Source organism: Terribacillus sp. DMT04 (assembly GCF_019056395.1).
Lineage (GTDB): Bacteria > Bacillota > Bacilli > Bacillales > Amphibacillaceae > Terribacillus > Terribacillus aidingensis_A.
The window spans coordinates 560,001-617,671 of the sequence record NZ_CP077639.1 but is presented as its reverse complement, the minus strand read 5'-3'; the positions used below and the strand labels follow the sequence as shown (position 1 = coordinate 617,671).

Sequence of the window (57,671 nt, the reverse complement as noted above, 5' to 3'; positions counted from 1 at the left end):
ATTGGAATTTTCATTGAGCGCCCGCTGGGATGGAGTGCCGGGATCAGCGAAGAAAATGCCGACATCGTGCTGATTCGAAAGGGTTTTCCAGTTAGAGAATTCCTTTCCGCAGTCGAACGTGATTGACTTAAATAAGTGGCGAGGGACAGACTGCAGCCACGTATCCATCGCTTTTTCAATATCACTGGCTTTACGTCCTTCTGGCTTCAAGGTAATGATGACTTTCGACAGTCGCTCCACAAGAGTGATGACTGCACTTTTATGGCGTACGCCAACAATCGTATCGCCTTCCAGATGACCAAACTCTTCCTTGTAGAGAGGATGAGCAGCCTCCCGATCCGTCATGCTTCGTTTGAAAGCTTGTTTACCCCGGCGTTCCTGGTGACCGTTGGGCTTTCGCTTGCCTTTCATGGGAAGTGTCGACTCGTCAAAAAGTCTCTCCTTAAACCGGCGATAAAGCGTGCGAACAGAACAGGAAATAGGCTGTTCTGCTCTTCCGACGATGACATCCGGAGTCCAGCCTTGTCCCACCTTTTCCGTAATATAAGCCTGTTAGTCGGACGATAAGCTGATTTTGTTTCGTCCGCAGCGCTGCTTGTTTCGCTTATACTGCTGATAATAATCCAGCGCTGTATAGCCTTGTTTCAAAAACTGGACAACGTTGTGAATGGTTTGTCTGGAACGATGGAGTCGTAAAGCAATGTTAGCTGTGGATACCTGATGATGAAAATAAGATTCTATTAATACTAGCTCATCCGTGGTAAGATGGGTGTAGGTCATTCGTGATCACTCCTCTGTTTTCTTTAGCTGGAAATACATGTTGAGTGTACCACGAATGGCCTTTTTAGTTGTCTAGCTTAATTTTACAATCCACGTGAATAAAAAAACATCCTTAATTTAGGGGCTTTTCCCATGGAGAATGCCAATTTTCATAATGAGCCAACATCTATCTTCTGGCCACACGTAGCGTAACATCCAATTTGGGTTATGCTGTCATCATTAAAATCATAAAAAATATCCATATATTCTCGTTTTTTTAATAACTAAATAACTAATACAATACTTTTGACAGGGGTTAAAAGCAATAGTTGCAAGATTAAAAGGATGTTCTGATGAAATTAACTATGCCTATTTTCAATGCAATATGAATTCAGTTAAGGTACCCATGCTCTCTATGAAGCACCCATACTACAACAAGATGTTCGCCACGAGAAATGACCTGAATACAGCACAATCCGCTGTATTCAGGTCAGAAATATTTACCGCGATTGAGTCAATTACCTTATCTTCTCCCGCGGTGCAGTAATTTAAGTTATTATATTCTCATTTCAAACTTTGCATATAGATATCTAAAAGTTTCTCTTTCTCTACAGATTACAGAAAAGACAACCGCAAGGATTTAACCTCGTTTTGAACTTCTTTCGTTTCTTCCAGTTGGCTTTGCAATGCGTCGTTCATCTCCATAATATTGTGGTTCGTTTCTTCTGTGTTAACGGTCAGTTCCTCCATTGTTGATGATATTTCCGAACTTGAAACGGCAATTTCCTGTGTTTTTTTACTGATTTTCTCTATATAATCGATGTTCATTACAATATCATGAATATTTGTTCGAAAGCTTTCATTTATTGAAAGTATATTGTCAGCCTCTGAATTAATATGTATAGAGCTATCTTCCGCTTGCTCAGCAATTTTATCAACGTTCGTACGTATATGTTCCACTGTATCAGTAATCTGACTTGTCGCCGTGACAGACCGTTCAGCTAATTTTCTTATCTCTTGTGCCACAACAGCAAAGCCTTTGCCGTGTTCACCGGCACGAGCTGCTTCGATGGAAGCATTCAGGGCAAGCAGGTTTGTTTGATCTGATATTTCCACAATAAATGAAACAACATCTTTAATTTTCGAAGTATCTTCTACTAACTTCAGAACTTCATCTCTCACTTGATTGGATTTTCTCGCTATATTTCCCATTGTATTAGAAGATTGTTGTATTTCATTAATTCCTGATTCAGTTTTCACCTTCATCGTCTTAAAACTTTCTGTGACTTCTTTCAACTCAGTAGCTATAGCCTGAAATGCAGTATTCATATTCTCCGTAATGGAGGTTGTTTCTTCAAAAGATCCAACGTTTTGCTGAGAGTAAGCCGTAACCTGCTCTTGATTTTTATTCAATTTAAGTAAAGACTCTGTAATTACATCAACCTTTGTTGAGATACTTTTCGATTTAGAATCCACAATATCAATCTGTTCCTTTTGCTGCATATGAAACGTAGTGACCTTATCGAAAAGTTGATTTAAGCGAGTTGAGAGCACAGTAATTTCATTTTTTTGCTTACTTTCTTCCAACCGGATTTCCGTATCGCCATCTTCAAATCTTTTTATCTTTTCAATCATATTTTTAGTTGGTTTTAAAACGAGAAAATGGATGAGTAAGCTAATAAGTATTGTTGCGACAATAATATTCATAAAATTATTTATCCATATCCCCAGAATGCCAAGCTTAATACCTGTCATGTCAATTAAATCAATAATGATATTAGAAATAGTGGTGTTAACTAATAAAACAATAATCAGCAGCAAGCTTATATGTACTTGCAGCCTTCTCCAAAATGGTACTTTATTACTCATGTTATTATCCTCCTAATGTACTACCTAAGCTTAAATACCCAAATTGTTTAGAAGATAAACTAGTACAATTTAAATAGACAACTACAACTTTCCCTACATAACATTTATTGAATTCCTACTAAGATATTGAAACTAAAAGTCAAGGTAACTCGTAATGTAATACAAATACATATAAAGGAGATGCAAACACATGTTAGAAGGTATAGGAATTATTGCCATTGTTATTACACTTGCTGTGCTGGCAGCAATCGGAGGAACTATATGGTTCATTTATATGAAAGTTAGATTCCGCACCGTCCCATCCAACGAAGCACTCATCGTTACCGGCCCGAAACTTGGCGATGAGACAAAGGAAACAAATATTTATAAAGATGATCAAGGACGCTATATGAAAGTGATCCGTGGTGGCGGTCACAGACTAAGAATGTTCCAAACCGGCACAAAAGTATCTTTGAAATCATTCCAATTACAAATCAAAACACCAAAAGTATATACCGCTCAACATGTTGGTGTTTACGGAGAAGCTGTCGCAACAGTCAAAGTAGCAGATACACTAGAAGGGATTGTCCGCTACGCCGAGCAGTTCCTCGGGAAAGAACAGGAAGAAATCGAGCTGGAAATTGGTGAAGTACTAAACTCCAGTCTGCGGGCTATTTTATCCAGTATGACGGTGGAGCAAATCAACGGCGACCGAGAACGTTTCAATGAAGATGTGCGTAAAATCGCCCAAAAAGAACTAAATGACATGGGCTTCCGTATCACGTCACTTGGACTCACAGACATTAGCGATGACGATGGGTACCTAGAAAACTTGGGTCGTCCGCAGATCGCCGAAATCGAAAAAGAAGCTGAAATTGCAGAAGCGAACAACAAACGGGAAACCGAACTAAAACGAGCAGAAGTAAACGAAGAAGTATCACGTGAAAAGTATCAGCGTGAGATGAATATCGCAGAAGTCCGTAAAACAAAAGACATCAAAGATGCCCAAATCAAAGCAGAAACAGAGCGTGAAAGAGCCATCTCCGAAGCCGCATACGAACTGGAGAAAGAAGAGAAACGCCTAGGCATCGAGAAACAGCGTCTGGAAATCAAAGAACAGGAACAAGAAAGTGACTTAAGACTGCGCCAGAAAGAGCGTGAAAACGACGTTAAACTGGAACAGCAGCAAGTAGAAGTACAAAAGCAAAAAGCCGAAGCAGAATATCTCACCAAAACAAAAGAAGCACAAGCCCGCGCCGAAGCAAGAAAAGTCGAAGGGGAAGCAGAAGCCGCAGTCATCCGACAAAAGAGCATCGCCGAAGTTGAAGCAATTGAAAAACGCGCCCAAGCAATGGCGAAGCACCAAGACGTCATCTTAAGAGAAAAACTCATAGACATCATGCCAGACTATGCACGAGCAATCAGCGAATCATTCAGCAATGTTGAGTCTATCCGTATTTTGGATAATGGGTCAGGCGGTGGGATTAACTCCTTGCCTAATACTGTGACAAATACAATGGCTAATCTCCAAGAGAGTCTTGGTCAGATGACTGGTTTTGATTTGGAAGGGTTCTTGCAAAATATTAGTACGCCGAAATCTACTAATGATGTGGATGAAAATCGAGTGGAATCTGAGCAGCAGCCGCAGATTATGTTTGATGATTCTGAGCAGCATTTCGACGATTATAACACTAACAAATAAAAAATGAAGAGACCCGTGCTGATGCATAGGTCTCTTCATTTATATTCTAGAACACTAATTAATCAAGTTCTATCCCGCAAAAACTCTTCATTCGTAACATCTGTAATAAACATATGCCCCGGCGCATGCGTAATCACATACGGAATCTGAGAATGAATCGCTGCTGATTGCGGTGTCACACCACATTCCCAGAAAACAGGCGTTTCCCCTTCTGCTATTTCCACAAATTCGCCAAAATCAGGCTTGCTGATATCTTTAATCCCTATTTCTTTTGGATTTCCCACGTGAACTGGCGAACCATGCATGTTCGGGAACTGTGCGGTAACGTCAATTGCTTTTTGCACAAGCTCGTTTTTTATCGGCCTCATGGACACTACCACAGGTCCACTGAACTGACCAGCCGGCTTTGTCTGACAGTTGGTAATATACATCGCCACGTTTTTGTTCTGCTCAATATGCTTTAAAGGTACGCCTTCTTTTAACAGCTGACTTTCAAATGTGAAGCTGCAGCCGATTAAAAACGAGACAAAGTCATCCCGCCAGATTTCTTTCAGATCATGAACCTTCTTCGTTAATTTGCCATACTCATACACAAAATATTGCGGAATATCACTGCGAATATCTGAACCAGCAGCCAGCACAGATTCAACTTCTCCGGCTTCTAATACGTCAATGATTGGACAAGACTTCGGATTTCGATTCGCAAACAGCAAAAAATCAAAAGCATATTCTTTTGGTACAATTGCTAAGTTTGCTTGGACGTAATCATTTGCTACACCAGATGTGTGCGATTTATGTTTACCGCTTCTGATTTGTTCTCTTATAGTACTTGGTTTCACCTGTAATTCCTCCTGTGGCTCTTTATCTATTTCTATTAATTCCATTTAACCCCTTAAATTATGAGGCTAAAAAAAAGTACATTTACCCTCATTCCTTTCAGTATTCATCTCCTTTTAGGTTTTCTTTAGTCTACTATATTTCAGGCCTCATTATCTTTATCGTAGACCCTCTTGATACACTTCCCACAACTTATCACCTACCCAAACAAATTGAATACTTTGCCACGTTGGGTTTTAGGACATTGATATGGCAACGAAGATCTATATACAATACTACCAAAATAAAAAAAGATGCCTCTGATAAAGTCCATAAGACTTACAGAGACATCCTCTAAAACTCATTTTTAACAAAAAACGAGAATTGTCGTGACATGTAGTGGTTCAATAAGTACATTAACTACTAAAAACCGCTTCATATCAACGTTTTGGGCGATGTAATTACATCATACCGCCCATTCCACCCATGCCGCCCATGTCAGGCATGCCGCCGCCAGCGTTTTCTTCTGGCTTGTCAGCTACTACTGCTTCAGTAGTTAAGAACATAGCTGCTACGGATGCTGCGTTTTGGAGTGCGGAGCGTGTTACTTTTGTTGGGTCAACGATACCTGTGTCAAGCATGTTTACCCATTCGCCTGTTGCTGCGTTGAAGCCGATACCGACTTCTTCTTTTTTCAGGCGTTCGATGATAACGGAGCCTTCAAGGCCTGCGTTGAATGCGATTTGGCGTACTGGTTCTTCGATTGCACGAAGGACGATTTTCGCACCAGTTTCTTCGTCGCCAGATAGTTCAAGACCTGCAACGTTGTTGTAGATGTTGACTAGTGCTGTACCACCACCGGCTACGATACCTTCTTCTACTGCTGCGCGCGTAGAGTTAAGGGCGTCTTCGATGCGTAGTTTGCGTTCTTTCAATTCTGTTTCTGTTGCTGCACCGACTTTGATTACTGCAACACCGCCAGCTAGTTTTGCTAGGCGCTCTTGTAGTTTTTCTTTGTCGAATTCAGAAGTTGATTCTTCTGCTTGTGCACGGATTTGTGCGACGCGGGAAGAAATGTTTTCTGGGTTGCCGTTGCCTTCAACAACAGTTGTGTTTTCTTTTGTAACAACAACTTTAGAAGCGCGGCCAAGCTGTGTGATTTGTGTGTTCTTCAGATCAAGACCTAGGTCTTCTGTGATCACTTCACCACCAGTAAGTGTCGCGATGTCTTCTAGCATTGCTTTACGACGGTCACCGAAGCCTGGTGCTTTAACAGCAACAGCGTTGAATGTACCGCGCAGTTTGTTTACAACAAGTGTTGCAAGTGCTTCGCCTTCTACGTCTTCAGCGATCATCAATAGCGGCTTGCCTTGCTGTACAACTTGCTCAAGGACAGGAAGTACTTCCTGAATGCTTGTGATTTTCTTATCTGTAATTAGAATGTATGGATCTTCAAGTACAGCTTCCATTTTATCTTGGTCAGAAACCATGTATGGAGAAGCATAACCGCGATCGAATTGCATACCTTCTACAACTTCAAGCTCTGTGTTGAAGCCGCGGGATTCTTCGATTGTGATAACGCCGTCGTTACCAACGCGCTCCATAGCTTCTGCGATTAGTTTACCAACTTCTTCGTCAGCTGCAGAGATTGCTGCTACTTGTGCGATAGACTCTTTGCCTTCGATTGGTTTAGAGATTTCTTTAAGCTGAGAAACAGCTACTTCAACCGCTTTTTCGATACCGCGGCGTACGCCTACTGGGTTCGCACCAGAAGCAACGTTTTTCAGACCTTCACGGATCATTGCTTGCGCAAGAACAGTCGCTGTCGTTGTACCGTCACCAGCGATTTCATTTGTTTTAGAAGCAACTTCAGATACAAGCTGTGCACCCATGTTCTCGAATGCGTCTTCTAGTTCAATTTCTTTTGCGATTGTCACACCATCATTCGTGATTAGCGGAGAACCGAATTTCTTATCCAAAACAACGTTACGACCTTTTGGTCCAAGCGTTACTTTCACTGCATCAGCAAGTGTGTCGACACCGCGAAGCATCGCGCGGCGAGCGTCTTCAGAGAACTTAATATCTTTAGCCATGAATAATAACCTCCTATAATATCTTCTATGTTATATGTTTCGGTTCTTCGGATTATCCTACTACTGCAAGAATGTCGCTTTCGCGAAGAACTAAGTAATCTTTTCCTTCATATTTCACTTCAGTACCAGAGTATTTAGAGAAGATGATAAGATCGCCTTCTGCAACTTCTAGCGGGTATTTTTCACCATTATCGGTTACACGACCGCTACCGACGGCAACAACTTTACCTTCTTGCGGTTTTTCCTTTGCAGATTCAGGGAGTACAATACCGCTTGCTGTTTTCTCCTCCTGCTCTACAAGTTCAATTACGACACGATCGCCTAGTGGCTTCAACATGTGAGAAACCCTCCTTAAATAATCGATAATTTGATTTTTAGCACTCGAATAAGTTGAGTGCTAATACAGTTATTATAATAATCAAAACGAAAACGGATTGCAAGTATGACACTCTGATAGTTGTTCGACGATTTATGGCTTTCTCCTGCCAGCTCCGTACGAATTAACAGAGGAAATACAATACACGCGGCTACATAGTGGTGGGCTGCTTTTCTCTGTCCTAAAAGATTGTGACATTGATATTCGAGAACAAGCTCCTCTATAGAAAGCTTCCTGGTCATTCTTTCTGGATTGAAGCATTTCAACACCGCTTTACTCGCTCTCTATTATAAAAAACAAGAATAAGATATAAACCCAAAATAAAAAGGCTGTCGAAACTTTTTTGACAGCCTTTTTATCATTTATTTACTAAAAGTTTTTGGAGTGAAAATTATAGTTCCAGCGTCTCCTTCTTTTGCAGCAGTATTTCTCAAATCATCGTACCCAAGTAATCCACTAACCACAATTGCGCCGATAAGTACCAGTGAAAAAATAAACTTTTTCATTTTAATACCCTCCTTATTGTAGTAAAGCCATTGAGTAATACTTCGTTGCAAGTTCGTACTGACTATGTTCAGTATAATACTCGGCTAGCTCTGTTGAAAACCTTTTAACATTGTAAAAATCGTTAATTCTTCTGAAATACTCTATGCCTTCCTGCCATACACTTTCAAAATTTATCCTGTCTACATATTTCTTGTGAAGCATTGCGAATTCCCACTTTTTCGCCAAATCATCTTTTTCGATACTTTCATTAAATCCATTAGTATACGTTTCAAGAGCTTTGGAAGTCTGATCCGTCTTCCAATAACAATCAGCCAACAAGTACAAGATTTTCAACCGAATGCGTGCTTGATTATGTTTTAGCGCCTCTTCAAGATATCGAATAGCAGCAGCTGGCAGGTCACTTTTTACATAAAGGACGCCGAGATTGAGATTGGTTGAAGCAATAAAATTGTTGTTACCTACTCTTTTAAATGTCGTTAAAGCACTATGTAGATATTCTTCTGCTCGTTCGAAGTTACGTAGGTCTACATAATTCAATCCTTGCAGCATTTCTGCATGAGCAAGTAGAAATTCAAAAGTCTTATAAGGTTTCAGGGCTTCGATGGCTCTTTCTGCGTGAAGTACAGATAGTGTAGTTATGTCGAGATTAAAATATGTCATCGCTTGGCGAAGATGAAATTCACCTATTTCAACAGGATCATCTAAATGACTCAGATACTTTTCAGCTTTTTCAAAGCAGTTAAGTGCTTCTGGATAATGGGTTTCGTTATAGAATAGTATGCCTTCAGCTAAGTGAAAATAATGTCGGTGGGTATCATTGAAGTGGGGAAGGTATGCTTTTGCTTTGTCAATGGAATTTGCGCCATTCACAGTATCTTTGTGCATCAAGTAAAAGCGACTTTCTAGCAGTAAAAAGTTAATGAGGGTCTCGGTTGTGTAGTCATTCATAAATCTCTTTAAACGTTCATAGATACTAGTTGCCGCTTCTCTTTTATCAAGGCGAATACTGATAGACCAATTGTCCATTTCAGCCGAAATATCGACTTGCTTGGAGATATTCTGTCCCATAATGCAAACTCCTTCTTAATAGTTATTTATTAAATGATTTTACCATTTTTTGCATCTATTTATATTGGGAATGTTTGTAGTTCAACCTCTATCAAAACAAGAATATAGAGGTTGATATTTCCTATTCTATTACATCTTAAATAGGAAAGTTACAATGGTGCTCATAAATACCACATCTACTTTTCTTTTTTTAACCCACTATTCAGCGCTTTGTTTCCAGGCTTATTTCGCATTTGCAGTTGTATAATAAGTAATACATGTGAGTTCCCTCTGACTTATGTTAAAATACGTTAGATGCCAACTACATAAGGTAAGGTGGAAGGAGTCGTTACATTGCCAGGACGCTATTGGTTTATTATTTTGACATACATTTTAATGCAGGTATCTTCATTTGCGCTCATCCCTTTTGTACCATGGATGGACGATCAAGGATTAGATCTCGCAACCGTTTCTTATTGGTGGAGTGTCATTAGCTTCTTTATTGCTGTTATCATTGTATGCATCCTGCTTCGTCAGGATATGCGCTCACCAGCAATGCGAAATGCTACTGGTATCGGTATGACACTCCTATGGATCATAATCGGATTCTTTGGTGCTTACTTTGGGCAGGTTATTGCTGGTTTAATTGAGATTTACGTATTAAACATCCGACAAACTTCTCAGAACACGTCAAATATAATAGATGCTATTCAGTCGGTTCCAGCTTTCGTAATCATCGTCGTTGTATTCGCACCTATATTAGAGGAGATAATTTTCCGTAAGATCATCTTTGGTGAGATTTACAAACGGACAAATTTCTTTGTGGCCGTACTTATTTCAGCACTTTTGTTCGGTGTTGTGCATGGTGACTTGCTGCACCTTTTGCAATACTTCGTGATGGGTGTTATCTTTGCTACACTTTATGTACAAACTAAACGGATTATTGTACCGATTATCACACACGGCTTAATGAATTTGATGGTCGTCATCATTCAGCTTAATTTGACGCCTGAAAAAATTGAACAGATGCAAAAACAACTAGAAAACATGCAAACAATCATCTTTGGAGGAATTTTATGATACGTACGCCATTGCCCTCAGCGATATTAAATCTTGTAATAGGAGTTCTTTTCATATCATGGGCTTATAACGATGTCGATAGTAACGGTTGGGGATTTTTCTCTGTCCTCTTGTCAGCACTAGCTGCTTACGATTTATATATGTCGTTCCGCTATTTCAGCCTGCATTTCAAGATTAAAAAAATGAATAAGAAGAAATAAGGAAAAACCAGCCGATTTGATTTGGCTGGTTTTCTCTTTTATATGCTGCTGCCTTATGAAAACAAATGATCTAAGAAAACTTCTACTCTCCCTAAATCTGTAAGCTTTTCATTACAAGTCTGACTGTCCTTACAAATATAGTTACCGCGATTCACATACGTCTCTTTTCCGCTTTTGACTCTAGTCACAAACAATCCAATTTTCTCAAGTCTGTTACATACAGCCATAAGAATAACCTGACAAAAACACTTTTCTCCTTGAACACTGCCACTGCGAACAATACCATACAGAAGACAAAAGTCATTGGTGGAAAGAAGGGTTTTACCCGTAATATAACAATATATATATTCCCAATTTTCCTATTAATAAAATAAGGTAGAATAGTCTTATAGAGAATTATCGATGGGAGTTGTACTATGGAACGTCTTGATACGATAGATCATCTTGAGAATTGGTCTGTGAGTATTCAGCTTGATAAAAAAGAAGTTGCTCGCAGCATTCATAAAGAGTTGAATAAACATACTGACCATTTTGATACACAAACACTTATCTCCTATTTTTTATTGGAAAGTCGGTATTATACGATTATTGGAGAACTTCAAGCAAGCAAGCGTTCGCTAGTAATAGCTAGGCAATATGAAGATAATTTCACTGAATTCCATAGATATCAACATTTCTTTGCTGAAGGAATTATCGACTATTACGAAGAATTATTCGAGGAAGCGTTAATGAAATTTGAGAAAGCCGAACAACATATAAGCTCAGTAATTGATCCAGCAGGGTTAGGAGAGTTTCATCTCATCAAGGCTATGACCTATTACTTTCTTGATATCACAGCTTTATCTGCTCTTCATGCAGCGAAGGCTGTCGAAAAACTTAATTCTATAGGAGCGCTAAATTTCCTATTGGCGCGTTCAGAGCTAGTTCAAGGAATGAACTACATGGAACTTTCTGATTATGAAACTGCTGAAGAGTATCTTCACAGAGCTCTAGCCACTTGTAAGAAAATCGAAAATGAAAGTCTGTTAGCATCCACGAATCTGAACCTAGGCCTCCTATACGTAACACGCGAATTGCCGGCAGTCGCAATTCGTTATTTGGAAGAGGCATTAGAGAAAAAGCAGGAACGTATTGAATTAAAAACGCTGTATTTATTAGCAGACTCCTATTGGCAGACAAACCAAACTGCGAATGCCATGAAAGCCTACACAGCAGGATTTCAAAAGAGTATAGACAGCAACAATACAAAAATGAAGTGGGAATTTGCTATGCTTCATAAGAAATATGAAGACAAGGTTAACTTTGAGAGCGTTTGGCAAGAAGGAATCGAATATTTTCAAAAAATTAACGATTTATTCAACGTTAGGCACTATTCGAAAGAGTTAGCTCAGTATTATACTGAAAACAAGCAGTATGAACTTGCAACCAGATATTATCTACTCGCTATAATCTAAGGAGGAATAAATAATGAAAAAAGTATTTTTTTCCGTAACACTAGTGGGGACGATTATCGTCAGTGGTTTGCTTGGAGTAGCAAATGAAGATGGCTTTGCAAGTAAGAAAGGCGACTTTGGGAGCGTGATCAAATCCTCGAATATCCTTAATTAATACAGGAGCAGTCTCTACTAATGGGGCTGCTTCTTTTTGATGCTTTTAATAAATAGGACACCCCAGCGTTAAGAATATCTAGGAACAGCAACGTTTACAGCTCTTGTTTTTCCGAAATGCGGACCTACTTGTCATGAGTAGGGAAATTTGATTGTGCTCCCTGCTATGAAACTGTTGAGCCATCTTATTGCCTGGCTCATATAAGGAATCAGCTCTCTTCAATTTGAAATAGGTTCTGATTGCACTATGCATCTGACACAATAATCTTCTTTTGCAAAGCTTTCGTGACAATATGCTGATAGCTTTCTTTATGAGGATTTTTAGCCAGGCGTTTATTGTTCAATTTCCCGATTCGCACCCGCACACCTTTATCTGTTATTAATAACTGTCTGTACGGTTCACTTTTTAAATACTGCTGAAACCAATCCGTTTTTCTCAATTGCTCCATGTTCTCTTGAATATCATCTTCTGAAACATTATATGCATAGGTATATGAAGCTATAAGGTTAAATGCGTCTACAAGAAACACCATATTAAATCCCCCTCCTAGTAAAATCTACGGTTAAATAAAACCTACATTAACAAACGATTGGCTGTTATCTTGCATACGAAGGGAATTGGAAAATGTTTCATTATTGTAAGATTTTTGGCTCTCCTTAACCAAGTGTGCTTGACATTGAAAAAAGCAGAAACTTCCTCTACTGTTTAAAGTGACGAAACCCAAACACAGAAAGGAAGTTCTGCTTGTATAAACAGTTTACTACAGATATTCTACACTTACCAAACTTTCAGCTAAATGGCCAGGGAGAACGTATGGAAGATGGATGGATCTTGGAGATGGAGCCTTTCCCCATCAATCATCTTTGCCCTTTGTGCTTCTAAAAGAGTGTGAATCATGCACGCATGCGCACGCGTGTGTTACGACACGCTTGGGTATCTACCGGAGAAACCATTTATATCCGAGTGCCTGTCCATCGGCAGCGTTGTGAAGACTGTGGTATCACGTGGACAGTGGCGTGGCCAGAGATTCCAGTTCGAGGTAAGTCACTAGCCATTTCAAAAAAATGATTTCCCAAAAGGGGCAAAACCAATCCTTTGAGTCGATTTCAAGGGAAATGAACGTTCCTGCCTCTACTGTAGCTTCCTGGTTTTACGCATATGCCGAGGAAACCTTGGCACGCCCGGAAGACTATGAAGCCCCTACAGCGCTTTGTATGGATGAGTTTGCCCACAAGAAAGGACATACGTACAGTATCGCACTGCAGGATGCGCATACAGGCCATATTTGGCACACATCTCCAGGAAAGAGTCGGGCACGCATACAGGCTGCTTTACGCGAGTATCCGTTTAAAGCGCCAAAAGTCGTGTCAACCGATCTTGCGCCTGGCATGGCACAGACTGTCCGGGAAGTGTGGCCCAGCACAGCCGTTGTGGCTGATAAATTTCATGTCATTCAGCTATTCACGAAAGCACTGGATCGCGCAAGAAAACTTAGCTGGCAAAACGAAGCCAAGCATAAACAGATAAAGCATCAACGTCGCTTATTGATGACGATGCCCAGCCGTTTAAAAGCGGAGGAGAAAGCATCTCTCGACAAGTGGCTGGATAAAAATCTAGAACTAAAAAGGCAATATGATGCGCTCCAAACATTTCGAGCTTTTATGATTCGACGGACTACCACGAGGCAGAACAGGCGTTAGAAGACTGGTGTAGCCATTATCTGTTCCATGGAGCCGGAGCGACTAAGCGTATTGCGAAGACGATTCTCCAATGGAAAAAGGAGATCCTCAACTACTTCGTGTACAACATAACGAATGCACGTCTTGAAGGAACGAACAACCTAATTAAAACGCTGAAGCGTCGGAGTTACGGCTGTCCCAATCTATATAAGTTCAACTTGCGAATTCGCATGGAATGTCGTCAACCTGCTTAGGAATTTGGAGCATACATACGTTAGAGGAAGCATCAAGCACCTTTTATTGTGGAGAACCAGATTTTTTAAGTGATATTCAGCTCAAACTATCCATACTATATCCTTTAGTCCGTTTTAATAGCAATTAAGGGGAACAACGTAATTATTTTCCCCTACCGAAGAAAATAATCATATCTAAATCGTTCATCATCCGGGCTGTTTAAACAGTTATCACATAACGAACTACTTAAAAATTGATGGACATAACGTTCTTTGAAGAAGTCTTTCCCTCTCTCTGTTACTTCCACCTTAAACGAGAGCTATTTCTTATTTTTTTCTATATCAAATCTAAGATGGTCTAAATCCCAAATATCATTGGAAGTATTAGAATATACTACTATTCTCAAACTATCGCCTTTCTCAAAGACATTAGTATCTTCTACTGGAATCTCATACATTTTTTCATTCTCTTCGATTACATCGATTGTATTTGAACTATTGCTCAGTTCGTTTACAGTACCTTCTATAACAAATGACTTTTTAAATTCTTCTTCCCCACATCCACACAACATTAATATAAATAAAGCCAATAATGTTATATATCTAATCCTAATCAGAATCCCCCCTCAGTACGATTGTCTCTGATTTATTCTTTCAAATAAAATATTTAACAGGTTGTAAATCAGTAATAATAATCGCTTTTATGTATTACATGGCTGCTAAATCATCATATGTTTTTAGACCATGGAAGTTCTATTAAATGAATCCCCTTTAAAGGCCTCTATTAGAAAGTAAATATCGAAAAACGAGAGGAGCATATTGAATGAATCAAATTATAGGAGATCAAAAGGTGTGGGAAACACAAAACTGGCTTAATGGAACATATAGAGGAAGACAGGGTTATCAAGTAATTGATGTTAATGGGAGAACGGGTTGGTCCACAATGTACGCTCTAACACGAGCTCTACAAATAGAGCTTGGCATTGGTACACCTGTCGATAGCTTTGGGCCTACTACATTACGTCTTTTAAACAACATGGGGCCAATTTCAAAAGGTTTTAACGAGAATACCAATATAGTTAAAATCATCCAAGGCGGACTATACTGCAAAGGATACAACCCTGGTGGTATTACTGGAACATTTGGAGATAACACAAGTGCCGCTATTAGTAGAATGAAAACAGACATGGGATTAACCGATCCTGATGGAAGTATGACAGCAAAAGTGTTTAAAGGTCTATTAACAATGGATCCATATGTACTATTAAGTGGTGGCAGTATTCTAATCCGCTCTATACAACAATGGATGAACAGAAAGTACATCAACCGAGAAAACTTTTATTTTATGCCATGTGATGGTTTCTATTCAAGGAACGTTCAAAAATCTCTAGTCTATGCTATTCAATATGAACAAGGACTCAGTGATTCTATAGCTAACGGTAATTTTGGTCCTACAACACGTTCCAACCTCCCTACTCTTTCTGTAGGTGACACAGGAGATTTCGTTAGGTTATTTCAAGCGGCAATGATCTTTAATCAATTTGATGTAAGTTTCGATGGCGCATTCACGAGCGCAATAAGTTCTCAAGTGAAGAATTTTCAAGGTTTCACTAAGTTAAATACTACAGGTATTGCAGATTACCAAACATGGTGTTCTTTACTCGTCAGTACTGGTGATCCGACAAGAAAAGGTACTGCTTGCGATACAATCACTGAAATAAATTCTCTAAGAGCAGAAGCGCTTAAAGATGAAGGTTACGAAATCATTGGGAGATACCTTGTTAATGTACCTGGTGGACTCAACAAAAGATTACAGCCAGGTGAGCTACAAACAATTCTGAATGCTGGATTATCTATTTTCCCTATCTATCAAACTGTCGGATCACACGTTGAATACTTCACTCAAGAACAAGGGGAAAAAGACGGCAATAGTGCTACTATTGTGGCACAAGGATATGGCATTCCTCAAGAAACCACAATATATTTTGCTGTTGACTATGATGCTTTTGGAGATGAAATCACTAGTAATATCATTCCTTATTTCAGGGGAATAAATGCAACATTGGGTAATAATTATAATGTAGGTATTTATGGACCACGTAATATCTGTATCCAAGTATCAAATCAAAACTTGGCAAAGTATAGTTTTGTAAGTGGGATGTCTACTGGATTCAGCGGTAATTTAGGTTATCCACTACCCGAGAACTGGTCCTTTGATCAAATTTCTACTATTACAGTTGAGAATAGTAGTACAGCTATTGAAATAGATAACAATATTAATTCGGGAAGAGATAAAGGGGTTAGCTATCTAACTACACCTTCCGAGGAAAATAGGAGTTTCTTTGAACAGTTAAATGATGTACAAAATATTGCTCGGGCCTTTGATCCAGACGTAAATAAAGCCAATTACCTTCTTACCCACTGGTATAGACAACATGATTACACTAGCGCTATGTGGACAGCTACTTCCGGACTTATTGACAATGAATTTGTAGACTATGTCAATGAACAAATCGGTAGTGATATTTACAATATAACTGACCCGATTACGGGCTTTAAAATTGGTTCCGAACATCTTTATGCAACATTGTCCGGGGAATTATATAGCTATATTGATGTTGGAGACAAAGCCATTAAAGATTTTGCCGGCTGGGCTGGAGATCTTGCGACTGTCAATATTGATGTGTTTAATAATATGGATAGCTCTACTTTCGACGGCGATGCGTATGAATGCGCCAAATACTATATTGGCCACGAAACAGACGGTTCATTTACGTTAGATGATCTTCTAGGTGACGTTGACGCATACAATATAGCTCAAATGGTGCTAAATCAATCTCTTACAATATACGATGCTACTGTCAAATATTACGATGAAAATGTACAAAAAAGATTTACTCTATTTTTCGAAAATCGATTTGGAGGTAGCGTAGAAACTCTGGAAGCTGAAGTTGCACGGTATGGCTATGAAGCAGACCCTGTGATAACTGCTATGAGAGAACTTCTGCAGAGTTTCTCGGTACCAAGTGAGGTAGAAGTACGGGTTGCAGCAGCATTCGAAGATGTAATTAGACAGAAAGTAATCGAAGAAGCTTAAGCGAGAAAGAGTGTAGAGATTTTTATATCTCTACACTCTTTTATGTAATAATGATATTCTGAAGAAAATGGTATAGAAAGGATTTATTATGCGTCAATATTTCGGCATTTTCTCATTTTTAATATCTCTATACATTATTTTCTTCTATAAAATAAATATGGTAATAACTTTAGTGTTATTTGCGACCGCAATAATACTAAATTATAACGCCCCTCCTGGTTTCTTTAAGAAAATTTCAACTATCATTTTAGTTATACTTTTGATTATTTATATACTACTAATTATAGTAATCATTATACTTGGATTTTCAATATCCAAAAACCCCTATCCGAATTGAATGATTAAAATGATACTATTAATTTTACATCTACTCGATTAGGATTCCTTCGAAACTTTACCAGCATTAAAAGAGTCCTGTGAAATCAGACTGGTCAAAAGAACCAAGTGTTTGATTACGATTAATAAAAGAATAAAACCACTTTTACTAGATATAATAACTTTAAATATGGACGTGACGTAGAATTATGAGAGATGGTTACAAGCTTTTTATGAATAAGTTCAACATAGACGAGGAAGACCCTATAAAATTCGAAATCGATGAGACTATATATGTAATTGATCCAGTAGTGAAAGATGAATGGGAACTATTAAAAAGTAATATATATAATGGAAATCAAAAAGTGTTTGTTAGGGGCTACGGAAGAGACGCTGAAGGTACAGAATTATATATGAGCTTATATAAAGAGTTGTTTGGTCATAATAACTTCTTTAAAGATGCTACTAATAACGCTGAGCCCACTAAACTAATCAGAAGGTTGACCGGCTATTCAAGACAAGAAAAGCCAACGACAAAATATAAAAGGTTGAGGAACTACCAAGTATCACACATTTTCGGTAAAACTAAGAATCCTTTTGCTTTTACAGCCCCGTGGAACATTGTGTATGTGCCAAAAATAATGGATCCATTTACTGGTCATGAAAGCAAAGGGATACTAACAGAAAGATTTCAAAAGGATTTCTTGACGCATTTCTATAACTATTACAAAGATTATATAGAGGAATTTAATAACATCATGTTTGAATTAAGTCCTCAAGTTGATAAGTACTTAGAGGAAAATGCAGACTTTATTACTGAAAAATTTAAAAGTGATGCTATAGAACAGTTCAGTCCTATTACAAAATGGAGTGAACTTGGTGAGATTCTTATATAGATGTTCGCTAGTTGTATAGACCAGTAAATTACCGAGAGAGCCCTCCCTTTCCGGTTTTCTACAGATTGGGAGGAAATCTCGTTAGTCTACCCTACACTTAAGCAGATATCGATATAACATCATCATCCTCGTGTGTCTCCTCATCAGGAAATTTACTGCACATAGACATTCATTGACCCCGACCGGTATAAAAGATTTGATACGGAAGGAGTGATGGAACGGAAGATAAGAAACCGAGTGAAGCGTTAAGAAGGACAATTGCGCGGCCTTCTTAAAATGATGAAAGAATACAAAGACTGCAAAGATGTGATCACGCAGTTATCTGCTTCCAGAACAGCAGTTGACCGTACAATCAGATTGATTAGAAGTTCCAACTTGGTAGAATGTGTACGAGCAGCAGCGGATGCTTTTGTGAAAGAAATCATCGTTTCGCTCGTAAAGAGCCGATAAGAAGTAAAACACGCAAAACAGGCAGCCAGTACAGCTGCCTGTTTTGTCTATTTTATATTCTTATTAAGATGTGACCGGCTTTGCTGGCCGTTTTGGTGTATGCTTTGGCAAATGCTTGCTTAGATAAGGCATTACCCAGCGATCCAATCCGTAACGTCCGGCATTGGCGCCAGCGATAAGGAGGAAGACAGTTAACAAAACCATCTGGGCATTCGTGCTGACCGTGCCGCTGAATAGGAAAGCGAAGTTCATCGTGATGGCCATGAGTGCGGCAAAGTTAGTGAAGACACCTAGTATGAGTGCGATTCCGACTAGTATTTCACCCCACATGACGAGAAAGCTGAAGAGTCCTGCATTTGGCAAGGCGACCTGTTCTAAGAATACTGCCCACCAGCTTTGCACTGCTGGGTGATCTCCGCCAGCTTGTGCAACTGCACCTTTCAGGAAGCCGCTCGTATCGAATCCGCCGCCTGTCAGTTTACCTAGTCCTCCAGATAGCCAAGCATACCCTAAATAAAGACGAATCACGGTCCACAATCCAGACGCCACTCTGCTGTTTCGAATCCATTGCACAATCATTATTTCCCACACTCCATTCATGAAATTAGTTTGTTAATCTTTTCACATAATAGATGAAGAGGGATTAGCGCTTTTCCTTCTACACTTGTAGTATAAGCGAAATAACCATGCTGCGCTTCTATTTGTGAACGTTTTCACAAATTCGTAATACTCCTTTTACAGTTGTGTGAACACAGTTAAAATAACGTTTACTAGTGCGTACATGAGCTCTATATCAAATGAAAAACCAAGGATGCATACACCCTTGGTTTCCATTGGCTTATACCGTTTTCCGCTGCATCTCCTCTTCCAGCTCCCGCTCTTCCCAATAATCAGCATTCTTAATAGCTACTTGTGAAGGGCGGAAAACAGGGTCCAGTCCTTGCTTCTTTTGTTCCTTGTAATCTTTGAAAGCGATGATGGTCGGTTTGTACAGCAGGATGACAGCAATTAAGTTAACCCATACCATGAGACCGAGACCAATATCTGCTAATGTCCAAGCAAAGCTTGCCGAACGTACCGTCCCTAAGAAGACAGCTGCCAGGAACAATGGTTTCATGATGTTAGAGAAAATCTTCCGTTTCTTCCCTCTAACAATATAAAACAGATTTGTTTCGGCGATATAAAAATAAGCAACGAGTGTCGTAAAAGCAAAGAAGAACAAGGAAATAGCTACAAATGCGGAACCAAATCCGCCAAGTACACCGTCAACTGCCGCTTGCGTATATCCTGCTCCAGCTTCCATTCCATTTGCATAATCAACGATAAATCCGCCATCGGGACTTTCCACACTGTAGTTGCCTGTCATTAAAATCATCAGCGCAGTAGCTGTACAAATGAGCAGCGTATCAATGTAGACAGAGAAAGATTGCACTAAGCCCTGTTTTACTGGGTGTGACACTTCGGCAGCGGCAGCTGCTTGAGCTCCTGTTCCCTGACCTGCTTCGTTGGAATACAGTCCGCGTTTTACACCCCAGCTAATCGCAGCGCCAATAATACCGCCAAAAGCAGAATCAACACCAAATGCGCTAGAGAAAATAAGCGCAAAAGTACTTGGAACTTGTTCGATATTCGCAAAAATGACGATGGCTGCTACAAGTAAATAAAATAATGCCATAATTGGGACTACATAAGAAGCTAAAAAGGCGATTCTGCGGATCCCGCCAAAAATAACGTAACCAACAATTGCGACCAAAGCGATTCCTGTTATCAATGGTGTGATGCCAAATGCGTTATCCATACTTTCTGCAATGGCGTTTGCCTGTATGCCAGGTGTTAACAAACACGTTGAAACAGCTGCAACCACTGCAAAGATATAGCCGTACCACTTCCATCCGAGACCTTTTTCTGCATAATAAGCAGGTCCGCCGCGGTATTCTCCATCTACTCGCTTTTTATAAATCTGTGCAAGTGTTGATTCAGCAAACGCTGCTGCGGATCCGAAAAAGGCAATGAACCACATCCAGAAAACAGCTCCCGGTCCTCCTGCAGCTATCGCTGTTGCCACACCGGCTATATTACCCGTTCCCACCCTTCCTGACAATGCAATAACCAGCGCCTGAAAAGGGGATACGCCGGAAGCAGAACTTTTGCCAGTGAATGTTTGGGTAATCATGTCTTTAAAGAATCTTACTTGCAAGAAACCTGTAGCAATAGTATAAACTCCTGCCACCACAGCGATGAACACTAGCATCGGCACACTCCATAGATATTCGCTAACCTTCCCCAACATAGCTTCAAAGCCCAATAGAATTCCTCCTGGAAAGATGTATTTAAGACGTCGTATGCGTTTATTATGTCGGAAGTGTCAGGAGGTTGCATGCTTTTTGTAAGGTTATCTACGTAAAATAATTAATTTTTCAGAAAATAAACCATTATTGATCTCTGTCAATGATTTCTAGCACGATTGTCTAACAATTCGAAGCAGATATTTTAGTTTACAGAAGACAAAAGCCCTTCTAAATAAGACAGCATTATGCTGCTGATTCAGAAGGGCAATTTCATACTTATGTGATTCTCTTATCGAAATGTATCATGGATTGGGTGGAACAAATCCTCCGCTGCTTGGCGTACAATTGAGAAATGATCTACATTATAATGTCCGTGCAAAATTTGATTATGATGCTGAATGATTTGCTCTGCACTTAGCACATCAGATCCTGCTGTGGCATGACCATCCGCAACGAGTGTCACATCCATTCCTTGTACCGTTGCATAACGCACAGCTGTATCTATGCAATGCTGCGTTTCACAGCCCATGATGACAAGATGGGCGATGTCTGCCTGCTTTACATACGCCAGCAGACCTGTACCGTGAAAGGCATTTGTTGCTTGTTTGTTAAAGATTGTCGCTTCTTCTGGCACAATGATTTGTGGGTGAATAGCAAAACCTGTTCCTTGGCCTTCTGCTACATCCGTATCACGTACAAACAAAATGTCAGCGCCCGCGGCTTGTGCTTTGCTGATGACTACATTAATTTGCTGTAGCAGATTCTCCTTCTGATAGACAGGTCTTTCACCTGCTTCGCCTTCAATCAATGCATGCTGTGCATCAATGATCAGTAGTGCTTGCTTCAAAGACAGCTCCCCTTTATCTGGTTGCTAGAACCTTCCTGCATTGCGACTTGGTTAAGTTTTGACTCTTTTTCATCCGTAACCGCCTCCTTTTTACTAATAATTTCAGTATATAGGACAACTATCTGAGACGCATAACTTATTTTCTTAAAATTGCAATTCTTTGCTGCGTAAAAGATATGTCTGAATCAGCTGCGTGGTATTCTCCAAATCCTTGATTGAAACAACTTGTGTTGTCTGATCCAGATGCTCTATTGGTATATTGAGCACGCTTATTGGGGTCTTGGTAGACAGTTTCTTATATCGATGCTGAAATAAAAACTCCAACTGAAACGCAATGTCATGCGCGATTGCTAAATCAACTAAGAGGTTCTTCAGCGTTTGGTTAATGGGAATCGTTTTGTCTGCTACTTTTATAACGACACCGCTGCCCAGCTTAATGGTTTCCTTACTTTTTTGGGAAGTGCTTGGACGCGGTACAGAGCCGACATAGAATGCCGCTTCTCCTTCTAGCTGGCTGAGGAGCAGTTTTTTGTTTTGAGAAGGAAAAAAGATGACGGTAATTTCCCCATCGCCAGGCTCCCATTGCTGGAGCAGTTTTATGGCAATAGCTGGTGCGATTTTATTGTCCAGTCCTTTGCCGACAACTCTGCCGCTCACTTCGTCCCCAAGATACAGCTGGTCATCATAGCATGTCACATAATTGCCCGTTTCCACTCCCATTTGATGTGCCTCTTGTGCTGTATTCGCACCAATATCAATAACAGCTGCGTGCTCTTCCGCTTCACTTGTCACGACCACACCTTGCAGCAGCCCCTTCTTCGTCTCCACTTGGACTGACTGGCCTAGAGCGAAGGTTAAGGAAAAGTAGTTTGCATCTGCTGCAAGTGCGCCGAAATCCGTCACAGCTGTCACAACATGCACTTCTTCCTTCACCTCTGCCAGCAGTGTTATTTTCGGCGCATACCTCTCCCCAAATTTGCGGACAATAAGATTCCCTCGTTTGTCAACGTGCAGCTCATCAGCAAACGGCGTTATCTTTTCCACTATTTGCGACACAAATGACTGACTGCACCCTTTGTACTTGGATAGATCACGTATTAATTGAAACATATTGTGTTCCCCTCTCTGTAAACGACAGCGGGACAAATACAAAAGCCTCTCGGACAGATGCGTCGAGAGGCTTCCTCTATTCATCTTATCTGCCGGTAATCAAACCGATGGATGTAGCACAGTATCTGTTAACAGACCTGATGCTGAGGTTTCACAGGGCCATATCCCTCCACCTCTCTGGATAAGAAACATATATAGTTTTAAGGAAGTGTAGCAAACGTTTTCGGTATTGTCAATATACCTTATCGGAATAATCGGAAATAATATTCCTTTAGCTTCCTTTTTCCTCTCTGGTATAATGCGATTAACAAGTACGCCTATAAACAGGTCGTAAAGGATGTTATAAGATGCTGGATGCCACCGATCAACAAATACTAAAAGAATTAACAAAGAACAGCCGGATTACGATGAAAGAACTTGGAGAGAAAGTTCATCTTTCTGCTCCTGCCGCTGCAGCAAGAATTGCCAAACTGGAGGACAATCATATTATCGAGGGCTACTCCATCCGAATTAACCAAGATAATTTAGGATATCCCCTTCATACATTTTTGACGATCTTCACCAAGAATACGAGCCACCAGCCTTATTTGGCTTTTCTTCAAACAAAACAACTGTTTATCGTGAACAACTATAAAATAAGCGGTCAAGGCTGTTACTTGCTGGAATGCCGTTTTCCATCACAAGCAGATTTGAATCAGTTTTTGAATGAGTTAAATGACTATGTGAATTACAATCTCTCTATTGTTATTGATCAATAAAGCAACACATATCAACTAACTCTTTCGAATCCAAAGCAAAAGCTTTAAAACACGTTAGAAAAGCCATGTATGAAATAATTCTCCTATTCTAAACTATACATACTTTGAAAAAGGGAGAGAATACCATGCATGTAAAACTAATTCGGAATGCAACACTTGTCGTTGATTATGCAGACAAGAAATTTTTAATCGATCCAATGCTAGCCGCAAAAGGAACATATCCGCCATTTCCAAACTCTGTTCGACAAGATCAATATAATCCTCTCGTTAATTTACCGGAGCCCGTGGAAAACATTCTTGACGGCGTTGATGCTGTTATCTTAACGCATTTACATCTGGATCACTTTGATGAAAGCGCAAAAGAATTGCTGCCAAAGGATATAAAGATATATGTTCAAGATGAAAATGATGCAAATGAGGTTAAAGCGAGCGGCTTTACAAATGTAGAGATTCTTACAGAAAACACAGTCTTGGATGACATACAGTTAGTGAAAACAAAAGGAGAACATGGGCGCGGAGACATATTGAAGCTTGCTGGCAATGTTTGCGGGGTAATCTTGAAGCATGCGGATGAAAAAACACTGTATATTGCCGGAGACACCGTCTGGTATGCGGCAATACAGGATACAATTGCAAAGCAGCAGCCTAAAGTCATTGTCGTCAATGGCGGCGATAATCAATTTCTCGAAGGCGGCTCCCTTGTAATGGATAAGAAAGATATTTTAGAAGTGGCCAAAGCTGCTCCACATGCAACTGTCCTCTCTGTCCATATGGAAGCTGTTAATCATTGGGGACTATCAAGAGAAGAACTTCGGCATTATCTTGTCGAAAAGAAGATAGCCGATCAAGTAATGGTACCTAATGATGGCGAGTCCTTAAAACGCTAATCGTGTTATGTAAAAAAGAGATGAACGCAGAAGCGCTTATCTCTTTTTCTTATATCGTATATTAATCGGCTGGCATCCAGCTCGCGCCAATGCCGCCGCGGCCAAAGTGAATGGCCATCACGGTGCTTATCTCGTTGCCGATAAAAACTTCTACTTTATCTCCGTAAACTTCCATCGCATGCTTCAATTCATGTGCAAGGTCAATCGAGTTCACATGCGTAATTCGGACAACTTGCTTGCCTGTTTCAGCGATATTATGCCCCAATTTCTCGATCATCCACTTCATTACCCGCTTCTTTGTCCGAACTTTTCCCACAACCTCCAGCTTCCCATCCATTAAACCAATAATCGGTTTAATATGAAGCAGGTTGCCGATTCGAGAAGCCGTTTTAGACATTCGGCCCGAACGTACAAGTGTAGTAAGGTCGTTGATGGTTAGGTACAAGTGTCCTTGTCGGCAATAAAGCGAGATTGCTTCTAAAATTTCCGTAAGGGGTTTGTCTTGCTCAATGAGTTGACAAACTTTTATGACAATATTTTCGACACCGATAGACGCTGTATTGGTATCAATTACATGAATACGGTCTTCCGCTCCGTCAATCATCGTACGTGCAATACGAGCTGATTGCACCGTTCCGCTTACATTCTCTGTGCAATGCAAGCTGATAATCGTATCATATTCGCCCAGCAGCTCTTCATACAGTGCTTGAAATGTATCTGGTGAAGGCAGGGAAGAGGAGTAGGAAGCTCCCTCATCTATTAATTTAAACAATTCTTCATTGGTTATATCTTTTAAATCAGTATAAGACTTATCGTTCACAATAACATTCAGGTGCGCATAATGGATGAAGGGATAACGTTGTAAATCCTCTTCTCTCATATTCGTAATACTGTCTGTTACAATTGCAATTTTCATTTATTCACCTCTTCTTAATTATAACGGTTTTAGCAGATAAAGATACAACATTATGTACTTTCAGCAAGGTGCTGCAGATAAAACAAAAGCTGCCGGATGACCGGCAGCTTTCATTTCTTATTCTGGTGCTGTTTCGTGTTCTGGAGTTGTTAAATCAACTTCTTCCAGTTTGTGTACTTTCGTTTTCTTTTTCGCTTTAAAGATGATCCAGCAGAGCAGGAAGACTGGGATACCGATGTAGGAAGCAATAAAGTTGCCCCAATCGATTCCACCATCTGTGAACGATGAGAAGCTCTGACCGATAATGACAATGACACATAGTGTGAAGGCTAGTATCGGCGCTGCCGGATAGAATTTCGCTGTATATGGTAAGTCTTTAATATCGTTGCCTTGTGCCACATATGCTTTACGGAAACGGTAATGACTGACTGCAATTCCGATCCAGACAATAAAGCCGGCCATACCGGAAATGTTTAAGAGCCATGTATAGACAATTCCGTTACCGAAGAAGGAAGTTAAGAATGCTACACAGCCTACCGCTGCGGTTGCAAGCAATGCGTTTACTGGTACACCGTTTTTGTTCAGTTTGCCAAGAAATGCTGGAGCTTTGCCTTCTTTCGCTAAATTCCAAAGCATCCGTGTGCTCGCATACATACCAGAGTTACCGGCAGACAGCACTGCTGTCAGGATAACCGCGTTCATAACCGATGCTGCAAACGCGATACCAGCTTTTTCAAATACAAGTGTGAACGGGCTTAAGCGTACATCATCACTCGCAAGACTGTCCGTTGTATACGGAATAATCAAGCCAATGACGAAGATTGCTAAAATATAAAACAATAGAATACGCCAGAACACCGAACGAATGGCTTTTGGAATGGAGTTTTTCGGGTCATCTGCTTCCCCCGCAGCTGCACCAAGCAGTTCCGTACCTTGGAATGAGAAACCTGCCGCCATGAACACACCAAGCAAAGCAAGGAATCCTCCTTTAAACGGTGCTTCTCCAACAGTAAAGTTCGAAAATCCTCGTGATTCTTCTCCAAGAATGCCAATGATCATTAAAATACCAACAATAATGAAAATGATAACTGTAACGACTTTAATTAACGAGAACCAATACTCTGATTCTCCAAATCCTTTTACCGAAATATAATTCAATAAGAACATAATAAGCAGACTAACGGCACTCCAGATCCATGATGGAACATCCGGGAACCAGAAATCCATAATTAACGTGACAGCTACGAGTTCAGCTGCAATGGTGATCGCCCAGTTGAACCAATAGTTCCAGCCAAGGGCGAACCCGAAGGACTCGTCAACAAAGCGTGTTGCATATGTGCTGAAGCTTCCGGATACAGGCATAAACGCTGCCATCTCCGCCAAGCTTGTCATTAAGAAAAATACCATACAGCCGATTAGTGCATACGCAAGCAATGCACCGCCTGGACCTGCACTGCTGATGGCGCCTCCGCTGGCCAGGAATAGACCTGTACCAATCGTACCGCCAAGGGAAATCATCCCCAAATGCCGGGCTTTCAGTTCTCTGCGTAAGCCGGTTTGTTTCGTGTTGTTTTGATTGCCCACTTTCTTTACCCCTCTCTGTTCTTGCACTGTTGCGCTACAGATACGAAAAAAGACCGTCCCGGATAGCTTGCTCTATCCGAACGGCCTTTACTTATAAACAGCATCATTCTCACAAAGATAGCGCAACACGTCAGCTTTGCTACTGACGTGACAGTTCTGCCCCTATTCGAGTACAGACCCAGCCGGAGGAATGGAGAATCCATCTGGCTTCGGCAGCTGCTCCTTTCCAAACTGATCTAAGATCTCTCCTGATCTCCCAGTCTGTACTATTAACAGCCGCATCCTCTACCTCATCAAATGATGAGGATTTGTATGCAATTGAAAACTCAATTAACTTTACTACACACAAGCCTATATTTCAACAAGAATTTTTTACAATAGGAAAGAAACACGTGTTTCTGCGTTTTATCAGATAAGTTGTCTTTTCCTGTTTTCACTAGATTTGTTCACCGTTGTATTGCGTAAAGATGGCATGATCCAGCGATCCACCCCATAACGCCCTGCGTTAACACCGCCAATTAATAGAACCAATCCTAAGATAATAAGAATTAGATTCTGCTGGACCGCGCCACTCAGTAAGAATGAAAGATTCATCAGTATGCCCATCACAGCTGCAAATCCGGTGAAAGCTCCTAGCAGAAGTGCCAAACCTGTCAGTGTTTCTCCCCACATAACGAGAAAGCTGAAAATCTCCGAATTCGGGAGCACCACTCCTTCGAGAAAGTTCGTCCATCCACGCTGAATGAAACCAGCATCTGGTCGCGCTGCCGCTCCTTGCACAAAACTACTCACATCAAAATTGCCGCTCATCAGCTTCCCTATACCAGCTGATAGGAATGTGTATCCAAGATACACTCTAATGATTAGAAAAACAATGGCAGCGCCTTTGCTTTGCCGTATTGCTTGAAACATACTATTTCCTCTCCTATCACTGTCAGATTTGCAAACCTAGTGGATTAGCATTCCTACAGCTCTAGTATAAGAGAATTTTAATAAATTGGAATATTTATACGTTAAACTTAATATACTGGTAATATTTTTGGAAGGTAATTCAACAAATCACCTATCTATACCCTGTTAGGATAAATGCTGGCTTTTCATAATTCTTAGGTAACAGGAGTATATTCCTAATAAAAAATATACTGCTACTGCATGGCCAGCTGATAATAATAATTTGCTGGTTTTGCTTCCCCTTTCATGGTGTAATATCTCGCCAATCGCAAGCTGTAATAATAGACACTAGACTTATCCTCAATAGACTCAAAATAGGAGATTCCTTTACTCCAGACACTTTCAAAACAGTCTCGGTCTATAAACTGTTTGTGTAGCATGGCAAAGGCCCATTGATAAATCATATCTTGTCCTGTTTTACTCATTTCAAATCCAATTTGATAAAAGTGCAACGCTTCCTGCTGGCGATCAGTGTGGAAAAGTGATTCTGTCAGATAGTAAATACTTTTTAAGCAGGGCTTGTTAGTTGTTGTTTGGACAGCCTGTTCAAAATAATGAATTGCCTCTTTAAATTTCTGCTGTACGAAAGCTAGAAGGCCAAGATTATGATGCACCATTGCTGTCAACTCTGAAGATGATGTCGTTTCTGAAGGTTGGAAGGCTAGCGCCTCTAGGAGATGTGATTCTGCTCGATTGAAGTTCCGAGCTTCCAGGTGATTGAGTCCAAGCAATAAATTACACTTTGCTGCATGAAGCTCTTGGTTGTGCGCTGCTGCATAACCCAAAGCTTTTGCAGCATGAAAGGCTGATAATGCTGGAATGTAGGCCTGATAATAGGCATTTGCCAGCTTATAATAAAAATCAGCCTTTTCTTCTTCTCTCGTAATATAAAGTTCTGCATGTTCAAAATATCGTATTGCATCTTTCCATTTGTTTTCTTGTAAGAAAATTTGCCCTTTAAAGTAATGATAATAGTATGCATTTACTGGTGTTAAAGCACGGCCTTTGGCTTCAAAATTTCCCATCAGCCTTTCTGCTTCATCTATTTCCTCATTCATAATCTTGTACCGAATAAAATGCAGATCAGCAGCAACTAACACGCCCTCTGCTGCTGCATCCTTTTTTAATGCTTCTATTACCTCGGCCAGGATAGCCGCTGCCTCTTTTCTCTCTTGCTTTATCATGTCGTAGAAGTCTAGAAGCAAAGCGCTGAGATTTTTATCCGTTTCTGACAAAACGATATTCACCTTAACTCCTCCTTCATCATTACTATATGTTATTCACCATTTTTAGCTGAAATCTTATATGATATCGTTTAATTCTCCACCAATCAGGAAAATCCTTTCTGTAAAGAGGAAAAAGAAGGATTAACGGTAAAAATTCCGTTAATCCTTCTTTACATGTCGTATAATCTCTTTTATCTCTGATAATTCGCTAATTCTCGGCAATTGCACGTGCTGATTATAAGATTGATTCTTTACAAATACCTTGGTTTTGGATTCCTTCAGTAAGGTGTCCAGCACATCCGGCTTGTCATCAACATAATAATCCAGTGCAAGCTCTTTTATAATAAAAATTTTCTCTTCGTCTTTCATTCCGTAAAAGAATTGCTCATTCTTGACAGGAAAGCCGAGATCTTGCATCCACCCTTTTGTTCGTTCACCGTGTTCCTTTGGTCGGGAAGTAATGTAATAAATCTCATGACCGTCTTGCTCTAATTCCTGCAAGAGCTCGACTGCATTCGGAAACGGCGGACAGGTAGTATAGTAGATTTCCTCCAAACTAGAATTCCACATGTCACGCCCTTGTTCGTCCGTCAGTCCGAATGGCTCATGGATTTCGACTCGCTCGAGCTTATGAAACACAGCAAGCGGAATGTGCTGCTCCATCTTTTTATTATACAGATGAAACGCGTGCTCCCGCAGATTGATGAGTGTATCATCAATATCAAATCCGAATTTCATTATTTTTCTTCTCCTTTGCGGTATTGCGGATAGCCGATGAACTTAAAGTCTTGTCCAATTTTTATAATATCTGTATGCGTCAAATCAACCGCGTCTGCCATTTTCGCAAAGCCTGTTCCTTCCAGGAAAGTAGGTGCAGCTTTACCGCCGATTAGTTTAGGTGCAAAATACAGCACAACTTTGTCGATGAGATGCTGCTCCAGGAAAGAAGCATGTACGCTGCCTCCACCTTCAATCAACACCGAAGAAACAAGCTGTTCACCTAATATGTTTACTACTTCCTTTACATCCACACGGCTGCTGCCGCTAGTGCGGAATATCTTTATCCCTTTACGAAGGAGCGTCTGCTCTTTTTCACTGTCTGCTTGCTGACTTGTGAAAATCCAAGTATCCGCCAGTTTGTCTGTGACTACTTTGCTGTCCAGCGGAATTCTAAGTGTGGAATCAAGTACGATGCGCAGCGGATGACGTCCGTTCGGTATTCTGGCTGTCAGCTCGGGGTTGTCTTCAATCACGGTGTTCACACCAACAAGGATAGCCATGTTTTCATGACGAAGCCGGTGAACATCTTGTCTGGAAGCAGCGGATGTAATCCATTTGCTGTCCAAGGTATGTGTCGCAATCTTGCCGTCCAATGTTGTCCCTGCTTTGAGCGTAACAAACGGCTTTTTCTCAACGATAAATTTATTGAACACCTCGTTCATCTGCCGAGCCTCTTCTTCCCGTACGCCGATAATCACTTCAATCCCGGCTTCCTCCAGGATTTTCACGCCGTTTCCAGCCACAAGCGGATTCGGATCAAGCGTTGCGATAACCACTTTCTTTATCCCAGCTTCTTTAATCGCTACGGCACATGGGCCAGTTCTGCCATAGTGAGAGCAAGGCTCAAGCGTGACATAAATTGTCCCGCCTTTTGCCTGTTCTCCTGCCATGCGGATCGCATGAATCTCTGCATGAGGTTCTCCAGCCTTTAAATGTGTACCAATTCCGACGATGCGATTATCATTGACAATAACAGATCCAACCAATGGGTTCGGATCTGTCTGCCCTTTCATCGCTCGCGCGTTTTGCAATGCCAAGTCCATATAAAACGTATGATCAGTCATTACTGCAGATCTCCTCATCACCAAGGTGACCGGAACGGACGATTTTTGTTTTAAGATAATTCTCGTTATATTCGGATACATCTCCCCAAAGTGCAGCACGGCCAGATAGCTGCATGCCTGCCTGTTCCATTGCTGCCAGCTTCCGCGGATTATTCGTCATCAATGTTACTGGTTTTGTTCGCAACGCTTTTAGCACTTGAATTGCATCCGTATAATCTCGGGAGTCATCTACAAAGCCGAGAGCCTGATTTGCTTCTACTGTATCGTAGTCGTTTTCCTGCAGAATGTAGGCCATTGCCTTGCTGAACAAGCCAATACCGCGTCCTTCGTGGTTAGCAAGGTAGAATAAAGCACCCGCGCCATGCTCGACGATTTTCTGCATCGACTGCTTCAGCTGGAAGCCGCAGTCACAGCGTTTGCTGCCAAAAATATCACCTGTATGGCAAATGGAATGCATCCGAATCAGCGCATCCTCCGCTTCAGCAAACTCACCATAAACAAGCACACTGGATTGCTGCATTTCAGCTAAATTCATATCCGATAGCTTATGAATAATTTCTTCATAATCTTTGGCTACTTCCCTGCAATTCAGCCAGCAATACCACTGGAAGGTTACTGTCTCTCCGTATAAATTCACAGGCAGTTTAATGGGCCCAACCAGATAGATGGCTCCCTCTGCTGTAGGAATAAGTTCTATTTTATCTTTTAATATCGAAATAGCCTTCGATTCTAATTTCATATCCGTCATCAATCTTTCTCCTTTTTTATCAGTGTACGTAGAATATACTGGATTTATGTAGGCACAAGTCCACCTGTCCGTGCACTTCTTCTATCATAGTATGACAAATGCATTCTTTGAAGCAGATGTGCTCAAATTATCTTAAAGATGATGTGCTAACTATACACCGAAAAGCCAGAAGGAGAAATAAAAAGGCTTCTGCTCTTATATTAAAGCAGAAACCTTACGCCATACTTATAGCAGCTAATGTGAACAGAACAACTTTCGCAAGATCAGTCAGGGCGATTTTCACCTGATAACCGACTTTACCAGCACTGAAGATGATACGGTCAAAAGCTTGTGCAGATACATCCAGGATCGTGCGGAAATTCTTTTTCATTCCGATTGGCGAACACCCTCCATGCACATAACCTGTCAGCGGAAGCAATTCCTTGGCTGGCAGCATCCGTACCGACTTCTCTCCAACACTTGCTGCAGCCAGCTTTAAATCCAGCTCTTTCTGCACTGGAATAACAAATACATAATGCTGCCCGGTTTTGCTGACCGTAACGAGCGTCTTAAACACACGCGCGGGATTCTGACCTAACACCTCAGCAACGTCTATACCGCTAATCGCATCGGTATGTGTATAGCTGTAATCGTCATAAGGTATTTTCTTTTGATCCAGAAGGCGCATGACGTTTGTTTTGAAAGCCACTTAAACAGACTCCTTTCCGTAAGGCAGAACGCTATAACCGTTTTACTACCAATAACCCTGCACCTGTAAGAAGCACCATGATGGATCCGTATAACGCCAGAATGCCAAGTTCAATTGTTTGATAACCTATTCCTACAAGTACAAGTAATAGTATGCCTGATAAAAAACCTATACCTACAGATGCCATTAATAAATAATCTTTTATAATTCTCACTGTCCGTTCATCCATTTCAGGCAAGCTTTTTCTGCGCCGGACGAAGCTAATAAGTATTGGCAGCCCAATACCGCATACAACACCGACCAAGGTAAGTATTATGAAGGAAGTTCCAGATGGAAATGGTTCGCCAGCAAAAGTTAACCCAATCCACAGTCCAATGAAACAGCATAGGGTAATAAAAGTGTAAAACAGCAATTCATAACGCTTCTTTCCTTTACGCATATTACTCCTCCTCTAGATAGAATAATTGGTCAAGCGGCACATTAAAATATACCAGCAGACGCAGCGCAAGTTCTAAGCTGGGATTGTATTTCCCTTTTTCAATAGCGTTGATCGTCTGCCGTGTTATTCCAAGATCTTGTGCCATTTTCACTTGTGTAATCTGGCGTTCCTGTCGTATCTCTCTGACTCGATTTGTCACTTTCATCTTCATCATATCCTGTTCTTCTGTAAAGACATCTTTACACATAATATATACCAATAAAAGCCAAGTGTAAAGGTATATTTACACTTGGCTTTTCATTTCATCTACATATTTCTTGACCTCTTTAGAGTTATTCAAAAGGATCACTCGCTTATCCTTTGCTAGTAATTCAAGCTTTTCCAACACAACTGGACGTTTTGATGTCCGATATTGCCAAACCCTTCTGAAAAGCGCCAGATCGAGCTTTTCCTTACACCCTTTCTGCATATCCGGCCGCGAGCGGTTGTGATACATCAGACGCCGCTTTAACACTCTGTACAGACAAATCATCCGGGGCATGTCCAAGAATATAATCGTATCCGCTGCCTCTAAACGAATATCCAGGGTACTATTGTAGTCACCATCAATTATCCAGCTATCCCTGCTCACTAGCTCCTGTTGAATCTGTTTTTGTTCTTCTCTCGGCGTTAAGACCCAATCTGGCTTCCATAGAAGTGCATCTAAATGCCAGACTTCCACTTGCAGCATTTCACCCAGTCTTCTAGCTAAGACAGATTTCCCTGATCCACTTGAACCGACGATTGCAATTCGATTCACTATATGTTTCCTATTCCTTGCTTCATTATTTCCTTTTCCATGTCTGCTTCAGAAATCACACGGATTCCGGCACGTCTGAACATCGCTGTTGTTACGCCGGCAGCAGCCTGCTTATGACCTTGGAAAGTCCCATCATAGATAAAGGAGCTTCCGCAGGAGGGGCTGTTTTCTTTTAACACAACCAAGTCAACATTGTTCGCTTTCGCAATAGCTAGCGTACGCGCTGCTCCTTCTATGTACCTGTCCGTCACGTCTGCCCCCGAATATTCCACTACTTTAGCGGTACCATCCAACACGTCGTAGCCGCTTCCGCCGATAATTTCTGCCGGTTCCCTTGGTGTGAGGAAGCCGCCAAGTAATTCTGGACATACGCTAATTGCTTTTCTCTCCGCAATAAGTTGTTCTATGACGGTGTCGGTGGCAGCTGTTCCATTATAGCGAACAGGCTTACCAGCGAGACACGCACTTACCATGATCATATGCTTCCCTCTCTTTGTTTCAAGTCAGCCTGCTTTCCGAAATGGCTTTACTTGGAAAATGCATCCTTATTATAAATAATACTGTTGTTCCAAACACGAAGCAACACATGTTTCTCCAGCTGACAGCTTCTCATTGCAAACGAAAAGACCCTGTCATAGAGGGCCTTTTTACTCTAACATATCATCTATTTTCTTCGTATACGGCTGCAGATCAAATGACCCGTAAAACTGACTTGTCAGCCGTACTGGATCTCCAAAGAAGAAATACTCATATAGCGCCTCGCGTGTACCAAAAGATGACATAGCAAAGTCCCAAGCCAGCCGAAATAATTTTACGCGATCTTTCCCTTTCCTCGATGTACCCTGAAGATAATGATTAAGATCGGCTTTTTGTTCCGAAGCAAATGCTTGCAATGGCGGGATGCTCATCAGTCCGCTTGCACCTAACTGCTGGATAATGGGTGCAATAGTAGGAGATTGCCGTGCAAATAAATTAGACGCGACTTGCAGCAGTTTTAGATCTGGGCAGCAAGTACCCCAATAGTCTGGTGCTGCATTTTCTTCTGCTTGGTGCAGAAGCGCTTGCAGCACCTCTAATAAAATGAGAAGATTTGCTGCTTTTTCTTGTACATGCTGGTATTCGGCTATATTTATTTCTTCTATAAGTGACTGCACAATTCCAATGGAAAATTCCAATTTAGCGATTCGGCGGATTAACACTTGATGTAATGTTAGTGCAGAAAAGCTGCTTTCTTGTTTAAAGCTGTTCGCTGCCATGACATTATCATAATAAAAAACACGTTCCCAAGGTACGAGCACCTTATCAAATAGAACAATTGTGTCTGTTTCTTCATATCTGGCACTAAGCGGATATTCAGCTCTGCTTTTTCCTGCTGCAAATGTTTCCCTCGCTACAAATGTCAGTCCGTCCGTATTGCTCGGAATAGCAAAGGCGAATGCTCTGTCACGCTTGAACCCAGCAGCCGACATGACAAGCAGTTCATCCGTAATTCCTCCTTGTGTTGCCAGCAGCTTAGCACCTTGAACGATAATACCTTCTTCATTGCGGTCTATTATGGTTGCGCCAACTGGTTCACCTTCTTGTTCAGAATAAAAGTCGCCTCTGTTTACTTGAGGATCAATGAATGTATGCGTCATCGCCAAATCATGACGTTTCACATACGCATAATAATTTCGTAAATGATCCGGAAAACAATTCTCTTTTCCTTCTAATAACCCAGCGGAGGCAGAAAATGCTGTGAGAACGGTATTCATATAATCGGGGCTTCTTCCGATCAAACCGTGCGTTTGATCCGCCCAGCATTTTATCATTTTGCCTCGGCGCTTGATATCTTCCTTCGTTTTTGGCTGCAGATAGGAAAATCCAAAACGTTCGCCAGTATCAGCATCTTTAAATGTCAGTATATTCGTGTGTGATTTTTTGTGCTGCAAATCGTACAATTCCGCTTGTGAGCGCATGATACCTCGAAAGGCAGCATGTTTGGAGAAAGGTTTATTTATCAAGGATTTACCGTATAGCACATGGATACCCATTGCATTAATACTGCTAAGGTACGTATCCCCCGTTCTGACTGACACGAATCTACACCTCCATCGCATAACGCGTTCTGTTCGTGCAAAGAATAAAAGCTGTTACTTATCATTTCGTCTCTCTATGACGGTACGAATTGCTGCAAAAAATAAAATTAAGATAAAGATACCGAATGCAAACAGCATCGTAAACATCGAAAAACCCCCTCTAGGAAACCTATTCCAATTGTTCACAATTTATTCAACACATAGGGCTTGCTAAAGTTTGTGAAGTATTGCACAATATAAATATAAAGAATGTGAAGTGTTTCACATATTTTAAATCTTAACAAAGGTGATGATCTGATATGGAAAGAATCAATAAAGTAGCTTTAATCGGTGCGGGATTCGTTGGGAGCAGCTATGCGTTCGCATTGCTGAACCAGAATATCGTGGATGAACTGGTGATTATTGATTTAAATGAAAATAAAGCGATGGGCGATGCGATGGATCTAAACCACGGTCAGGCATTTGCCCCTCGCCCAACAAAAATAAGTTACGGCACCTATGCTGACTGCCAAGATGCCGATATTGTTTGTATTACAGCTGGTGCGAATCAAAAACCAGGTGAAACGAGATTGGATTTAGTAAGCAAGAACATCAAGATTTTCAAAGGTATTGTAGATGACGTAATGGCTAGCGGTTTTGATGGTGTCTTCTTGATTGCAACAAATCCGGTTGATGTATTAACACATGCTGTCTGGAAATTCAGCGGCCTGCCTAAAGAACGTGTCATCGGCAGCGGTACAACATTGGATTCCAGCCGCCTTCGTTATATGCTTGGAGATTACTTTGGCGTTGCACCGCATGATGTACAGGCACATATGATTGGCGAGCACGGTGATACAGAACTTCCAGTATGGAGCCAAGCAACAATTGGCGGTGTTCCGCTTGAAACGATGATGAACACAGACAGCAAATACAAAACAGAAGACTTGGATGAAATCTACGTAAATGTTCGTGATGCAGCTTATCATGTGATTGAGAAAAAAGGTGCTACTTATTACGGAATCGCGATGAGCCTAGTCCGTGTTACACAGGCAATTCTGGGAGATGAAAGAGCCATATTGCCAGTGACAGCACATCTGAATGGAGAATATGGAGAGAAAGATGTTTATATTGGCGTTCCGACTATTGTAGGACGTGGAGGTGCGCAGCAAGTATTAGAGCTTCCATTAAACGCGAAGGAAAAAGAGCAATTCCAGCACAGTGCCGGTGTCCTTCGCAGCATTGTAGAATCTGCTTTTCCTGAAAACTAATTCAATCCATTAGAAAAGAGATGAGCATGTAATGTGGATGCAAGCTTATGACCCGTTTGGAAGTGAGTATGTTAGTGCCTTAATTGCTTTTTTACCGATTCTGTTTTTCTTGATTGGTTTGACTGCTTTTAAAATGAAAGGAATACTTGCTGCGGGGTTGACGCTCATTATCAGTTTCGCAGTAGCCGTATTTGTCTTTCAAATGCCTGCATTAAAAGCATTATCTGCCATTGTGCTCGGCATCGGCAACGGCTTATGGCCGATTGGCTACATCGTCCTTATGGCAGTTTGGCTGTATAAGCTCGCTGTTAAATCTGGTAAATTCGATGTAATCCGAGGCAGTATTGCTAGTATTTCGCAAGATCATCGCTTACAGCTCTTATTAATTGGCTTTAGTTTTAATGCATTTCTGGAAGGAGCAGCCGGCTTTGGTGTACCAATTGCCATCAGCGCCGCCCTTCTCACACAGCTTGGCTTCCAACCGCTAAAAGCAGCAGGGCTGTGCTTGATTGCCAATGCTTCATCCGGTGCATTCGGCGCTATCGGCATTCCCGTTATTACGGGTGCCCAGCTCGGCGGTATTAGCAGCCTGGAGCTTTCTCGGACACTAGCATTTCTGTTACCGCCAGTCAGCTTTGTTATTCCGTTTCTGCTCGTCTTTATTCTAAACGGATTCAAAGGCATCAGAGAAACCTTGCCTGCACTGCTTGTGCTTAGCGGTACGTATACCATTATCCAAACAGCAACCATGATATTCATCGGGCCGGAACTTGCCAATATTGGTGCTGCCCTTATCAGTATGGGCGTACTTGCTCTCTTCCTCCGCAAATGGCAGCCAAATCATATTTACCGGGAAAAAGGAGCAGAAGTGCAAGAACAGCCTCAACGTTATACGTTAGGACAAGTAGCGAAAGCTTGGTCTCCGTTCTATATCTTAACAATTGTCATCGCCCTATGGAGTGCGCCATTCTTCAAGCAACTGTTTGCAGTTGATGGACCGCTGGCAGGCTTGATTGCTTATGTGAAAATGCCGTTTCTGCATCAGGAAGTTGTTCAAATCGCACCAATTGCTGTCACAAACACACCGATGGATGCCATTTTGAAACTGGACTTTGTGTCTGCAACTGGTACGGCCATCTTAGTAGCTATTATCTTAACAAGCTTTTTCAGCCGGAATATCAACTGGAAATGTGCAGCTAGCGGCTTGCAAGAAGCAGCCAAGGAACTGTGGATTCCCGTCCTGACTATCTGCTTTATTATGGCGTTTGCCAACCTATCAAACTATGCCGGACTAAGCGCCGCAATAGGTTTGGCTTTAGCCAAAACAGGCAGCCTGTTCCCGCTATTCAGTCCGGTACTTGGCTGGATTGGTGTCTTCATCACAGGATCTGTTGTCAGCAACAACGCACTATTCGGAACGCTGCAAGTCGTTACCGGCAGCCAGATCGGCACCAGTTCCACATTGCTATTATCCGCTAATACAGCCGGCGGTGTTATGGCCAAACTCATCTCACCACAGTCTATCGCTATCGCCACTGCTGCGGTAAAAGAAACCGGAAACGAATCTGCACTGTTTAATATGACGATTAAGTACAGCTTACTGCTGGCCGGATTTGTTTGTATTTTGACGTTTGTGCTGTCGCTATTTTTATAAGACAAAAAAGCTGACGTTTGTTTGACGTCAGCTTTCTGCTGTGGATTTCACATTTTATTGTTTCTGCTACAGGCTAACTTTCCGACCAGCTTGTTTCCTATGCTTATTGGTCTTACTTTCATTACCCAAATCTACTGTATTTAAATAAACTTCAACACAAGAAAGAACACAGGCGGAACAAGTAAGGCGGGCAGAAAGTTCATGGTTTTAAATTTTTTAATACCTAGAATGCTAAGCCCTGAAGCCATAATTAGCACGCCGCCGACAATACTCACTTCATTCAGCAAATCGACATTCACGGTGCTCTCCAATAATTTGGCCAATAAATAAATTGATCCTTGCCACAAAAATACGACACCTGCGGACAGCGCTATACCAAAGCCGAATGTAGATGCCAGCACAAGTGATGTGACAAAATCAAGCATCGCATTTGCCAATAAGTAAGCATAATCTTGGTGCAGTGCTGCTTCTACCGGACCTAAAATGGAGAGCGATCCAATACAAAAAAGCAAGATAGCTGTAGAGAGACCTTCAGCCAAGTTGGATCTTGAAAACTTCCTTACTAAATTATTAAATCGAGCATCTAAATCCAGCTTCTCCCCTGCGATTGCTCCGATAGCAAGACTAATGATAAACAAAACCGAATAGTTGCTTTGTGGCAGATGTCCCACAATCGCATTTACACCTAATGCCAGCGCCGCCAAACCCATAGCCTGCATTAAAATTGTTTGATAGCTGTCTTTTAATCCCTTTTTAAATACTGTGCCAAGTGTACTGCCGATAAGAATCATAGCTACGTTGAATAGTGTTCCGAACATCTGAATCCTCCTACAATCTACGCTTCCGTTACACGCCCCTACCTTCATACCATGATATATATGAAAACAGCCGTTACCGCCGCTCCAGAGTAAATACACATCATTATAGTATAACGGTTCCATCTATGAAGAAATCACTGTCCTCTATTATTAATCCTTGCATGGAAGGGATAACTAGAGCACAGACCGGTTTTGTCATGAAATAAAAAAGGCCCGTGATTTTTTACAGCATTTCCTTTATGTAATCATACACGTTCTTCAATATCATCACAGTCGTCACAATAATAAATAAAACCCGTACATAGCCGCTGCCATTTTTAATCGCAAAACGGGAACCGACAATAGAGCCAAAGACTCCTGATATGCCCATAATAAGACCGATAGCAAAGTGAACTTGTCCTAAAATAATAAAAAGAATAAGTGCTGCAACGTTACTTCCTAAATTTAATAGTTTAGCAGTACCCGCTGCCTGCAAGAAATCATAGCCAATAAACAGAAAAGCAAAGATAAGGAAAGAGCCGGTACCTGGCCCAAGAAAACCATCATAAAAGCCTATTAGGGTAATAACTGCAGCAAAAAGAAGCAATCCTTTTGGTTTTAAGCGCTCAAAAGTAGAGACGCTGCCCCACTCCTTCTTTTTAATCGTATAAATAGCAACGACAACGAGCATAACGAGCATGAGCGGCTTAAATAATGCTGGATCAATGATATGTACAGTCCACGCTCCGAACAGCGATCCGATAAATGACAACGGAAAGAACTTCATAACTGACTTTAACTCCAAATTGCCTGAGCGATAAAACATAAATGTACTAGTTAGCGACCCCATTGTTCCGGCTACTTTATTGGTCGCCACTGCAGCTGCCGGATTCAGTCCCGCAAACAGCAATGCCGGAATTGTTATCAAACCGCCGCCTCCGACAACAGAATCAATAAACGCGGCAAGAAAGCCAAATAAAATAACAAGCAGTATTGTTTCCACATCTAAATACATAAAGCCCTTCCTGCCCTTTCTTAAAATATATAGTAACCACTATATATTATCATAAGGCATTCACTCGAAGAGCCATTTCTTCGTTTATCTGCCTTACTAACTATTTCGCTTATACATCATTCGCACAGCGTCGAAAACGAATGCTATTCCTATCAATAAGAATGATACGCGGAACACAGTCGAACCAAAACGATGGGCGGAAAAATAGGCTGCACTCATATACAAAATAAGCGCACCAATTAACAGTTGAAGAATGTTTATAGCCAGGCGTTTATGTCTGTTGAAGGTTTGCATCGTTATACTTAACATCACAGCAGCACTTATCAGCGTTAGCAATGGATATACAGGGTAGAATTTAATAGCATAAACAAAGAAATCAATCCACAGGATGTCTTGTGGAAAAACTGGATTAGCAGCAAGCAAGTGTGTAAAAGGAGCCGAGTTTGACCACTCAAACGAATCTTCAATAAGATTACTCCCTTCATAGAGGGAAAACATGAAACCAACAGTAAAACCGCATAACGCCGCGACAAATCCAGCGTGTCTCATTCCCATTTTTTGTTTCCTCCTGCTAATTCAGTTTTGTTTTACATACAAAAGTTCATTGTTTTTCTCACAATATATTGACAATAGATCGTTTTCATTCTATCATTTACGTAATTGATATTGATTCTCATTTTCATCACTTATTAGAAAAGAAAGCAGGGTTAATTATGAAAAAAACAGCAATTGCTTTATTTGGGCTTCTTTTACTCATTCTAAGCGCATGTGGATCGTCAGATGATTCCAGTGCATCGGGAAGTGAGAAAGAAACAAACGAAACAGTTACATATGAATCAGAAACTGGCGCGGTTGAAGTGCCAGCTGATCCGAAGCGTGTCGTTGTTCTTGCTTCTTACGCAGGTAATGTGGAAGCATTAGGTGTTGACATAGTAGGCGTGGATGGTTGGGCTAAGAAAAGCCCAGTATTGGCGGAAGGCCTTGAAGATGCCGAAACCGTAACCGAAGATGATGTCGAAAAAATTCTAGAGCTGAAACCAGACCTTATTATCGGTGCGAGCACTACGAAAAACTTGGATAAATTCAAAGAAATTGCTCCAACCGTAACGTACACATATAATAAACTGGATTATTTGGCTCAGCACGTAGAGATTGGGAAACTATTGAATAAGGAAGAGGAAGCACAAAAACAAGTAGATGACTACAAGACACGTGCCAAAGAAGTTGGAGATAAAATTAAAGCTAAAATTGGCGAAGACACAACTGTTACAGTCATTGAAAAATATGAAAAAGGTATAGGCGTACTTGGCGATAGCTGGGGCCGCGGCACCGAAGTACTTTATCAAGCTATGGGATTAAAAATGCCAGAAAAGACAAAAGAAGTGACCAAAAAAGATGGCTACATGATGATTTCAGAGGAAGTTTTAGCTGATTACGTTGGCGATTACCTCGTTACCAGCCAGTATAGTGACCAAGATAATTCTTATCAGGAATCCGAGCTGTTCAAAGAAATTCCCGCAGTCAAAGAGGGGCATTTACTAAAAGCAGATGCAAATGCATTTTTGTTCAACGATCCGTTAACATTGGAATACCAAGTCGATTTCTTTGAAGAAGAATTTTTGAAATAATATAGTGAAGCCAGGACATACAGAGAGTGACCGAATCTTGTAAGATTCGGTCACTCTTTTATTTGCTGCGAATTTTCGTTTCTTACCAATCGCCCTTTATACCATTCAAATCATGATAAACCTTATCCAATTCTTGCCCAAGCTTATCTGCTGGTAACTTGTTTCGATTGATCCACGCCGTGTGAAAACCAAAATTGGCAGCGCCGTTAATATCCCAGCCATTGGAGGATAGGAATAATACCTCTTCCCGCTTTACTCCTAGCTGTTTTAATACATACGCATACGCTGCGGTAGTAGGCTTGTACGCCTTAATTTCATCCACACTCACGATAGCATCAAAGTGTTCCGTAAGACCGGCATGCTGCAGCAGCGGCTCCAGCATCGTGTGCGGACCGTTAGAAAACACTGCTAGCTTTCGATTTTGAAAGTGCTGCAATACTTCTTTTGTCTCTTCGTAAGGCTGCAGCTGGTTGTACGCTTGCATCAAGTCTTGAACAATCTCATCCGAATACTTGCAATTATGTTTTTCCAAACTATAATCCAAGGCATCCTTTGTCACTTGTGCGAACGATTCATACTGCCCCATCAGCTGTCTCAAAAAAGCGTATTCAAGCTGCTTTGACCGCCAAACCGAGGAAATAGACTCCCCTTTTTCAGGGAAATGTTGTTCACACGCATCCTGGACACTATGCACATCAAACAGCGTTCCGTATACATCAAATACCATAGCTTTTATTTTAGTCATTGGAAGCTCCTTTTTCCTGTTGTTTTTCCTTTGTACTATTCCGCATCATCAATGAGATCGGCACCATGATAATCATTAGAATACTTGATATAACAAAAGCTTCATTAATTGTCTGTAAGCTTGCCTGCTGTGCCGCTTCTCCTGCTGCCGTTAAATTCGCCCGGCGTACTTCATAATAAATACTGAAAAAGACAATACCGAATGCGGACGATATTTGCCGCAACACATTGTTCATCGCCGAGCCTTGAGAGACAAGATGCTCGGGTATGTCATTCATGCCCGCAGTGGTTGCAGGCATGTTGCTGAGACCCAGGCCTGCTCCTCTGACCATATTGATCACTAAGATAAGCCAAAAAGGTGCAGATAAGCTGAGATTCCCGATTAAGAAAGTAGATACTGCTAAAATCAGCAACCCTGGCGGCACAACCCACCTTGGCCCTTTCTTATCTAATAGTCTTCCGCCTAGTGACATCATAACTCCACTCAGTAAAGCTGCTGGCAGGAATAACAGTCCTGTTTGGATTTCACTCAGCCCGTAGACATTTTGAATCAACAATGGCAGCAAGAAAATACCGGAGAATAAACCAATAGAAGCTGTCGTCGTTACCGCAATCGAAACAGCGTAGTTCGTATTACGAAATACAGATAACTCCAATAACGGCTGCTTCTTTTTGCGCTCATAAAACACGAAAACAACCATTGCTGTAACACCAATCGCAATCAATACTAAATTCGCTGGTGACAGAAGAATATCCAGTGTCTGTCCGCGGCCAAGCGCATATAAAATTAAACCGATCCCAAGCGTAACAAATACAAAGCCGCCTTTATCAAAGCGACGTTCTGGATTAGCAGCCGTTGATTTTAAGTATCGACTGGCCAGCAGCAAGCCAAGCAGACCAAATGGCAAATTGAACGCAAATAGAAAAGGCCACGGCAAATACGTAATCAAGATTCCGCCAACCGTTGGACCAATTGCTGGGGCCACCATAGCCGCAACACCGTAAATGCCGACTGCAAGACCTCGTTCCTGTTTCGGAAACGCTTGAAATATAAGCGCCATGGAAATAGGCATCATCAATCCGCCGCCGATACCTTGCACAAATCGCGCTGCAATCACGAACGGCAGACTGCTCGTAAAAATACCAAAAATGGACCCTGTCAGAAATATCGCAAGGCCCAGCAAGTAAATGCTTTTTTTCCCAAACCTATCTCCAAGATACCCTGTCACCGGCATGGTCATACCCATCGCCACCATAAAAATGGTCAAGATCCAGCCAACACTAACTGCATTGGCGTTAAACGTTGAAATTAACGACGGCAAAGCCGGATTCAGCATACTATTATTTAGAATGACAGTGAATGTGCCAAAAAGGACCGCAACAACAACTAACCATTTAGATTCTAATTTACTCACATACATGCTCCCAGCTGTATTCTCTTTTTCTCCAGTTGATAGCGCTTACTATTTCACGACCAGTACTGGGCATTTTGCTCTTTTAATCACTTCTGTACTTACACTGCCTACAACAAGTTTTTGAAACCCATTCAAACCTCGTGTTCCAATTACGACAAGATCAAACAAGCCGTTATTCGCTTTTTCAGCTATCATCTTGCCGGCTTCTCCGCGTTCGATTGTACGCGTATAAGGAATATTCGCATTGCGCAGCTTCTCTTCATTATGCTGAATACGCAATTCACCATCCCGATACACATCATCTGGCTTCACCTGCTGCAGCACAATCTCACTGTTGCGTACTTCTTGCAGCGCGTTAATAACCTCCAGCTGCACGGGATGCGTGCTGGCTTGACACATTTTTATTACTTCCTCCGTTGCTCGAAGCGAATGCTCTGAGCCATCAACAGCCAATAGGATTTTTTCATACATAAAGACGCCTCCTCCAACTATGATAGTATCTATTTCCCTTTACAAAGTTGAAACAAACAAGCAAGTACTACTATTTCGGAACACGAAACACATAGATATGAATTAACAATAACATGACATTCTGATTTGGAAAAGTATGAGATAATGGAGAAAATTAGCAGAGGTGATTTTTTTTGCTGGCTAAACTAATAAAAATTGTAATTGTTTTGCTTCTCATTGTTGGTGTCGGTATATGGATATTTGATGCATTTAAGTACGAGGCACTTATTGAAGATAAAATTAAACGGATAGAAGTATATCCGGCAGGAGCTTCATCTGCTTCCCAAACGATAACAAATAAAGATACGGTAGAAAATATCCTAGAATGCATGAATAAAACCTGTGGGCGTGAAGAAATGAGCGAAGTAGCTTCCTATGCCGATGTTGACGGCAGATTAATACTTTCTGGAGCGAGCAATACATATGAAGTTGGCATCTATCAAGGCAGTGGAACAGTTGACTTTGTCTACGATGGCACCATTATGGATAGCGAAATGAAACCCTTCTCTTTTTAATTGAAAAACAGCCGCCAAAAATGATAGCGGCTGCTGCTGGGAAGGATATATCTTGCTTACGTAACATAATCATTTACTCGATCATCTGCATCCGCTCCGTAAACTTCGTCGGATAAGATAAGAATCCGAGCATGATACTCGTAACAATAGCTGTCGTCAGCAGCAGGAATAAGATCAGCAGCTGGAACATAACTGCTTGAAGCGGGTCTGCTCCTGCGATAATCTGCCCGCTCATCATTCCTGGCAGCTGTACTAACCCAATTGTTTTCTGGCTTTCAATGGTTGGGATGGTACTTGCTTTAATGGAAGCAAGCAGCGATTTCTGGATTGCCTGCTTTGGGGTTCCGCCTAAAGAAAGGATAAGCTCTGTTTCCTCTCTGCGGGATGCTACTTCAGATGTAAATCGGTTCAGAAACAATATACCAAGCACCATGGAATTACCAATCACCATTCCGCTGAGCGGGATAATATACTGTGCTGTTGGCGGTGTTATCTGAAGACTTAACAAGATTCCTTGCGTCAGCACTTCAATAACGACAAATGTAAAGATTAATTTCCATGTAATTCCCTTAATGCTTTTCCCTTTTTTCCTCGCATTTTGTGTTGCTGCGCCAATCATTAACATCACCATCAAGAAAATATAAAGCATATTTTCGGATTCGAAGATGAACTGCAATACATAGCCGACTGCAAACAGCTGAATAATGGAACGAACAGTCGCGATGAGTGTATCTTTTTCTAGCCCAAGACGTAATGTTTTCGATAAAATTAGCGGAATGAGTACAAATATAAGTGTGAGCAATAAAGCAAGGAAACTCATGCTTCTCCCTCCTTTACAAACTGTTTCACTGCTTCTTTCTCCGGATGATCAAGCAGGTCAGCTGTTCCTGCCTCTATTACTTCTCCGCTCATCATCACCCACACCTGATCTGCGACTGCTTTTGCTTGCTCTAGGTTATGTGTAATCCATATGACCGTAGTTCCATATTCCCTGTTAATTTGGAGAATCAGTTTTTCAATATCCTGCTTAGATACCCGGTCTAAGGAAGATGTGATCTCATCGAGCAGCAGAATTTGAGGGCGATTTAATAATGTCCTGGCGATCGATACCTTTTGTTGCTGTCCGCCTGATAAGCTTTTACTGTCCCGGTCTAATATATCTGTATCCAGACCTACTTCTTGCACAATTCGTGCTGCTTTCGCTTCTGACAGCTCTTCACCAGCAAGTCGCAGCGGCAACGCCAAGTTTTCCCTCACACTGCCCTCGAGCATCGTTGCTTGCTGCAGAACAATACCAACATGGCGGCGTAAACTGATTGGATCATAAGACAAGATATCTTTCCCATCTATCAGAATATCTCCGCTATCCGGCGACTGCAATCCATTACACAAACGAAACAAAGTAGTCTTTCCAGCACCAGATGGACCGATAACGCTCGTAATTTTTCCTTTAGCAAATGTTCCTGTAATAGCATGCAAAATTTCTTTTTCACCTGCATGGTAAGTTACACTATCTAAGTATATAGCTGCTTGCTGTTTCTCCATGTTGTCCTTCCTTTCTTCCTCTGCTTCCGCCCGCGTTGCTATAGCTTTCACATGTAAGTAAGAAAAAACACCTCTGCAGGAGAGGTGTTACATTAATAATGTTTAAGAAAATAAACCAGCGATTGTAATTCAATTGCGAGATCAATATGATGTACGCGGATATTATCAGGTACGGCAATACGCGCTGGCGTGAAATTCAGAATTCCAGCAATACCGCAATCCACCAAGCGATCCGTAATAGGCTGTGCAGCGATTGCTGGCACTGTTAGTATTGCGGCACTCACATTCCCTATATAATCCTCTAAGTCATCAATATGATAAACGGGTACGCCGCCGATATTATGATCCACTTTTCCAGGGTCGGTGTCGAAAGCCATTTCTATCTTTGTATTATTATTTTTAATAAAGTTGTAATGCAGAAATGCAGTACCAAGGTTACCTACTCCAATGAGTGCCACTTTCGTAATCTCATCTTGATCTAATGTTTTTCGGAAAAACTTCAGCAAATACTCTACATTATAGCCGTAGCCCTTTTTACCAAGTGCTCCGAAATAAGAGAAGTCACGGCGAATTGTTGCGGAGTCGACTTTCACCGATTCGCTAAGTTCTTTAGAAGAAACACGCGTTTTGCCTTGCAGATGCAGGCTGTTGAGAAATCGGTAATAAAGCGGCAGTCGCTTTGCCGTCGCCTTCGGTATTTTATTTTGATCCATATACATACTCATATATCCTCCTAAAGCTTGCAGCTCCCAGAAGTGAACTTCGTGCAGCTATGCAGTTGGGTCTAAAGGCTTCTCGTTCTAGAACATTAGATGTTCTGTTACCTTCTGTATATAAGACCTCCCATATACCGCTTCGTTACGCGGAATAATGGCTGCAAACAGGTTCCATTCCGGCATCTGTAAAGAACCAACAGATGCGGCCTGCGGCTTCGTCCTTGAATTGTTACGATATGATACTTTCACAAGTACAATTAATAATAACACCTTATTCTATCAGATATGAATGGGAAAGTCTTGTACAGATTCACAAAGAAGCATGTGCGGGGTATCTAGTTTCATTTTAACAAATCACGTTACAATGTCCATCTTCCAGCAAGCAAAAAAACGTGAGAATTCCGCGCTTGCTACTGTTTTGACACATAGGATACACTGATAGTATGAGGTGAACGAAATGATTTTATTGCAAGCGAATAATATAACGAAACTATTTGGCGCAGATGTCATTTTATCCAATATAAAGCTAGAAGTACAAACACAGGATCGTTTAGCTATTGTCGGACGCAACGGTGCCGGCAAATCAACCCTCCTGAAGATTCTAGCAGGTGAATTGACATACGATGAGGGAAACGTCTTCCTCGCCAAGGAAGCCACACTCGGCTACTTAGAACAACACACAGGCTTAGAATCAGATAAAAGTATACTGGAAGAAATGAAAACAGTATTTGCTGACCTTATCCAGCAAGAGCAGGAATTGCGCCGCCTGGAAACAAAAATGGGTGATTCTGATTTAATTGCCGACGAAGCAGCTTATCAGCAGCTCCTTACGAACTATGATACAAAGCAGCAAGCGTTTCGCTTAAACGGCGGTTATCAGTACGAAGCTGACATTCGTTCTGTATTAAACGGCCTGCGGTTTGGCGATAAAGACTTGTCCACACCAATCGGTTCATTAAGCGGCGGTCAAAAAACACGGCTTGCGTTAGGAAAGCTGCTGCTTCAGAAACCTGATGTATTAATACTAGATGAGCCGACCAACCATTTAGATATCTCAACATTGGACTGGCTTGAGGGCTATTTAAGCAGCTATCAAGGTGCTGTTGTCGTCGTATCCCACGATCGATATTTCCTCGACAAGACCGTGAATACTGTTATCGAGATTGCTCATAATCACTCTGTGCGATATAAAGGCAATTACAGCAATTATCTAGACCAAAAAGCGGCAAATTACGAAAAAGAAATGAAGCAATTTGAAAAGCAGCAGTCTGAAATAAAGAAAATGGAAGAATTCGTTCAAAAGAACATCGCGCGGGCAACCACGACAAAACGCGCACAGAGCAGACGAAAACAATTAGAGAAAATGGATCGAATAGAGCGTCCGCTTCATGATGCGTCTTCAGCAAAGCTGACTTTTGATATTGATCGCCGCAGCGGCAATGACGTGCTAAAGGTAAAAGAATTAGCGTATCAGTACCCGGAAAGTACATCTCCTGTATTTAAAGATGTCAGCTTCCAAATGAATCGCCAGGACCGTATTGCACTTACTGGACCTAACGGAACTGGGAAAACAACGCTGCTTAAAACGATCATTGGAAAGCTTCCTGCAAAAACTGGTCATGTAGAGCTAGGCGCAGGCGTTAGCATTGGCTACTACGATCAGGAACAAACAGAACTGCATTCTTCCAAATCGGTACTTGCTGAGCTATGGGATGAATACCCGCTAATGGATGAGAAGGATATACGCACTATCCTCGGAAACTTCCTATTCACAGGTGATGATGTACTTAAAGTAGTCAACACACTGAGCGGCGGAGAGAAAGCCCGACTTGCGTTAGCGAAGCTGATGATGCAGAAGTCCAACCTTTTAATCATGGATGAACCGACCAACCACTTAGACTTAGATAGTAAAGAAGTGCTGGAAGGCGCATTAGCAGATTATCCTGGTACGATTCTATTCGTCTCTCATGACCGTTACTTTATGAACAAAATTGCCACACAAGTGCTGGAAATGACGAACAAGCAGCTTGTAACTTATTTAGGGAACTATGATTACTTTATAGAGAAGAAGCAAGAACAGCAAGAAATTGCCGATCTAGAAGCATTAGCAGCCGAAACAAAGCAGCCTGTTAAGCAAGAAAATAAATCGAATTATCATCAAGATAAAGCAATGAAACGGGAAATTCGGAAAAGAGAACGACGTATTGCGGAGCTGGAAGAAAAAATCGCTGAGTTGGAGACAGAGATTGAAGGTAACGAAACATTGCTCACTGATCCGGAAGTTTTCCAAGATTATCAGAAGGCGCAGGAAATTACAGAACGTAATGAACAGCTCCAAGCTGCACTGCTGGAAGTTATGGAAGAGTGGGAAACACTCATCGAAGAAAATGAAAGTTATGCACAGGAGTAAATACGCTTTCATTGTTGATTTCATAGGATATACACAAAGTTGTACACATTATCCACAAAGTCCACATTATTTTGATGTGATTTTATCCACTTCTGTACCTGGTACTAATAGCGGGTTTTAAAAAGTTATGCACAAGCGGAAGCCTGTGCTGTGCACAAAAAAAGCATTGTTTCCTAGTCGGAAACAATGCTTTTTCTTATAGTGGCATAGATGCTCTCGCGTTCATCGCCAAATCAGCGAATTTGCCTTGTTGATAAGATATAGATGCAGCTGCCCCAATCATTGCAGCATTATCGGTGCAAAGTGCAAGCGGCGGAATTAAAAGATCTGCTTGCTTGTCCGCAAATGCTTGCTCCAATGCCGCTCTTAGTCCGCTGTTCGCTGCAACGCCCCCAGCTACGATCACTTGTTTGGCACCATATTGCTCGGCTGCTCGGAGTGTCTTCCCAACGAGTACTTCTACAACACTTGCTTGGAAGCTTGCCGCAACGTCAGCAGGAGGATACGTTTCTCCTTTTTGCTTCGCATTGTGAAGTGTATTAATTACCGCCGACTTAAGACCAGAGAAGCTAAAATCGTAACTCTCCGGCTCTAGCCATGCGCGAGGGAAATCAATAGACTGCTCGCCTTCTGCTGCCAGCTTATCAATGCGTGGGCCGCCTGGATAAGGCAGCTGTAACGTTCTGGCTACTTTATCATACGCTTCTCCTGCTGCATCATCACGTGTTTCTCCGATCACTTCAAAGCTGCCATGCTCTTTCATAAGAACCAGCTCTGTATGTCCACCTGAAACAACTAATGCTAGCAGCGGGAATGCAAATTCCTGCTCCAGACGGTTTGCGTAAATATGACCGGCGATATGATGTACCCCAATCAGCGGCTTACCGATGGAAAAGGCCAATGCTTTAGCAGCATTTACTCCGACGAGTAGTGCACCAATTAAACCTGGCCCCTGCGTTACTGCTACGGCATCCAAATCATTCTTCTCAACACCTGCTTGCTGAAGTGCCTCTTCTATGACAATTGTGATCTGCTCCACATGATGCCGGGAAGCAATCTCCGGCACAACACCGCCAAATCGCTTGTGACTCTCAATTTGGGAGGCCACAACATTGGACCGAATCACGGTGCCGCCCTCGATAACAGCAGCTGCAGTTTCATCACAGCTTGTTTCTATTGCTAATATAAGTTCTGATGTTTTCATAAGTTCACCCACATTACAATCGCATCTTCTTGATTGTCTGTATAATAGTTTTTTCGTATCCCGCCAGGCACTAAACCAAACTTGCGATATAGATGCTGCGCTGGCAGATTAGATACGCGTACTTCCAATGATAAACGATATGCTCCAGCGAGAATAGCTTGCTCCATGACATGAGCAAATAGTTTTTCTCCCAGTTTCTTTCCACGGTAACTTGGCAAAATAGCTATATTCGTGATCTGTGCTTCATCAATAACAAGCCACATGCCGCAGTAACCAGCAATAACGCCCTCTTTCTCAATGACAAAATAACTGGCAAACGTATTTTCTGTAATTTCACGTTCAAAAATATCAATTGTCCACGGCGTTGCAAAAGATGCTGTCTCTATGGTGTAGGCAGCCGGAATGTCTGCTAATTGCATTTGACGAACGATTGGCTGCGCACTCACTTTTGCCGCTCCTGTTGTTTGAGCCAATTGGATTCCGCCTCCGTTAAACGAACATAATCCGGTACAATCTGATGAAGATTATCCGCTTGTCTAACAGCTCCTATTTGAGCAAGGACAGACGGACGTGCATAATGCATGCTATTCTCCGGTATAACCGCTTGATCACCAAGTGTTTCCGTGATGATATCTCGGTAAGTTTCGATATCCGGGCTCAAGAATAACACCTTCTCTTCCTTATCTCGCAACTGTTCCAGCCACTCTGTAAACAACGGATTAACTGCTCCCTCTACTTGTTCAAATTTAACAGGACTGCTGGCATATAAGGCTGTATACACTTGCCCTCTGCGCGCATCAAAGAACGGACACACATACCCGGAGAACAACTGTCCTTGGTAAGCAAGTGCCTCTAAACTCGAAACACCAATAACATCAATATTTAGTGCCCACGCCATTGTTTTGGCAGTTGCCATACTGATCCTTACGCCAGTATACGAACCTGGCCCCTGCCCTACTACAATTCGATCCAAATCCTCTGGAGCCGTTTTTGTTTCTTTCATCAGCTGTTCAATCGCAGGCAGCAAACGAACAGAGTGATCGCGGTGACCATGCATGACATGCTCACCTAATGTAACGCCATCCTTAACAATTGCTACACCTAGCAGCTGATTGGATGTATCCATGGCTAATATAGTCATTTTGTTAACTCCTTACAAAGCTTTTCATAACGCTCGCCAACTGGCTGCAGCGTAATTGTCCTTGCCTCACCGTCATGTTTGATTGTAAGCTCCAGTCGATCTTTCGGTAAGTAGTCTTCAATGAAGTGCGCCCACTCGACAATGGTAACTCCTTGTCCCGAAAAATACTCCTCAAAACCTATATCTTCGTCACTATTCTCCAGACGGTACACATCCATATGATACAAAGGCAAACGGCCCTCGTATTCTTTAATAATTGTAAAGGTAGGGCTATTAATTGTACGTGTAACACCCAACCCACCACCAATTGCTTTTGTTAGTGTCGTCTTTCCTGCACCAAGATCTCCTTCCATTGTAATAAGATCACCTGGCTGCAGTAATTCGGCTAATCGCAGGCCGAACGTATTCGTTTCTTCTATTGTATGCACTGTCTTTTTAAAATGGGTCATTACCATCACCTGACTCGCTTTCATTTCTTGTTCATTTATTCATCATAGCAAAGTATAGCCTAAAAGCAAAAGCACCAGAAACAAAAAGGCTTTTCTGGTTTTATGGAGAATACATATACTAACAGCTAACAAAGGAGCATGTATATGGAAGCATTAGAACAAATGTATAGTTATAATTGGAATGGCGAAATAAAATCCTACCTGGACCAAGTTGATATAAGCAGTTACCAGCATATGTGGATCGGACGTTTCGGCGGTAGCATTCTGCACGGAGCTCACAAAAACGAAAACGCCTGTCTTATCCTAACAGGAGCAGATTGGGAACTTGCTGTCATCATGGGTGCACAGCACACAGTTGAAAGTGCTGCGTTTATCGCTGACTCTCTCATGCTAAGACAGCGCAAAATTATTGAAACGCTTGATGAAGACACTTCCAGTGCTATGAAAAAATTCGACAGTTTTCTGATGAGCATGTTTAACAGTGTGCGATTTCGTTCCACAGCAGCCAAAGTGAATGGCAACAGCTCCTGCTTGATTAGCGTGCGCAAAGCAGGCTATTTATATTGGTTATCAGTAGGAAACAATGCTCTCTTCCTCTTGCCGCCTTCCACAGCGCACACAAGCTCTGTACAAATGAACCAGCAGCATCGATCTGGCTTGATAGGAGCCGACAATACATTTGACCAAGAAGTTCCGGCTTATAACATGGGCATCATCCCTCTGTCTAAAGGACGTAATTCTATCCTGCTAACTACAGCCGGTCTCCAGCGCTTTCCTGTTTCTCCATATAAGAATCCATCTCGGGTTCAGCGTGCTTTTACGAAGAGTGAGAGTATGCCGCGTTTTCTGCATAGACTGCTCACGAATGCACAGTCTGCAGGAGCAGCAGAAAGTATCACCTTGATTGGGTGGGATATACACATATAAAAAAAAGCTTTAGGATTGCTCCTAAAGCTTTTGAACATTTTATGTATGGCGGTCCGGACGGGACTCGAACCCGCGACCTCCTGCGTGACAGGCAGGCATTCTAACCAACTGAACTACCGGACCAATACTGCTACTATGTATTAGTGCAATGAAATAAATTAACCAATTACTTGGTTATACTCTTTAATTACCCCATCAGTTGTACCTTTCAGGTACTCCCTTTAAAAGATAATATGGTTGCGGGGGCAGGATTTGAACCTGCGACCTTCGGGTTATGAGCCCGACGAGCTACCCCTGCTCCACCCCGCGATAATAATATGAAGGAAAATGTTTCGGCCTGGCAGCGTCCTACTCTCGCAGGGCGAACCCAACTACCATCGGCGCTGAAGAGCTTAACTGCTGTGTTCGGCATGGGAACAGGTGTGACCTCTTCGCTATTACCACCAGACCTTAACTACACTTATCTTTCCTAACGACAAGATATATTATACCTTATCCTTCAAAAAATAAGCAAGTTATTTTGAAGTAAACCTTCAAAACTAGATAAGAAACTTCATGCTTTTACATCTCATGCGCTGCCAAGCACCGGAGTGCTTGGTCTTTGGCGTTGACTTACTAACGTCTAGCTGCGTTGAGCTAGATCCAGCTACAGAAACCAGAAACTACGGCTTAAGCGATAAATCCCTGCGTGAAGAAAATCACTTCACTCCGGGCTTTCTCACTTATTCCTCCGTTTCTAAACGGTTTCTTTCGCTTTTCATTTTTAGTTAAGTCCTCGATCGATTAGTATTCGTCAGCTGCACGTGTCACCACGCTTCCACCTCGAACCTATCTACCTCATCGTCTCTGAGGGATCTTACTCATTTAAAATGATGGGAAGTCTCATCTTGAGGGGGGCTTCATGCTTAGATGCTTTCAGCACTTATCCCTTCCGCACGTAGCTACCCAGCTATGCTCCTGGCGGAACAACTGGTGCACCAGCGGTGCGTCCATCCCGGTCCTCTCGTACTAAGGACAGCTCCTCTCAAACTTCCAACGCCCACGACGGATAGGGACCGAACTGTCTCACGACGTTCTGAACCCAGCTCGCGTACCGCTTTAATGGGCGAACAGCCCAACCCTTGGGACCGACTACAGCCCCAGGATGCGATGAGCCGACATCGAGGTGCCAAACCTCCCCGTCGATGTGGACTCTTGGGGGAGATAAGCCTGTTATCCCCGGGGTAGCTTTTATCCGTTGAGCGACGGCCCTTCCATACGGCACCGCCGGATCACTAAGCCCGACTTTCGTCCCTGCTCGACTTGTAGGTCTCGCAGTCAAGCTCCCTTCTGCCTTTGCACGCTACGAATGATTTCCAACCATTCTGAGGGAACCTTTGGGCGCCTCCGTTACTCTTTGGGAGGCGACCGCCCCAGTCAAACTGCCCACCTGACACTGTCTCCGAACCGGATAACGGTTCTGGGTTAGAATGTCAATACAGCCAGGGTGGTATCCCACGGATGCCTCCACCGAAGCTAGCGCTCCGGTTTCTAAGGCTCCCACCTATCCTGTACAAGCTGTACCAACATTCCATATCAGGCTACAGTAAAGCTCCACGGGGTCTTTCCGTCCTGTCGCGGGTAATGCGCATCTTCACGCATAGTATAATTTCACCGGGTCTCTCGTTGAGACAGTGCCCAAGTCGTTGCACCTTTCGTGCGGGTCGGAACTTACCCGACAAGGAATTTCGCTACCTTAGGACCGTTATAGTTACGGCCGCCGTTTACTGGGGCTTCGGTTCACAGCTTCGGGACAAAGTCCCTAACCATTCCCCTTAACCTTCCAGCACCGGGCAGGTGTCAGCCCCTATACTTCGCCTTACGGCTTTGCAGAGACCTGTGTTTTTGCTAAACAGTCGCTTGGGCCTTTTCACTGCGGCTTCTCCTAAAAAGAAGCACCCCTTCTCCCGAAGTTACGGGGTCATTTTGCCGAGTTCCTTAACGAGAGTTCTCCCGATCATCTTCGGTTACTCACCGTGCCTACCTGTGTCGGTTTGCGGTACGGGCACCTATTTCCTCACTAGAGGCTTTTCTTGGCAGTGTGAAATCAGGAACTTCGGTACTAAATTTCCCTCCCCATAACCGCCTGGAATATTGTTGAGTGGATTTGCCTGCTCAACTTCCTCACGGCTTGGACGCGCATAACCAGCAGCGCGCTTTCCTTATCCTCCTGCGTCCCCCCATCGTTCAAGCGGATTTAGGTGGTACAGGAATATCAACCTGTTGTCCATCGCCTACGCCTTTCGGCCTCGGCTTAGGCCCCGACTAACCCTGAGCGGACGAGCCTTCCTCAGGAAACCTTGGGCTTTCGATGAAAGAGATTCTCACTCTTTTTTCGCTACTCATACCGGCATTCTCACTTCTAAGCGCTCCAGCCGTCCTCACGATCGACCTTCACCGCCCTTAGAACGCTCTCCTACCACTGACATCGTAGATGTCAATCCGCAGCTTCGGTGGTGTGTTTAGCCCCGGTATATTTTCGGCGCAGCGTCACTCGACCAGTGAGCTATTACGCACTCTTTAAATGATGGCTGCTTCTAAGCCAACATCCTGGTTGTCTAAGCAACGCCACATCCTTTTCCACTTAACACACACTTTGGGACCTTAGCTGGCGGTCTGGGCTGTTTCCCTTTCGACCATGAACCTTATCACCCATGGTCTGACTCCCAAAGTAGATTGATTGGCATTCGGAGTTTGACTGAATTCGGTAACCCGATGAGGGCCCCTAGTCCAATCAGTGCTCTACCTCCAACCATCATCCTTTGAGGCTAGCCCTAAAGCTATTTCGGAGAGAACCAGCTATCTCCGTGTTCGATTGGCATTTCACCCCTACCCACACCTCATCCCCGCACTTTTCAACGTGCGTGGGTTCGGGCCTCCAGTCAGTGTTACCTGACCTTCACCCTGGACATGGGTAGATCACACGGTTTCGGGTCTACGACCACCTACTATATCGCCCTATTCAGACTCGCTTTCGCTGCGGCTCCGTCTATACAACTTAACCTTGCAGGGGATCGTAACTCGCCGGTCCATTCTACAAAAGGTACGCCGTCACCCATTAACGGGCTTCGACTACTTGTAGGCACACGGTTTCAGGTTCTATTTCACTCCCCTTCCGGGGTGCTTTTCACCTTTCCCTCACGGTACTGGTTCACTATCGGTCACTAGGGAGTATTTAGCCTTGGGAGATGGTCCTCCCGGATTCCGACGGAATTTCACGTGTTCCGCCGTACTCAGGATACACTCCGGAGGAAACCACATTTCAAATACAGGGCTCTTACCTTCTATGGCGGGCCATTCCAAGCCGCTTCATTTACATGGTTTCTTTGTAACTCCAAAGGAGTGTCCTACAACCCCAGAAGGCAAGCCTTCTGGTTTGGGCTAATTCCGTTTCGCTCGCCGCTACTCAGGAAATCGATTTTTCTTTCTCTTCCTCCGGGTAATGAGATGTTTCAGTTCCCCGGGTCTGCCTCATATCACCTATGTATTCAGTGATACGTACTATCCAATAACGAATAGTGGGTTCCCCCATTCGGAAATCTCCGGATCAAAGCTTACTTACAGCTCCCCGAAGCATATCGGTGTTAGTCCCGTCCTTCATCGGCTCCTAGTGCCAAGGCATCCACCGTGCGCCCTTCTTCACTTAACTAATTAAACGCATGATGCTAAAAATTCGCGACAATAAAAATTGTCATTGCTTTAAAGTTTGATGTTCTGGCATGTTGTTTCTTATCTAGTTTTCAAGGTTCACAAGAGAGATTGATCTCTCAAAACTGAACAAACAACCAATTACGACTTGTCTACTACGAAGTAGTAGTTCCAATTATCCTTAGAAAGGAGGTG

The 57,671-nt window shown here is 42.1% G+C and carries 54 protein-coding genes, 2 tRNA genes, 3 rRNA genes, 2 pseudogenes and 2 riboswitches (2 of these 63 cut by a window edge); of the genes and pseudogenes, 17 read left to right on the top strand and 44 right to left on the bottom strand.

What is annotated here, in order from left to right; genetic code table 11:
• Positions 1-780, bottom strand: a pseudogene (locus KS242_RS03410) (IS30 family transposase) (it extends 180 nt beyond the left edge of the window).
• A gap of 594 nt (positions 781-1,374) precedes the next feature.
• Entirely contained in the window at positions 1,375-2,628 is a 1,254-nt protein-coding gene (locus KS242_RS03405; RefSeq protein ID WP_217323019.1) for a methyl-accepting chemotaxis protein, read from the bottom strand.
• Positions 2,629-2,818: 190 nt separating this feature from the next.
• Between KS242_RS03405 and KS242_RS03400 the strand changes: the two genes are divergently transcribed.
• A complete protein-coding gene (locus KS242_RS03400) occupies positions 2,819-4,309 on the top strand; it encodes a flotillin family protein (protein ID WP_217323018.1) in 1,491 nt (496 codons plus the stop codon).
• Positions 4,310-4,371: 62 nt separating this feature from the next.
• Here the strand turns inward: KS242_RS03400 and KS242_RS03395 are convergent, their stop codons facing one another.
• The 5 genes from KS242_RS03395 to KS242_RS03375 all read right to left on the bottom strand — a co-directional run bounded on the left by KS242_RS03395 (position 4,372) and on the right by KS242_RS03375 (position 9,169).
• Positions 4,372-5,148, bottom strand: a complete 777-nt coding sequence (locus KS242_RS03395; protein ID WP_254391791.1) for a putative hydro-lyase — start codon at positions 5,146-5,148, stop codon at positions 4,372-4,374.
• Positions 5,149-5,586: 438 nt separating this feature from the next.
• Positions 5,587-7,218, bottom strand: coding sequence for a chaperonin GroEL (gene groL / locus KS242_RS03390; RefSeq protein ID WP_217323016.1), 1,632 nt, complete (start codon positions 7,216-7,218; stop codon positions 5,587-5,589).
• 52 nt (positions 7,219-7,270) lie between these two features.
• Positions 7,271-7,555: a co-chaperone GroES gene (gene groES, locus KS242_RS03385; RefSeq protein ID WP_077305084.1), complete on the bottom strand. Its 285-nt coding sequence runs from the start codon at positions 7,553-7,555 to the stop codon at positions 7,271-7,273.
• Between the two features lie 401 nt (positions 7,556-7,956).
• On the bottom strand, positions 7,957-8,100 hold the full coding sequence (locus KS242_RS03380; protein ID WP_217323015.1) for a hypothetical protein: 144 nt from the start codon (positions 8,098-8,100) through the stop codon (positions 7,957-7,959).
• A 13-nt stretch (positions 8,101-8,113) separates the two neighbouring features.
• Positions 8,114-9,169, bottom strand: a complete 1,056-nt coding sequence (locus KS242_RS03375; protein ID WP_217323014.1) for a tetratricopeptide repeat protein — start codon at positions 9,167-9,169, stop codon at positions 8,114-8,116.
• Between the two features lie 333 nt (positions 9,170-9,502).
• Here KS242_RS03375 and KS242_RS03370 point away from each other — a divergent pair, with 333 nt between their 5' ends.
• From KS242_RS03370 to KS242_RS03355, 4 genes are all read left to right on the top strand, one after another.
• Entirely contained in the window at positions 9,503-10,228 is a 726-nt protein-coding gene (locus KS242_RS03370) for a CPBP family intramembrane glutamic endopeptidase (protein ID WP_217323013.1), read from the top strand.
• Positions 10,225-10,428 (top strand): DUF4305 domain-containing protein, encoded by a 204-nt coding sequence (locus KS242_RS03365; protein WP_217323012.1) that lies wholly within the window; start codon positions 10,225-10,227, stop codon positions 10,426-10,428. Before KS242_RS03370 ends, KS242_RS03365 begins: the two co-directional genes overlap by 4 nt.
• A 416-nt stretch (positions 10,429-10,844) precedes the next feature.
• Positions 10,845-11,882, top strand: coding sequence for a tetratricopeptide repeat protein (locus KS242_RS03360; RefSeq protein WP_217323011.1), 1,038 nt, complete (start codon positions 10,845-10,847; stop codon positions 11,880-11,882).
• A 13-nt stretch (positions 11,883-11,895) separates the two neighbouring features.
• Complete coding sequence (locus tag KS242_RS03355) at positions 11,896-12,036, top strand: hypothetical protein (protein ID WP_217323010.1); 141 nt, start codon at positions 11,896-11,898, stop codon at positions 12,034-12,036.
• Positions 12,037-12,280: 244 nt separating this feature from the next.
• Here the strand turns inward: KS242_RS03355 and KS242_RS03350 are convergent, their stop codons facing one another.
• Positions 12,281-12,568, bottom strand: coding sequence for a hypothetical protein (locus KS242_RS03350; protein WP_217323009.1), 288 nt, complete (start codon positions 12,566-12,568; stop codon positions 12,281-12,283).
• A gap of 532 nt (positions 12,569-13,100) precedes the next feature.
• On the opposite strand from KS242_RS03350, the pseudogene KS242_RS18275 reads away from it, so the two are divergent.
• Positions 13,101-13,969, top strand: a pseudogene (locus KS242_RS18275) (ISL3 family transposase).
• A 299-nt stretch (positions 13,970-14,268) separates the two neighbouring features.
• Here KS242_RS18275 and KS242_RS03335 read toward each other — a convergent pair.
• Complete coding sequence (locus KS242_RS03335; RefSeq protein WP_217323007.1) at positions 14,269-14,538, bottom strand: hypothetical protein; 270 nt, start codon at positions 14,536-14,538, stop codon at positions 14,269-14,271.
• Positions 14,539-14,771: 233 nt separating this feature from the next.
• On the opposite strand from KS242_RS03335, the gene KS242_RS03330 reads away from it, so the two are divergent.
• The 3 genes from KS242_RS03330 (at position 14,772) to KS242_RS03320 (ending at position 18,706) form a co-directional block, all read left to right on the top strand.
• A complete protein-coding gene (locus KS242_RS03330) occupies positions 14,772-17,045 on the top strand; it encodes a glycoside hydrolase domain-containing protein (protein ID WP_217323006.1) in 2,274 nt (757 codons plus the stop codon).
• 524 nt (positions 17,046-17,569) lie between these two features.
• Positions 17,570-18,256 (top strand): hypothetical protein, encoded by a 687-nt coding sequence (locus KS242_RS03325; protein ID WP_217323005.1) that lies wholly within the window; start codon positions 17,570-17,572, stop codon positions 18,254-18,256.
• Between the two features lie 258 nt (positions 18,257-18,514).
• A complete protein-coding gene (locus tag KS242_RS03320; protein ID WP_254391790.1) occupies positions 18,515-18,706 on the top strand; it encodes a metal-sensing transcriptional repressor in 192 nt (63 codons plus the stop codon).
• A gap of 63 nt (positions 18,707-18,769) precedes the next feature.
• Here KS242_RS03320 and KS242_RS03315 read toward each other — a convergent pair whose 3' ends face one another.
• The 4 genes from KS242_RS03315 to KS242_RS03300 all read right to left on the bottom strand — a co-directional run bounded on the left by KS242_RS03315 (position 18,770) and on the right by KS242_RS03300 (position 22,951).
• Complete coding sequence (locus KS242_RS03315) at positions 18,770-19,285, bottom strand: DoxX family protein (RefSeq protein ID WP_217323004.1); 516 nt, start codon at positions 19,283-19,285, stop codon at positions 18,770-18,772.
• Between the two features lie 259 nt (positions 19,286-19,544).
• Positions 19,545-20,996, bottom strand: coding sequence for an alanine/glycine:cation symporter family protein (locus KS242_RS03310; protein ID WP_217324044.1), 1,452 nt, complete (start codon positions 20,994-20,996; stop codon positions 19,545-19,547).
• Positions 20,997-21,283: 287 nt separating this feature from the next.
• Entirely contained in the window at positions 21,284-21,841 is a 558-nt protein-coding gene (locus KS242_RS03305; protein WP_217323003.1) for an isochorismatase family protein, read from the bottom strand.
• A gap of 144 nt (positions 21,842-21,985) precedes the next feature.
• The gene (locus tag KS242_RS03300) at positions 21,986-22,951 is read right to left on the bottom strand and encodes a hypothetical protein (protein ID WP_217323002.1); all 966 of its coding nucleotides are present in this window, start codon (positions 22,949-22,951) and stop codon (positions 21,986-21,988) included.
• Positions 22,952-23,033: 82 nt separating this feature from the next.
• Positions 23,034-23,139: riboswitch (SAM riboswitch) on the bottom strand.
• 159 nt (positions 23,140-23,298) lie between these two features.
• Here KS242_RS03300 and KS242_RS03295 point away from each other — a divergent pair.
• Positions 23,299-23,709 carry an Lrp/AsnC family transcriptional regulator gene (locus KS242_RS03295; protein WP_217323001.1) on the top strand — a complete coding sequence of 137 codons (411 nt, stop codon included), beginning with the start codon at positions 23,299-23,301 and terminating at the stop codon, positions 23,707-23,709.
• A 125-nt stretch (positions 23,710-23,834) separates the two neighbouring features.
• Entirely contained in the window at positions 23,835-24,596 is a 762-nt protein-coding gene (locus KS242_RS03290) for an MBL fold metallo-hydrolase (RefSeq protein ID WP_217323000.1), read from the top strand.
• Positions 24,597-24,657: 61 nt separating this feature from the next.
• Here KS242_RS03290 and KS242_RS03285 read toward each other — a convergent pair whose 3' ends face one another.
• From KS242_RS03285 to hpaB, 13 genes are all read right to left on the bottom strand, one after another.
• On the bottom strand, positions 24,658-25,512 hold the full coding sequence (locus KS242_RS03285; protein WP_217322999.1) for a DegV family protein: 855 nt from the start codon (positions 25,510-25,512) through the stop codon (positions 24,658-24,660).
• Positions 25,513-25,629: 117 nt separating this feature from the next.
• Complete coding sequence (locus KS242_RS03280; protein ID WP_217322998.1) at positions 25,630-27,123, bottom strand: amino acid permease; 1,494 nt, start codon at positions 27,121-27,123, stop codon at positions 25,630-25,632.
• An 83-nt stretch (positions 27,124-27,206) separates the two neighbouring features.
• Positions 27,207-27,392, bottom strand: a riboswitch (Lysine riboswitch).
• A 112-nt stretch (positions 27,393-27,504) separates the two neighbouring features.
• Positions 27,505-28,008, bottom strand: a complete 504-nt coding sequence (locus tag KS242_RS03275; protein WP_217322997.1) for a DoxX family membrane protein — start codon at positions 28,006-28,008, stop codon at positions 27,505-27,507.
• A gap of 233 nt (positions 28,009-28,241) precedes the next feature.
• Positions 28,242-29,294: a tetratricopeptide repeat protein gene (locus KS242_RS03270; protein WP_217322996.1), complete on the bottom strand. Its 1,053-nt coding sequence runs from the start codon at positions 29,292-29,294 to the stop codon at positions 28,242-28,244.
• Positions 29,295-29,432: 138 nt separating this feature from the next.
• On the bottom strand, positions 29,433-30,011 hold the full coding sequence (locus KS242_RS03265; protein WP_217322995.1) for a 5' nucleotidase, NT5C type: 579 nt from the start codon (positions 30,009-30,011) through the stop codon (positions 29,433-29,435).
• On the bottom strand, positions 30,011-31,117 hold the full coding sequence (gene ribD, locus KS242_RS03260; RefSeq protein WP_217322994.1) for a bifunctional diaminohydroxyphosphoribosylaminopyrimidine deaminase/5-amino-6-(5-phosphoribosylamino)uracil reductase RibD: 1,107 nt from the start codon (positions 31,115-31,117) through the stop codon (positions 30,011-30,013). Before ribD ends, KS242_RS03265 begins: the two co-directional genes overlap by 1 nt.
• Positions 31,110-31,865: a GTP cyclohydrolase II gene (locus KS242_RS03255; RefSeq protein ID WP_217322993.1), complete on the bottom strand. Its 756-nt coding sequence runs from the start codon at positions 31,863-31,865 to the stop codon at positions 31,110-31,112. The genes ribD and KS242_RS03255 overlap by 8 nt, the downstream gene beginning before the upstream one ends.
• A 214-nt stretch (positions 31,866-32,079) precedes the next feature.
• Positions 32,080-32,553, bottom strand: a complete 474-nt coding sequence (gene ybaK, locus KS242_RS03250) for a Cys-tRNA(Pro) deacylase (RefSeq protein WP_217322992.1) — start codon at positions 32,551-32,553, stop codon at positions 32,080-32,082.
• 31 nt (positions 32,554-32,584) lie between these two features.
• Positions 32,585-32,992, bottom strand: a complete 408-nt coding sequence (locus tag KS242_RS03245) for a hypothetical protein (protein WP_217322991.1) — start codon at positions 32,990-32,992, stop codon at positions 32,585-32,587.
• 1 nt (position 32,993) lies between these two features.
• Positions 32,994-33,197, bottom strand: coding sequence for a helix-turn-helix transcriptional regulator (locus tag KS242_RS03240; RefSeq protein ID WP_217324043.1), 204 nt, complete (start codon positions 33,195-33,197; stop codon positions 32,994-32,996).
• 78 nt (positions 33,198-33,275) lie between these two features.
• Positions 33,276-33,791, bottom strand: coding sequence for a DNA topology modulation protein (locus tag KS242_RS03235; RefSeq protein WP_217322990.1), 516 nt, complete (start codon positions 33,789-33,791; stop codon positions 33,276-33,278).
• Positions 33,791-34,270, bottom strand: a complete 480-nt coding sequence (locus tag KS242_RS03230) for a 2-thiouracil desulfurase family protein (RefSeq protein ID WP_217322989.1) — start codon at positions 34,268-34,270, stop codon at positions 33,791-33,793. Before KS242_RS03230 ends, KS242_RS03235 begins: the two co-directional genes overlap by 1 nt.
• Before the next feature lie 168 nt (positions 34,271-34,438).
• Positions 34,439-35,869 (bottom strand): 4-hydroxyphenylacetate 3-monooxygenase, oxygenase component, encoded by a 1,431-nt coding sequence (gene hpaB / locus KS242_RS03225; RefSeq protein WP_254391788.1) that lies wholly within the window; start codon positions 35,867-35,869, stop codon positions 34,439-34,441.
• Positions 35,870-36,168: 299 nt separating this feature from the next.
• On the opposite strand from hpaB, the gene KS242_RS03220 reads away from it, so the two are divergent.
• Both KS242_RS03220 and KS242_RS03215 read left to right on the top strand, forming a co-directional pair.
• The gene (locus KS242_RS03220) at positions 36,169-37,119 is read left to right on the top strand and encodes an L-lactate dehydrogenase (protein ID WP_217322987.1); all 951 of its coding nucleotides are present in this window, start codon (positions 36,169-36,171) and stop codon (positions 37,117-37,119) included.
• A gap of 31 nt (positions 37,120-37,150) precedes the next feature.
• Complete coding sequence (locus tag KS242_RS03215; RefSeq protein WP_217322986.1) at positions 37,151-38,773, top strand: L-lactate permease; 1,623 nt, start codon at positions 37,151-37,153, stop codon at positions 38,771-38,773.
• 140 nt (positions 38,774-38,913) lie between these two features.
• Here KS242_RS03215 and KS242_RS03210 read toward each other — a convergent pair whose 3' ends face one another.
• The 3 genes from KS242_RS03210 to KS242_RS03200 form a co-directional block, all read right to left on the bottom strand.
• A complete protein-coding gene (locus tag KS242_RS03210) occupies positions 38,914-39,591 on the bottom strand; it encodes a DUF554 domain-containing protein (RefSeq protein WP_217322985.1) in 678 nt (225 codons plus the stop codon).
• A gap of 223 nt (positions 39,592-39,814) precedes the next feature.
• Positions 39,815-40,585 carry a TSUP family transporter gene (locus KS242_RS03205; RefSeq protein WP_217322984.1) on the bottom strand — a complete coding sequence of 257 codons (771 nt, stop codon included), beginning with the start codon at positions 40,583-40,585 and terminating at the stop codon, positions 39,815-39,817.
• Between the two features lie 96 nt (positions 40,586-40,681).
• Positions 40,682-41,140, bottom strand: a complete 459-nt coding sequence (locus KS242_RS03200; protein ID WP_217322983.1) for a DUF4306 domain-containing protein — start codon at positions 41,138-41,140, stop codon at positions 40,682-40,684.
• 158 nt (positions 41,141-41,298) lie between these two features.
• On the opposite strand from KS242_RS03200, the gene KS242_RS03195 reads away from it, so the two are divergent.
• Positions 41,299-42,213: an ABC transporter substrate-binding protein gene (locus tag KS242_RS03195; RefSeq protein ID WP_217322982.1), complete on the top strand. Its 915-nt coding sequence runs from the start codon at positions 41,299-41,301 to the stop codon at positions 42,211-42,213.
• Positions 42,214-42,295: 82 nt separating this feature from the next.
• Here KS242_RS03195 and KS242_RS03190 read toward each other — a convergent pair whose 3' ends face one another.
• The 3 genes from KS242_RS03190 to KS242_RS03180 are packed head-to-tail and all read right to left on the bottom strand — an operon-like array spanning position 42,296 to position 44,843.
• Complete coding sequence (locus KS242_RS03190; protein WP_217322981.1) at positions 42,296-42,958, bottom strand: haloacid dehalogenase type II; 663 nt, start codon at positions 42,956-42,958, stop codon at positions 42,296-42,298.
• Positions 42,951-44,378, bottom strand: a complete 1,428-nt coding sequence (locus KS242_RS03185) for an MDR family MFS transporter (RefSeq protein WP_371747589.1) — start codon at positions 44,376-44,378, stop codon at positions 42,951-42,953. The genes KS242_RS03190 and KS242_RS03185 overlap by 8 nt, the downstream gene beginning before the upstream one ends.
• A 42-nt stretch (positions 44,379-44,420) precedes the next feature.
• Positions 44,421-44,843: a universal stress protein gene (locus tag KS242_RS03180; RefSeq protein WP_217322979.1), complete on the bottom strand. Its 423-nt coding sequence runs from the start codon at positions 44,841-44,843 to the stop codon at positions 44,421-44,423.
• Positions 44,844-45,016: 173 nt separating this feature from the next.
• Between KS242_RS03180 and KS242_RS03175 the strand changes: the two genes are divergently transcribed.
• Positions 45,017-45,397, top strand: coding sequence for a hypothetical protein (locus tag KS242_RS03175; protein ID WP_217322978.1), 381 nt, complete (start codon positions 45,017-45,019; stop codon positions 45,395-45,397).
• 73 nt (positions 45,398-45,470) lie between these two features.
• Here the strand turns inward: KS242_RS03175 and fetB are convergent, their stop codons facing one another.
• The 3 genes from fetB to KS242_RS03160 form a co-directional block, all read right to left on the bottom strand.
• Entirely contained in the window at positions 45,471-46,217 is a 747-nt protein-coding gene (fetB, locus tag KS242_RS03170; protein ID WP_217322977.1) for an ABC transporter permease, read from the bottom strand.
• On the bottom strand, positions 46,214-46,942 hold the full coding sequence (locus KS242_RS03165) for an ABC transporter ATP-binding protein (RefSeq protein WP_217322976.1): 729 nt from the start codon (positions 46,940-46,942) through the stop codon (positions 46,214-46,216). The genes fetB and KS242_RS03165 overlap by 4 nt, the downstream gene beginning before the upstream one ends.
• A gap of 92 nt (positions 46,943-47,034) precedes the next feature.
• A complete protein-coding gene (locus tag KS242_RS03160; protein WP_217322975.1) occupies positions 47,035-47,661 on the bottom strand; it encodes a redox-sensing transcriptional repressor Rex in 627 nt (208 codons plus the stop codon).
• Positions 47,662-48,115: 454 nt separating this feature from the next.
• On the opposite strand from KS242_RS03160, the gene KS242_RS03155 reads away from it, so the two are divergent.
• Positions 48,116-50,068: an ABC-F family ATP-binding cassette domain-containing protein gene (locus tag KS242_RS03155; protein ID WP_217322974.1), complete on the top strand. Its 1,953-nt coding sequence runs from the start codon at positions 48,116-48,118 to the stop codon at positions 50,066-50,068.
• Positions 50,069-50,264: 196 nt separating this feature from the next.
• On the opposite strand, the gene tsaD is transcribed toward KS242_RS03155, so the two are convergent.
• Genes tsaD through tsaE form a run of 4 tightly spaced genes read right to left on the bottom strand, consistent with a single transcriptional unit; the run spans position 50,265 to position 52,862 of the window.
• On the bottom strand, positions 50,265-51,272 hold the full coding sequence (tsaD, locus tag KS242_RS03150) for a tRNA (adenosine(37)-N6)-threonylcarbamoyltransferase complex transferase subunit TsaD (RefSeq protein WP_217322973.1): 1,008 nt from the start codon (positions 51,270-51,272) through the stop codon (positions 50,265-50,267).
• The gene (gene rimI, locus KS242_RS03145) at positions 51,269-51,718 is read right to left on the bottom strand and encodes a ribosomal protein S18-alanine N-acetyltransferase (RefSeq protein ID WP_371747622.1); all 450 of its coding nucleotides are present in this window, start codon (positions 51,716-51,718) and stop codon (positions 51,269-51,271) included. Before rimI ends, tsaD begins: the two co-directional genes overlap by 4 nt.
• Positions 51,715-52,413, bottom strand: a complete 699-nt coding sequence (gene tsaB, locus KS242_RS03140; protein ID WP_217322972.1) for a tRNA (adenosine(37)-N6)-threonylcarbamoyltransferase complex dimerization subunit type 1 TsaB — start codon at positions 52,411-52,413, stop codon at positions 51,715-51,717. Before tsaB ends, rimI begins: the two co-directional genes overlap by 4 nt.
• Positions 52,410-52,862, bottom strand: coding sequence for a tRNA (adenosine(37)-N6)-threonylcarbamoyltransferase complex ATPase subunit type 1 TsaE (tsaE, locus tag KS242_RS03135; protein ID WP_217322971.1), 453 nt, complete (start codon positions 52,860-52,862; stop codon positions 52,410-52,412). Before tsaE ends, tsaB begins: the two co-directional genes overlap by 4 nt.
• A gap of 144 nt (positions 52,863-53,006) precedes the next feature.
• Between tsaE and KS242_RS03130 the strand changes: the two genes are divergently transcribed.
• Positions 53,007-53,789 (top strand): hypothetical protein, encoded by a 783-nt coding sequence (locus KS242_RS03130; RefSeq protein WP_217322970.1) that lies wholly within the window; start codon positions 53,007-53,009, stop codon positions 53,787-53,789.
• A gap of 46 nt (positions 53,790-53,835) precedes the next feature.
• On the opposite strand, the gene KS242_RS03125 is transcribed toward KS242_RS03130, so the two are convergent.
• From KS242_RS03125 to KS242_RS03105, 5 genes are all read right to left on the bottom strand, one after another.
• Positions 53,836-53,912 (bottom strand) — tRNA-Asp (locus KS242_RS03125).
• Positions 53,913-54,023: 111 nt separating this feature from the next.
• Positions 54,024-54,098 (bottom strand) — tRNA-Met (locus KS242_RS03120).
• A 26-nt stretch (positions 54,099-54,124) separates the two neighbouring features.
• Positions 54,125-54,237: ribosomal RNA gene (gene rrf, locus KS242_RS03115) — 5S ribosomal RNA — on the bottom strand.
• Positions 54,238-54,552: 315 nt separating this feature from the next.
• Positions 54,553-57,477, bottom strand: a 23S ribosomal RNA gene (locus KS242_RS03110).
• Between the two features lie 184 nt (positions 57,478-57,661).
• A 16S ribosomal RNA gene (locus tag KS242_RS03105) occupies positions 57,662-57,671 on the bottom strand (it continues 1,552 nt past the right edge of the window).
• Together the 16S, 23S and 5S rRNA genes with 2 tRNA genes alongside form the textbook arrangement of a ribosomal RNA operon.

Excerpts from the sequence above, each read along its gene's own strand:
- KS242_RS03405 (WP_217323019.1), bottom strand. The coding sequence starts at position 2,628 with ATGAGTAATAAAGTACCATTTTGGAGAAGGCTGCAAGTACATATAAGC.
- KS242_RS03400 (WP_217323018.1), top strand. The coding sequence starts at position 2,819 with ATGTTAGAAGGTATAGGAATTATTGCCATTGTTATTACACTTGCTGTG.
- groL (WP_217323016.1), bottom strand. The coding sequence starts at position 7,218 with ATGGCTAAAGATATTAAGTTCTCTGAAGACGCTCGCCGCGCGATGCTT.
- groES (WP_077305084.1), bottom strand. The coding sequence starts at position 7,555 with ATGTTGAAGCCACTAGGCGATCGTGTCGTAATTGAACTTGTAGAGCAG.
- KS242_RS03380 (WP_217323015.1), bottom strand. The coding sequence starts at position 8,100 with ATGAAAAAGTTTATTTTTTCACTGGTACTTATCGGCGCAATTGTGGTT.
- KS242_RS03375 (WP_217323014.1), bottom strand. The coding sequence starts at position 9,169 with ATGGGACAGAATATCTCCAAGCAAGTCGATATTTCGGCTGAAATGGAC.
- KS242_RS03365 (WP_217323012.1), top strand. The coding sequence starts at position 10,225 with ATGATACGTACGCCATTGCCCTCAGCGATATTAAATCTTGTAATAGGA.
- KS242_RS03360 (WP_217323011.1), top strand. The coding sequence starts at position 10,845 with ATGGAACGTCTTGATACGATAGATCATCTTGAGAATTGGTCTGTGAGT.
- KS242_RS03355 (WP_217323010.1), top strand. The coding sequence starts at position 11,896 with ATGAAAAAAGTATTTTTTTCCGTAACACTAGTGGGGACGATTATCGTC.
- KS242_RS03350 (WP_217323009.1), bottom strand. The coding sequence starts at position 12,568 with ATGGTGTTTCTTGTAGACGCATTTAACCTTATAGCTTCATATACCTAT.
- KS242_RS03330 (WP_217323006.1), top strand. The coding sequence starts at position 14,772 with ATGAATCAAATTATAGGAGATCAAAAGGTGTGGGAAACACAAAACTGG.
- KS242_RS03325 (WP_217323005.1), top strand. The coding sequence starts at position 17,570 with ATGAGAGATGGTTACAAGCTTTTTATGAATAAGTTCAACATAGACGAG.
- KS242_RS03315 (WP_217323004.1), bottom strand. The coding sequence starts at position 19,285 with ATGATTGTGCAATGGATTCGAAACAGCAGAGTGGCGTCTGGATTGTGG.
- KS242_RS03310 (WP_217324044.1), bottom strand. The coding sequence starts at position 20,996 with ATGTTGGGGAAGGTTAGCGAATATCTATGGAGTGTGCCGATGCTAGTG.
- KS242_RS03300 (WP_217323002.1), bottom strand. The coding sequence starts at position 22,951 with ATGTTTCAATTAATACGTGATCTATCCAAGTACAAAGGGTGCAGTCAG.
- KS242_RS03295 (WP_217323001.1), top strand. The coding sequence starts at position 23,299 with ATGCTGGATGCCACCGATCAACAAATACTAAAAGAATTAACAAAGAAC.
- KS242_RS03290 (WP_217323000.1), top strand. The coding sequence starts at position 23,835 with ATGCATGTAAAACTAATTCGGAATGCAACACTTGTCGTTGATTATGCA.
- KS242_RS03285 (WP_217322999.1), bottom strand. The coding sequence starts at position 25,512 with ATGAAAATTGCAATTGTAACAGACAGTATTACGAATATGAGAGAAGAG.
- KS242_RS03275 (WP_217322997.1), bottom strand. The coding sequence starts at position 28,008 with ATGTTTCAAGCAATACGGCAAAGCAAAGGCGCTGCCATTGTTTTTCTA.
- KS242_RS03265 (WP_217322995.1), bottom strand. The coding sequence starts at position 30,011 with ATGAAATTCGGATTTGATATTGATGATACACTCATCAATCTGCGGGAG.
- ribD (WP_217322994.1), bottom strand. The coding sequence starts at position 31,117 with ATGACTGATCATACGTTTTATATGGACTTGGCATTGCAAAACGCGCGA.
- KS242_RS03255 (WP_217322993.1), bottom strand. The coding sequence starts at position 31,865 with ATGACGGATATGAAATTAGAATCGAAGGCTATTTCGATATTAAAAGAT.
- KS242_RS03245 (WP_217322991.1), bottom strand. The coding sequence starts at position 32,992 with ATGCGTAAAGGAAAGAAGCGTTATGAATTGCTGTTTTACACTTTTATT.
- KS242_RS03240 (WP_217324043.1), bottom strand. The coding sequence starts at position 33,197 with ATGAAAGTGACAAATCGAGTCAGAGAGATACGACAGGAACGCCAGATT.
- KS242_RS03230 (WP_217322989.1), bottom strand. The coding sequence starts at position 34,270 with ATGATCATGGTAAGTGCGTGTCTCGCTGGTAAGCCTGTTCGCTATAAT.
- KS242_RS03220 (WP_217322987.1), top strand. The coding sequence starts at position 36,169 with ATGGAAAGAATCAATAAAGTAGCTTTAATCGGTGCGGGATTCGTTGGG.
- KS242_RS03215 (WP_217322986.1), top strand. The coding sequence starts at position 37,151 with ATGTGGATGCAAGCTTATGACCCGTTTGGAAGTGAGTATGTTAGTGCC.
- KS242_RS03210 (WP_217322985.1), bottom strand. The coding sequence starts at position 39,591 with ATGTTCGGAACACTATTCAACGTAGCTATGATTCTTATCGGCAGTACA.
- KS242_RS03205 (WP_217322984.1), bottom strand. The coding sequence starts at position 40,585 with ATGTATTTAGATGTGGAAACAATACTGCTTGTTATTTTATTTGGCTTT.
- KS242_RS03200 (WP_217322983.1), bottom strand. The coding sequence starts at position 41,140 with ATGGGAATGAGACACGCTGGATTTGTCGCGGCGTTATGCGGTTTTACT.
- KS242_RS03195 (WP_217322982.1), top strand. The coding sequence starts at position 41,299 with ATGAAAAAAACAGCAATTGCTTTATTTGGGCTTCTTTTACTCATTCTA.
- KS242_RS03190 (WP_217322981.1), bottom strand. The coding sequence starts at position 42,958 with ATGACTAAAATAAAAGCTATGGTATTTGATGTATACGGAACGCTGTTT.
- KS242_RS03185 (WP_371747589.1), bottom strand. The coding sequence starts at position 44,378 with ATGTATGTGAGTAAATTAGAATCTAAATGGTTAGTTGTTGTTGCGGTC.
- KS242_RS03180 (WP_217322979.1), bottom strand. The coding sequence starts at position 44,843 with ATGTATGAAAAAATCCTATTGGCTGTTGATGGCTCAGAGCATTCGCTT.
- fetB (WP_217322977.1), bottom strand. The coding sequence starts at position 46,217 with ATGAGTTTCCTTGCTTTATTGCTCACACTTATATTTGTACTCATTCCG.
- KS242_RS03165 (WP_217322976.1), bottom strand. The coding sequence starts at position 46,942 with ATGGAGAAACAGCAAGCAGCTATATACTTAGATAGTGTAACTTACCAT.
- KS242_RS03160 (WP_217322975.1), bottom strand. The coding sequence starts at position 47,661 with ATGTATATGGATCAAAATAAAATACCGAAGGCGACGGCAAAGCGACTG.
- KS242_RS03155 (WP_217322974.1), top strand. The coding sequence starts at position 48,116 with ATGATTTTATTGCAAGCGAATAATATAACGAAACTATTTGGCGCAGAT.
- tsaD (WP_217322973.1), bottom strand. The coding sequence starts at position 51,272 with ATGAAAACATCAGAACTTATATTAGCAATAGAAACAAGCTGTGATGAA.
- tsaB (WP_217322972.1), bottom strand. The coding sequence starts at position 52,413 with ATGACTATATTAGCCATGGATACATCCAATCAGCTGCTAGGTGTAGCA.
- tsaE (WP_217322971.1), bottom strand. The coding sequence starts at position 52,862 with ATGACCCATTTTAAAAAGACAGTGCATACAATAGAAGAAACGAATACG.
- KS242_RS03130 (WP_217322970.1), top strand. The coding sequence starts at position 53,007 with ATGGAAGCATTAGAACAAATGTATAGTTATAATTGGAATGGCGAAATA.